The following is a 56204-nucleotide window of genomic DNA, read 5'->3' on the forward strand; positions in this document are numbered from 1 at the left end:
GGTGACGTGTGGAGCTGACTGATACTAATCGATCGAGGACTTAACCAAATTTAAGATGAAACGTATTTCTTCTTCTTCATTCATTATCTAGTTTTGAAGGAATGATTCCTTCAAGTGAATACTAGTTTAGTGGCGATAGCGAAAAGGTCACACCCGTTCCCATACCGAACACGGAAGTTAAGCTTTTCAGCGCCGATGGTAGTTGAGGGTTTCCCTCTGTGAGAGTAGGACGTCGCTAGGCAAATAAAAAAAGCACCTGAATGGGTGCTTTTTTTATTGTGTATTTTTATTTGATATATAATCACTTTTATGACCAGAATAGATAAAATACCCCACAAACGCTCTGTTCTTCAGTGAATCTGTCTTAAACTTACTTTATTCTCCATTTTATAGAATCATATTTATGTATTCTTTCCTAGTTTGCGAGCACGAAATTTGGGGAAAAATTTATAAGGTGTTGTTCATTGCATGAAACTACGTTCATCATGTATAATTAATGTCAAATATAGTCAAAGTCAGAGAGGGGGGATATGGTGAGGAATATCTCCGATATCATTGAACAGTACTTAAAGGAAGTACTCGAGATGAGTGAAAGAGAGCTCGTTGAAATTAAGCGTAGTGAAATAGCTGATAAGTTTCAGTGTGTACCATCACAAATCAACTACGTAATAAACACACGATTTACCATTGAAAAAGGGTATGTTGTAGAAAGTAAACGAGGTGGTGGTGGATATATTCGAATTATGAAGGTTCAATCACACGATAATGCTCACCTTATTGACCAGCTGCTAACTGTGATCTCTTCTAGAGTGTCACAAAGTAGTGCAGAGCACGTGATTTTCAGACTAGTTGAGGAAGATGTGATCTCAACGAGAGAAGCAAAAATTATGCTCAGTGTCATTGATCGCTCCGTCCTGTATATTGACTTACCATATCGTGATGAACTTCGTTCGAGAATGCTAAAGGCTATGTTAACAACATTAAAATATAAGTAAGAAGAATTCTACGCCTTTAGAAAAGAGTAAAGCCATTTATTGAGGTGAGTAACATGATTTGTCAGGAGTGTAATGAAAGGCCAGCTACACTTCATTTTACAAAGATTAATAATGGTAAAAAAACTGAGTTTCACTTATGTGAGGTTTGTGCTCAAGAAAAAGGAGAGCACTTTGTAGTCACTAACACGTCAGGTTTTTCCATTAATAATCTATTGGCTGGGCTATTAAACTTCGATCATAACTACCAGCTTGCTCAACAAAAAGCTTCACTTTATGAGCAACAACAAGTATTGCAATGTGAAAGCTGTTCGATGACATATAAGCAATTCATTCAAGTCGGGCGGTTTGGATGTGCTCATTGCTATGAGACGTTTAGGGATCAGCTTCAACCGATACTACGACGGCTCCATAGTGGAAACTCCACACATAATGGGAAGATACCTAAGCGAATAGGTGGAAACATTCACTACAAAAAGAAAGTTGAAGAACTAAAGGTTGATTTAAAGTCTGCAATAGAAAACGAAGAGTTTGAACAAGCAGCAATTGTAAGGGATGAAATTAGAGAAATTGAAAAGCTGTTACGCAGTGAAAGTGAAGGAGAGGAATAGTACATGTCTCTTGAAAAATTTATTAATCAAGCCATAAGCTCATGGATGAGTGCAGAAGGGCCTGATTCAGACATTGTTCTAAGTTCTCGAATTCGGCTGGCGCGGAATATAAATGAGTATAAGTTCCCCACCCTCTTCTCTAATGAGGAAGCACTAGATGTTATTCAGACAATGGAGAAGGCATTATTAAATCATACCATTCCTAACTTAAGTCAATTAGAGCTCCTAAGAATGGAAGAACTTCAGCCAATACAAAAACGAGTATTAATGGAGAAGCATTTAATCAGCCCTCATCTAGTTGAAAACTCTGCTCTAGGTGCCTGTCTTTTATCCGAAAATGAAGAAGTTTGCATTATGGTTAACGAAGAAGATCATATCCGAATTCAATGCTTATATCCAGGATTCCAGGTGAGCGAGGCGTTAACACTGGCTGATCGCATTGATGATGAATTAGAAGAGCATATCAATTATGCCTTCGATGAAAAGGTAGGATACCTAACGAGCTGTCCGACGAATGTAGGGACAGGGATGCGGGCTTCTGTTATGATGCATCTACCAGGTTTGACATTAACTCAACAAATGAATCGTATTATTCCAGCCATCAATCAACTTGGTCTCGTCGTTAGAGGAATGTATGGAGAGGGTAGTGAGGCGTTAGGTAACATCTTTCAAATATCTAATCAGATCACGTTAGGTAAATCTGAAGAGGATATTGTTGAGGACTTAAAGGGAGTTGTCAGCCAACTAATTGCCCAGGAAAGATCCGCTCGTGGGGCATTAGCAAAAACTTCTAACATACAATTAGAAGATAGAGTTTTTCGCTCCCTAGGTGTTCTAACACATAGTAGAATCATTGAAACAAAGGAAGCAGCCAACTGCTTATCTGATGTAAGATTAGGGATTGATATGGGTTATATTGAAAACATATCAAAAAATATTTTGAATGAATTAATGATATTAACACAGCCAGGATTTCTCCAGCAATACGCGGGAGGACCACTAAGACCCAACGAGCGTGATATTCGTCGCGCCTCTTTAATAAGGGAAAGAATAAAAATGGAAAATTAACCTTAGTTAGGAGGATGTTCACATGATGTTTGGACGTTTTACAGAGAGAGCTCAAAAGGTACTTGCATTAGCCCAGGAAGAAGCTATTCGTTTAGGTCATAACAATATTGGAACAGAGCATATTTTACTTGGGTTAGTAAGAGAAGGCGAAGGTATCGCTGCAAAAGCATTATATGCTTTAGGATTAGGATCAGAGAAAATACAAAAAGAAGTAGAAAATCTGATTGGTCGTGGGCAAGATGCTTCTCAGACGATTCACTATACACCGAGAGCAAAAAAGGTAATTGAACTTTCTATGGATGAAGCAAGAAAGCTTGGTCATTCATATGTAGGAACAGAGCATATTTTGCTTGGTCTTATTCGTGAAGGTGAAGGAGTAGCAGCAAGGGTATTAAACAACTTAGGGGTCAGCTTAAACAAAGCAAGACAGCAGGTGCTTCAACTCTTAGGTAGCAGTGAGTCAAGCAATCATCAAGGTGGTACAGCAGCAAGCGCTAATACACCTACCTTAGATAGCTTAGCAAGAGATTTAACAGCTATTGCTAGAGAAGGAAGTCTTGATCCGGTTATTGGAAGAGCTAAGGAAATTCAGCGTGTGATCGAGGTATTAAGCCGACGAACGAAAAATAACCCCGTGTTAATTGGGGAGCCTGGAGTAGGGAAAACAGCTATTGCTGAAGGTTTAGCCCAACAAATTGTAAACAATGAGGTTCCTGAAACATTAAGAGATAAGCGTGTTATGACGCTTGATATGGGTACAGTTGTAGCAGGTACAAAATATCGCGGTGAGTTTGAAGACCGTTTAAAGAAAGTTATGGATGAAATCCGACAAGCAGGAAATATCATCTTATTCATAGATGAGCTTCATACCCTTATAGGTGCGGGTGGAGCAGAGGGTGCGATTGATGCTTCAAATATCTTAAAGCCTTCTTTAGCTCGTGGGGAACTTCAATGTATTGGGGCAACAACCCTCGATGAATACCGTAAATATATTGAAAAGGATGCAGCTCTAGAAAGACGTTTCCAGCCAATCATGGTAGATGAACCAACTGCGGATGAATCTGTTCAAATCTTAAAAGGATTGAGAGATCGTTACGAAGCACATCATAGAGTATCCATTACGGATGAAGCGATTGAGGCAGCTGTAAAATTGTCCGACCGTTATATTTCGGATCGTTTTCTTCCTGATAAGGCCATTGATTTAATAGATGAAGCAGGTTCAAAAGTAAGACTTCGTTCTTACACGACTCCTCCAAACTTAAAGGAGCTTGAAGCAAAGCTTGAAGAGGTTCGTAAGGAAAAGGATGCTGCTGTTCAAAGCCAAGAATTTGAAAAGGCTGCATCATTACGAGATTCAGAGCAAAGACTTCGTGAACAATTAGAAGAGACAAAGAAAACATGGAAAGAGAAGCAAGGACAAGAGAACTCAGAGGTTACTGTCGATGATATTGCTACGGTTGTAGCTAGTTGGACTGGAATTCCAGTATCACGCCTGGCACAAACAGAAACAGATAAGCTATTAAAGCTTGAAGAAATTCTTCATTCTCGTTTAATCGGTCAAGAGGAAGCTGTAAAGGCAATATCAAAAGCTGTACGTCGTGCTCGTGCTGGTTTGAAAGATCCAAAGCGCCCTATCGGATCGTTTATTTTCCTTGGTCCAACAGGTGTTGGTAAAACGGAGCTTGCACGTGCATTAGCAGAGGCCATGTTTGGTGACGAGGAAGCAATGATTCGCGTTGATATGTCGGAGTATATGGAAAAACATTCGACTTCCAGACTAGTAGGTTCTCCTCCAGGTTATGTAGGATATGATGAAGGTGGACAATTGACAGAAAAGGTTAGAAGAAAACCATACTCTGTTATTTTATTAGATGAAATTGAAAAGGCGCATCCAGATGTATTTAATATTTTGCTTCAAGTCCTAGAAGATGGTCGTCTAACTGACTCAAAAGGAAGAAGTGTTGATTTCCGTAATACAGTTGTTATTATGACTTCTAACGTTGGAGCAGAAGCGTTAAAGCGTAATAAGTATGTTGGCTTTAACATTCAAGATGGAGAACAGGACTTTAAAGATATGAAGGGTAAGGTAATGGAGGAGCTGAAAAAGGCATTCCGTCCAGAGTTCCTAAACCGTATCGATGAGATTATTGTTTTCCATTCGTTAGAGAAAAAGCATTTGAAACAGATTGTAACATTAATGTCTGATCAGCTAATTAAGCGATTAAATGAACAGGATATTACGTTAGAGCTAACAGATGCTGCAAAAGAGAAGATTTCTGAGGAAGGGTATGACCCTGAATACGGTGCTCGACCTTTAAGAAGAGCGATTCAAAAGCATATTGAAGACCGTCTATCAGAAGAGTTATTAAGAGGAACGGTTCTAACAGGACAAAAGGTTGTCATTGATTATGTGGATGGTGATTTTGCTGTAAGGGCAGGAGAACCCATTCATAAATAATCGTAAAGAATAGGGTGCACACGTAAGAAATTACGTGTGCCTTCTATTTTCTGTTGGGAAATACTTATCACTGCAATGAATTTACAACATGTCTTATAATAAGAGAGTATGGCAAGGAAGGTGTAAAGGGGGATATAAGTTTGGCAAAAGTAAAAACAAAATTTATGTGTAATGATTGCGGCTATGAATCTCCCAAATGGATGGGGAAATGCCCTGGGTGTGGACAATGGAATACGATGGTGGAAGAAATAGAAAAAAAGGTGTCTAATCATCGCGCAACCTTTGCTCATTCAGTAGGTTCAACAACCATGTCTAAAGCAACACCAATTACCTCAATTGAAACGATTACAGAGCCCCGTATACAAACGGATTTGGTCGAGTTAAATCGTGTGTTAGGTGGAGGAATTGTTAAGGGCTCCCTTGTGTTAATAGGCGGTGATCCCGGAATTGGAAAATCCACCTTGCTATTACAGGTTTCCTCTCAACTGGCAAAAAAGCAACATTCCGTTCTTTATATTTCAGGGGAAGAGTCAATGAGACAGACGAAGCTAAGAGCAGATCGACTAGGAATAGCATCAGAAAACTTACTCGTCTATTCTGAAACAGACCTAGAAGAGATCAGTCGAACGATTGAAAAGGAAAACCCGAGTTTCGTGATTGTTGATTCTATCCAAACCATTTTCCATCCTCAAGTAACCTCAGCACCAGGAAGTGTCTCTCAAGTAAGAGAGTGTACAGCTGAGCTTATGAGAATAGGTAAGACAAAGGGCATTGCTATTTTCATCGTAGGCCATGTGACAAAAGAAGGCTCGATTGCAGGTCCTAGACTTCTCGAACATATGGTCGATACCGTTCTATATTTTGAAGGGGAGCGCCACCATACGTATCGGATCGTCAGAGCGGTAAAAAACCGTTTTGGTTCCACAAATGAAATGGGAATTTTTGAAATGAAGGAATTTGGATTGGAAGAGGTTCATAATCCATCTGAGATATTTCTTGAGGAGCGATCTCAAGGTGCTGCAGGATCGACAGTAGTTGCTTCGATGGAAGGTACTCGACCGGTTTTAGTAGAGATACAAGCACTTATCTCACCGACTAGTTTCGGAAATCCTAGGAGGATGGCTACAGGCATTGATCATAACAGAGTGTCACTGTTAATGGCTGTGTTGGAGAAACGAGTTGGTTTGCTACTCCAAAACCAGGATGCATACTTAAAGGTTGCTGGTGGAGTGAAGCTGGATGAACCAGCTATTGATTTAGCTGTAGCGATTAGCATTGCTTCAAGTTTCCGTGATAAGCCAACCAGACCAACGGATTGTATTATTGGTGAAGTAGGTTTGACAGGGGAGATAAGAAGGGTATCAAGAATAGAGCAGCGTGTTCAAGAAGCTGCCAAGCTAGGGTTTGAGAGAGTCATTATCCCTGCCAACAACATAGGTGGGTGGTCAGCCCCAAAAGGGATTCAGTTGATTGGAGTTTCTACTGTAGCAGATGCACTTAAAGCGACATTTGAATAAGTGAAAGATAAAGGGTAAAAAATTGACACCAATATTTGCTAGGTGCTACCCTTAGTAATAATAAACATGTGAAATCACCCGCAATTATACTCTATAACAAAGAGATTACAGGATAATGACAAACAATAATTTCTATGAAATATTACGTTTCAATTTATAGAATTTGTTTATAATGTATAAAAGGAGGTGAAGGAATGTTAAAGCGAATTGTTCAAGCCTGTTTCTTAATTACAGGTGGTACTTTAGGGATCTTTTTAATCTCTGATTTATTAACACTTATATCATTAGACGACATTCCTCTGATAAATAATCATTATGTTACCGCTATTTTAGGTGCTATTATTTTTTATCTTATTACTTTTTGGGCGGTCGATTATGTCGTCAATTTCGTGAAATGGGTAGAAGAATCTCTTGTAAAAGTACCTATAACAGATATTATCTTTGGTAGCGTAGGATTAGTATTTGGGTTAATTATTGCCTTTTTAGTTGGTTATGCTTTAACGGGTATTGAAGTACCTATTTTAAATACGGTAGCTCCCGTACTACTGACACTTCTATTTGGTTATTTAGGTTTCCAGGTTGGTTTTAAAAAGAGAGACGAGTTATTATCCCTTTTTACAAAATCAAAAAAGAAGTCTAGTGATGAAGAATCAGAGGCTGAGAATACAAATGCCAAAAATGAATTAAAAATATTAGATACGAGTGTTATTATTGATGGACGTATTGCAGATATCTGCCAAACAGGATTTTTAGATGGAACCATTGTTATTCCACAATTTGTCCTTGAAGAATTGCAGCATATTGCTGATTCCTCTGATGTATTAAAGCGAAACCGTGGTAGAAGAGGTCTTGATATTTTAAATCGAATTCAAAAAGAACTAGCCATGAATGTAGAGATATATGAAGGCGACTTTGAGGATGTACAAGAGGTAGATTCAAAACTTGTTAAGCTTGCAAAGCTAACAAGCGGGGTAGTCGTAACCAATGACTTTAATCTAAATAAAGTGTGTGAACTTCAGAAGGTTGCTGTATTAAACATTAATGACTTAGCAAATGCCGTTAAGCCAGTTGTATTGCCTGGAGAAGAAATGAATGTCCAAGTTATAAAAGATGGCAAGGAGCATAACCAAGGTATTGCTTATCTCGATGATGGCACGATGATTGTTGTTGAAGATGGTAGAGATTATATTGGGAAGCAGCTTGATGTATTGGTAACAAGTGTACTGCAAACATCAGCTGGTCGAATGATTTTTGCTAAACCGAAATTACTAGAAAAAGCATTATAGAAATAGTTAGGGGATATCTTATGTCTTACCAAGTTATTATCCCTGCAGCAGGACAAGGGAAAAGAATGCGGGCAGGCAAAAATAAGGTGTTGCTTCAGCTAAAGGATATTCCTATATTAATTCATACACTCAAGGTATTTGAATTAGATGAGGCATGTCAGGGAATTATTTTAGCTATTTCAGCCGGAGATGAAGATCATTTTTCCAGCCTTTTAAAAAAGTATCGAATTAAAAAGGTTACTTCCCTTGTTGCTGGTGGGAACGAAAGACAGCATAGTGTTTATAATGGGTTGCAAGCTGCAAAGAAAGAGGGAATTGTTCTCGTTCATGATGCAGCTAGGCCATTTATTGAAAAAAGAGTAATCCATGAATTAGTAGCGGTAGCTGAAAAGGATGGAGCGGCTGTAGTAGCCGTCCCTGTTAAGGATACGATTAAGAAGGTAAATAATTTTGAAGTAGTTGAGACGATTGAGCGTTCAAGCTTGTGGGCCATTCAAACCCCACAAGCTTTTCGCGTGTCGTTGTTAGAAGAAGCTCATAACTTAGCGTTGGAACAGAAGTTTTTAGGGACGGATGAGGCAAGTTTAGTAGAACGATTACATATACCTGTAAAAATTGTTGAGGGTGACTACGATAATATTAAACTGACGACACCAGAAGATTTGTATTTTGCAGAGGCAATCATAAAGCAACGTGACTACCAAAAGAGGGGACTTTAATAACGATGTTTAGAATTGGACAAGGATTTGACGTTCATCAGCTCACAGAGGGTAGACCTCTAATTATAGGAGGAATAACGATTCCTTATGAAAAAGGATTGTTAGGGCATTCCGATGCAGATGTCCTTCTTCACACAGTGACAGATGCTGTCTTAGGAGCGATAGGTGAAGGAGATATTGGCAGACACTTTCCGGATACTGATCCAGAGTTTAAGGATGTCGATTCAGCAAAACTTCTTGAACATGTATGGTCATTAGTTGAGAATCGAGGATATGAGCTAGTGAATGCTGATTGCACTATTATTGCACAAAGACCGAAGATGGCACCATACATTGAACAAATGAAGAACCGAATTGCTGAATTACTGAAGGCTACACCAGAACAAGTAAATGTTAAAGCAACAACAACAGAAAAGCTTGGGTTTACTGGAAGAGGAGAAGGAATTGCTTCTCAAGCAGTTGTGCTCTTAAAAAAGAAAGAGCTCTAGGAATTGTCTTTTCACAATGATAAAATAAATCTCAAAAATAGATTGAACTCTTTAGGAGGAAAAATAGAATGTCTAACACTGTACGTGTTCGTTATGCACCAAGTCCAACGGGGCATTTACATATTGGAAACGCTCGTACTGCGCTATTTAACTACTTGTTTGCGCGTCATCAAGGTGGAAAGTTTATTATCCGAATTGAAGACACCGATAAGAAGCGTAATATTGCTGGCGGGGAAGAAAGTCAGCTTAAATACTTAAAATGGTTAGGAATAGATTGGGATGAGAGCGTTGATGTCGGTGGATCATATGGTCCATACAGACAATCAGAACGTAACGACTTATATGAAGTGTACTTTAAGCAACTTCTAGAAGAGGGCAAAGCTTATAAATGCTATTGTACAGAGGAAGAACTAGAAGCAGAACGTAATGAGCAAGCGGAGAAGGGTGAGATGGGTGGCTATTCAGGGAAATGCCGTCATCTAACGAGTGAGCAGTGCGAAGCTCTAGAAAAAGAAGGACGACAACCAAGCGTACGCTTTTTGGTTCCAAGTGGGAAGGTTTTCAGCTTTAACGACATGGTCAAAGGTGATGTATCTTTTGAGGCAGATGGAATCGGTGGAGATTTTGTCATTGTAAAAAAAGATGGAACACCGACTTATAATTTTGCTGTTGCTGTTGATGATCACTTGATGGAAATTACACATGTGTTACGTGGAGATGACCATATTTCTAATACACCAAAGCAAATGATGATTTACGAAGCATTAGGTTGGGAAACACCAGTGTTTGGACATATGACATTGATCGTAAACGAAAGCCGAAAGAAGCTGAGCAAACGTGATGAGTCCATTATTCAGTTCATTGAACAGTATGAGGAATTAGGATATCTTCCTGAAGCATTATTTAATTTTATTACCTTACTCGGCTGGTCACCATCTGGAGAAGAAGAGATTTTCTCGAAGGAAGAGCTGATTTCCATTTTTGAAGCGAATAGACTTTCGAAATCTCCAGCTCTATTTGATAAGCAAAAGCTTACATGGATGAATAACCAGTACATGAAGAAGCAAGATGTTGATGTTGTGTATGGGCTTGCTCTACCGCATCTTCAAAAGGCGGGTCTTGTTAGTGAGGCTATGACTCCAGAGGAAATAGAATGGACGAAAAATCTCGTAGCGCTTTATCAAGATCAGTTAAGCTATGGGGCTGAAATTGTCGAGCTATCTGAGTTATTCTTCAAGGAGGAACTAGAGCTAGAGGAAGAAGCAAAGGCGGTTCTTCAGGAGGAGGGCGTGAAGGAAGTATTATCTACTTTTGCGAGTGAGATTGAAAAGCTTTCAAGCCTGCAATCAGAGGATGTTCAAGCAACTTTGAAGATCGTTCAAAAAGCAACAGGACAAAAGGGTAAGAAGCTCTTTATGCCAGTTCGTGTTGCTGCTACTGGTCAAACACACGGCCCAGATTTACCTAAAGCAATTGCTTTAATTGGTAAAGAAAAAATATTACAACGAATTGTGAGCATTATTGGTTAACAGATTGGAAAAAATGTAATATAGTAAAGATAATTATATAATTTAGAAAATGTTGAAGAGGAAAAGTAAAAAAGCAATGCTTTCTAGAGAGAACCATCATCGGCTGAAAGTGGTTTAAGCCCCTTGTTTTTTGAAGTGCCCCTCTGAGTCCTGATTCGAAACGGGTCATTCCCCTAGTAGAATGAGGCGGATTTCTTCCGTTACAAGAGTTGAGTTGAAGTAACAATTAGGTTACTTAAACAGAGTGGAACCGCGCATACAAGCGTCTCTGTCATTTTTGACAGGGGCGTTTTTTATTTTCACAAAAAATGCAGCATTTACGTTTAGGGGGAACGATAATGTTTAAAATGCTAAAGGAAGATGTTGAAGTAGTTTTTGAACAAGATCCAGCGGCAAGGACGTATTTGGAGGTTATCTTAACATATTCAGGTTTGCATTCCATCTGGGCTCATCGAATGGCGCATGCTCTATATAAGAGGAAATTTTATTTTATGGCAAGGGTCATATCGCAGGTAAGCCGCTTCTTCACAGGGATAGAAATTCACCCAGGTGCAACCATCGGAAGGCGTTTTTTTATCGATCATGGCATGGGGGTTGTCATCGGTGAAACATGTGAAATTGGTGACAATGTGACTGTGTTTCAGGGAGTTACACTAGGGGGAACGGGAAAAGAGAAAGGAAAGCGACATCCAACTATTAAGGATAATGCTCTTATTGCAACGGGTGCAAAAGTATTAGGATCGATCACGGTTGGTGAAAATTCTAAGATAGGAGCAGGTTCTGTCGTACTAAAGGATGTCCCTCCAAATTCGACAGTAGTTGGGATTCCTGGGAAAGTGGTAATAAGGGATGGAAAGAAAGTAGAGAAAGATTTAAATCACTGTGATCTACCAGATCCAACTGGCGACCGTTTCAAAGCATTAGAAGCGGATATTTACAATTTAAGAAAACAACTAGAACAGGTAGAGAAGGAAAGGAGCTACGAGCATGAGCATTCAAATATATAATACACTGACTCGTTCAAAAGAGCCGTTCATCCCTCTAGAAGAGGGTAAAGTAAAGATGTATGTTTGCGGTCCTACAGTTTATAACTATATCCATATAGGAAATGCAAGACCACCCATTGTGTTTGATACAGTAAGAAGATATTTAGAGTACAGAGGATATGAGGTTCAATATATCTCCAATTTCACTGATGTGGATGATAAGCTTATTCGTGTAGCAAATGAGCTTGGAGAAGATGTCCCAACGATTGCTGATCGTTTTATAAAAGCATACTTTGAAGATGTAACAGCACTCGGATGCAAAAAAGCAGATGTTCATCCTCGCGTAACAGAAAGTATGGATATTATTATAGACTTTATTTCTACATTGATTGAAAAGGGATATGCCTATGAGTCCGAGGGCGATGTATACTATCACACTCGTAAATTCAAGGAGTATGGAAAATTGTCTCACCAATCGATTGATGAACTGAGACTAGGTACGAGAATTGCCATCGGTGAGAAGAAACAAGATTCTTTAGACTTTGTACTTTGGAAGGCAGCAAAGCCGGGTGAAATTTTCTGGGAAAGCCCATGGGGGAAAGGAAGACCAGGCTGGCATATTGAGTGCTCTGCAATGGCGAAGAAGTATTTAGGTGATACGATTGACATTCATGCAGGCGGACAGGATCTGGCTTTCCCGCATCATGAAAATGAAATTGCGCAATCAGAAGCGTTAACAAACAAAACATTTGCGCGCTATTGGATGCATAACGGGTACATTAATATTGATAATGAAAAAATGTCAAAATCACTAGGAAACTTTGTTCTTGTACACGATATTATCAAAAAACATGATCCGCAAGTACTAAGATTCTTTATGTTAGCAGTACATTATCGCAATCCCATCAACTATACAGATGAGTTGTTAGAAAATACAAAGGCAGGACTTGATCGATTAATAACTTCTTACCAAAACTTAAAACATCGACGTGAGGCTAGTGCCAATTTAACGGACAATGATCAAGAATGGTTGACAAAGGTTACTACCTTACATGATGAGTTTGTACGTGATATGGATGATGATTTTAATACAGCTAATGGAATCTCTAAGTTATTCGACTTATCTAAGTTGGCTAACATGTATCTTATTGAAAAAAATACATCTATCACTGTGATCGACGCATTTATGAGTGAGTTTGAAGTGTTATTTGGAATCTTAGGTTTAACTCTTGAAGCAGATCAACTGCTTGACGAAGAAATAGAAGCATTAATCGAACAACGAATCCAGGCTAGAAAAGATCGAAATTTCCAGTTATCTGACCAAATTCGTGATCAGTTAAAAGATATGAATATTATTTTAGAAGATACGCCTCAAGGCACAAGATGGAAAAGAGGCTAAAATATGCTTCACTTTGAAAATACGATAGATGCAAAACAATTGAATAGTCTCGCGCTAGCATATATAGGGGACTCCATTTTTGAAGTATATGTTCGGAGATACCTTCTTCAATCTGGGAAGGTACGACCGAATCAGCTTCATAAGGAGTCGACGAAATATGTATCAGCAAAAGCTCAATGTCAATTCATCCATCACTTTCTGGATTCGAAGCTCTTAAGTGAGGAAGAAGAGGCTGTTGTTAGAAGGGGCAGAAATGCAAAATCTGGAACAGTGCCAAAGAACACAGATGTACAGACATATCGCTATGGGACAGCGTTCGAAGCATTAATCGGATATCTATATTTAATGAACAGAGAGGAGCGACTTGATGAATTGATCGAAGTTGCCCTCTCTCAAGTTGGAGAATGAAAGGAGGAACAATAATATGAGCCAAGACTTTATTATTGGGAAAAATCCAGTTATAGAAGCACTAAAGTCAGAACGCGATGTGAATAAAATATTTATCGCAGAAGGTTCCCAAACGGGTCAAATGCAACAGGTCATTGGGCTAGCAAAAGCACAAAATGTCATCGTTCAATTTGTTCCTAAAAAGAAAATCGACCAGATGGTAGAAGGAAATCACCAAGGGGTTGTAGCGGCAGTAGCTGCCTATCAATATGCGGAGCTAGATGACTTGTTTAAGGCGGCAGAAGCAAAAGGTGAAACACCATTTTTCCTTTTGTTAGATGAAATTGAGGATCCGCATAATCTAGGATCCATTATGAGAACAGCTGATTCCACTGGTGCACACGGAATTATCATTCCGAAACGACGAGCAGTTGGGTTAACAGCAACTGTTGCAAAAGCATCAACGGGTGCCATTGAATATGTTCCTGTTGTCCGCGTGACGAATATGGCACAAACCATTGATGAGCTAAAGGAACGAGGTTTATGGATTGCAGGGACAGATGCAAAGGGCAAACAGGACTTTCGTTCGCTTGATGGGACAATGCCTTTAGGTCTTGTGATTGGTAGTGAAGGAAAAGGAATGGGAAGACTCATCCGTGATAAATGTGACTTTTTGGTTAGCCTGCCAATGAAAGGACATGTCACCTCTTTAAATGCTTCGGTAGCGGCTGCCCTTTTAATGTATGAGGTGTATCGAAAACGATATCCGCTAGAGGGATAAAATGGACATTCTGTTAGTGGATGGATACAATATCATCGGAGCTTGGCCAGAGCTTCGAGAGCTAAAAAATAAGGATTTAGCATCAGCTCGGGACCGTTTAGTTGAGAGGATGGCCGAGTATCAAGCTTACTCAGGCTATCGTGTCATCGTTGTATTCGATGCCCATTTTGTAAAAGGAACAGAGAAAAAGTATAAGAATTATAAAGTCGAAGTTATATTCACAAGAAATAATGAAACAGCGGATGAACGCATTGAAAAACTTGCGATCTCTTTAAATAATAGAAAAACTCAGATTCATGTGGCAACCTCTGATTTTACGGAACAATGGGCCATATTTGGACAAGGTGCACTAAGAAAATCAGCACGAGAGTTATTAATAGAGATGGACTCGGTTGAAAAGAAGATAGAAAAGAAGGTACAAAAAATTCAGGAAAATAGCCCTACTTCAAAAATTCCATTAAGCAGTGAAGTGGCAGAAATTTTTGAAAAATGGCGAAGAGGAAAGCGATGAGCAGTTGACGCTTTAAAAAAGGCTACTGTATAATATTTCTATCTATGCTTGTTCGGTCGGGGGGATCCGAAGTGAATGCTGACTACAAGACAACAAAAATCAACGAAAATTATTTACATTTCATACAGCTTGAGGATGAGGAAATAGTTGATTTAGTGCACAAAGGTGATAGTGAAGCATTAGATTACTTGATTCATAAGTATCGAAATTTCGTTAGAGCTAAAGCTAGATCCTATTTCTTAATCGGTGCTGACAAAGAAGACATTGTTCAAGAAGGAATGATCGGTCTTTACAAAGCGATCCGAGATTTCCGAGAAGACAAGCTCACCTCTTTTAAAGCGTTTGCAGAACTGTGTATCACGAGACAAATTATTACCGCTATTAAAACGGCAACGAGACAAAAGCATATTCCGCTGAATTCTTATGTGTCGTTGGACAAGCCGATCTATGATGAAGAATCCGATCGAACGTTAATGGATGTTATTTCTGGAGCTAAAGTGTTAGATCCGGAGGAACTTATTATCAATCAAGAGGAATTTGATCATATTGAGGTTAAAATGGCTGAGCTTCTTAGTGATTTAGAGCGGAAGGTACTAGCTCTTTACCTAGATGGTCAGTCTTACCAGGAAATATCAGAGGAGCTCAACCGTCATGTGAAATCCATTGACAATGCGCTCCAACGTGTGAAAAGGAAGCTTGAGAAATATCTTGAGGTAAGGGAGCTCACCCTGTAATATGACAGGTATATGGTAATAGAGCTCTGTTGACATTGATAAGTGTCCATGATACAGTTTTATGGACAAAATAGTAAGTTAGAGGTGGCATTTTTGACAAAAAAGGTAGTTTTGGCCTGTGTAACTTGCGGTTCGAGAAACTATTCAACGATGAGCAATAAAGAGTCGGAACGGTTAGAGCTGAAGAAGTTTTGTAGAACATGCAGTGCTCATACCATCCACCGTCAAACAAAGTAGTAGGCACCACCTATAGATAGAGTAAGACAAGGAAGTTGGGGGTATACACATGCAGCGCGTAGTCAATTTTTTTAAAGATGTCAGCCGCGAAATGCGCAAAGTTAGTTGGCCAAAGCGTAAGGAACTGACAAACTACACAGTTACGGTATTAGCTACAGTTATATTTTTTGCTCTTTTCTTTGCTGTAATAGATTTAGGGATTTCAGAATTAATTCGTTTAATTCCTTGAATAACACCCGTAACATAATGGTATAATGGTAACAAACATAGGAAACTTTTAGCAAAGCCCGGTAACGGGTTTTTTCATTTGTAAAAAAAATAAAGGCTAACAATGCTTTCTAGTTTAATAAAATGGATATTTTCATATAGGGAGGGAAGGACAATTCGTCCTCGACAATGGAAAAGAATTGGTATGTAGTTCATACTTACTCGGGCTATGAGAACAAGGTAAAAGCAAACCTTGAAAAACGTGTAGAGTCTATGGCGATGCAAGACAAAATCTTTCGCGTGGTAGTGCCTGAAGAAGAAGAAACAGATATTAAGAATGGTAAAAAGAAAGTAGTTAAAAGAAAGGTGTTTCCAGGTTACGTATTGGTTGAAATCGTGATGACAGATGACTCTTGGTATGTTGTTCGAAACACTCCTGGAGTAACTGGTTTCGTAGGTTCAGCTGGATCTGGTTCTAAGCCGACTCCTTTACTACCGGAAGAAGTGGATTTCATCCTTAAACGTATGGGACTTGAGCAGAAGCGTGTGGATGTAAACTTTGAACTTGGAGAAATGGTACAAGTCAAGGAGGGGCCATTTGCAAACTTTACTGGATCTATTGAAGAAATAGATAAAGACAAGTCTAAAGTCAAGGTTCTTGTAAATATGTTTGGTCGAGATACCCCTGTAGAACTTGAATTTACACAGATTGAAAAAATATAACCTGAAAAAACTTGAAATAGGTTTCGAAAAGTGGTAATATTTCAAAGGTCAGTATGTCTCAAACTTTGAGACCGGACAAAAGGAAACAGTTCTTTATTTTAAATAAAGACTATTATATGAGTGGGAGGGGAAAATCCCCTATTACCACATCACGGACTTAAGGAGGTGTGTCTCGTGGCTAAAAAAGTAATTAAGATTGTTAAGTTACAAATCCCTGCAGCTAAAGCTAATCCAGCACCACCAGTTGGTCCTGCACTAGGTCAAGCCGGTGTTAACATCATGGGATTCTGTAAAGAGTTCAACGCTCGTACAGCTGAACAAGCTGGCTTAATCATTCCTGTTGAGATTACGGTTTTTGAAGACCGTTCATTTACATTTATTACAAAAACTCCTCCTGCTGCAGTTCTTCTTAAGAAGGCGGCTGGTATCGAGTCTGGTTCTGGTGTACCGAACCGTAATAAAGTAGCAACAGTCAAGCGTGACAAGGTGCGCGAGATTGCTGAAACAAAAATGCCTGATCTAAATGCGGCTAGCGTTGAAGCAGCTATGCGTATGGTTGAAGGTACTGCACGCAGCATGGGTATTGTTATCGAAGACTAATTCATGCTCGAATTTTTCTTTAGTTAAGGGGTTGCGGTGTTGAATTTGGTTTCACGCGCAACCTTTCTTATGTCTAGCGATTGTGCGATATGCACAGTGCTGTTATTCGTGGGAGGTTAGTTAAGAACTTTTCCGCTAAAACCACAATCTAGGAGGAAATAAAAATGGCTAAAAAAGGTAAGAAGTTTTTAGAAGCTTCAAAGCTTGTTGACCGTACAAAAGCATATCCGGTTGAAGAAGCTATTGAACTTGCTAAAAAGACAAACTTTGCAAAGTTTGATGCATCTGTAGAAGTTGCTTTCCGTCTTGGAGTAGATCCAAAGAAAGCTGACCAACAAATCCGTGGAGCAGTTGTGCTTCCAAACGGAACTGGTAAAACACAACGTGTACTTGTATTTGCTAAAGGTGAAAAGGCGAAAGAAGCTGAAGCAGCTGGCGCTGATTATGTAGGAGATGCAGACTACATCAACAAGATCAACCAAGGTTGGTTTGAGTTTGACGTAATCGTTGCTACACCTGACATGATGGGTGAAGTTGGTAAGCTTGGTCGTGTATTAGGACCTAAAGGCTTAATGCCAAACCCTAAGACTGGTACAGTTACATTTGATGTAACTAAAGCAGTTAACGAAATCAAAGCTGGTAAAGTTGAATACCGTGTTGATAAAGCTGGAAACATCCACGTACCAATCGGGAAAACTTCTTTTGAAAACGAAAAGCTTGTTGAGAACTTCACTACAATTTTCGAAACAATGCTTAAAGTGAAGCCTTCTGCTGCAAAAGGAACTTACATGAAGAACGTAACTGTTACTTCAACAATGGGACCTGGAGTAAAAGTAGACCCTTCAACTGTAAATGCAAAGTAATTTGAAAATATAATTGACAACAGAATGAAATTCTACTAGAATAGATTTTGTTGTGAAAATAGAATAACATTTGTACCGCAGACAGTAGGTGCCTTTAAGGCTTAATTTCCTACCGAGGTCATACGATAGATTGAACAGTTCGTGTAAACGACTATTGTATACTTCCTCCATGTCTGCAAGGCATGGAGGTTTATATTTTCCGGTATAAATGTAGTAAATCTACAGGAGGTGTAAGGATGAGCAACGCTATCGAAACTAAAAAAGTAATCGTAGACGAAATCGCTGATAAGTTAAAAGCTGCTAAAACAACAGTTGTTGTTGACTATCGCGGTTTAAATGTTTCTGAAGTAACAGAACTTCGTAAACAACTTCGTGAAGCTGGTATTGAGTTCAAGGTTTACAAAAACTCTTTAACTCGTCGTGCTGCTGAAGCTTCTGAACTTGCTGGCCTTAACGACGCTCTTACAGGTCCTAACGCTATTGCATTCAGTAACGAAGATGTAGTTGCCCCAGCTAAAATTTTAAATGACTTCGCTAAAAAGCATGAAGCTCTTGAAATTAAAGCAGGTGTAATTGAAGGGAACGTTGCATCATTAGAAGATATTAAGGCTCTTGCTGAACTACCATCACGCGAAGGCTTACTATCTATGCTACTCAGCGTACTTCAAGCTCCAATCCGCAACCTTGCTCTTGCTACAAAAGCTGTTGCAGATCAAAAAGAAGAACAAGGCGCGTAAGTTAGAAATATCGTTCGTGAAATAAACTAAAACAAACACAATTTTAAGGAGGAACTTTTATCATGACTAAAGAACAAATCATTGAAGCAGTTAAAAGCATGACTGTTTTAGAACTTAACGACTTAGTAAAAGCTATCGAAGAAGAATTTGGTGTAACTGCTGCTGCTCCTGTAGCTGTAGTTGGAGCTGCTGGTGGAGAAGCTGCTGCTGAGAAAACTGAATTTGACGTTGTTCTTGCTTCTGCAGGCGACCAAAAAATCAAAGTTATCAAAGTTGTACGTGAAATCACAGGTCTTGGACTTAAAGAAGCAAAAGAACTTGTTGACAACACTCCAAAAGCAGTTAAAGAAGGAGCTTCTAAAGAAGAAGCTGAAGAAATCAAAGCTAAGCTTGAAGAAGTTGGAGCAAACGTTGAAGTTAAGTAATAATGATATTGAAAGGCTCGCTGCATAAGCGAGCCTTTTGCTTTTTAAAAAAGGTTCGATTATAATTTTTTCGTATAAGTTTTCTCTACTAAAAATTCATGGAAGTGGTAGAATGGCAGAGCATTATTTCTCACGGGACCAAAAAGTTGAAAGTAATCGAAAGACATGGAGCTTTACACTAAGAAGTCAAAGTCTATCTTTTATTACCGACAATGGTGTGTTCTCAAAAAGTGAAGTAGATTTTGGGTCGAGGTTACTGATTGAGACTTTTCAATTTCCTAAGGTTGATGGCCCGATTCTTGATGTTGGTTGTGGCTATGGCCCGATTGGGATTTCTCTAGCAAAAGAACAACCAACCAAAGAAATACATATGGTAGATGTGAATGAGCGAGCGATTGGATTAGCAAAGGATAATGCAGCTCTAAATAAAGTTTCAAATGTAACTATATACGAGAGTGATCGGTTAACTCAGGTAAAAGGTAAGGGGTTTGCCGCAATCTTAACTAACCCTCCTATTCGTGCAGGAAAACAAGTAGTTCACGATATATTTGAACAAAGTTTTGATCATCTGGCTCCTGGTGGTGAGCTATGGGTAGTTATTCAGAAAAAACAGGGTGCACCATCAGCGATAGAAAAACTAAATGAAATATTTGATTCAGTTGAAACCGTTGAAAAGAAAAAAGGGTATTTTATTTTGAAAGCTAAAAAGATTTGACTTGACATTTTGGCTATGTTAATATTATAAAATGCCAACATGATATATTGTGTAAAATTGCTAAATTCAACTGTAGTTGTATAAATTTGGTAGTTTACGGCGATGCTAATTAAATAATAGTAGAAAATTGGAGAATGTGGTTTTTAAGAAAAAACCCTTTTTCTTTTTGTCTTATGAAAAAAGATACATGTAAGCGTTGAAGTCTTGAGTCGAGCGGTCAAGTGGGAAAATCCTCCTGTCTGGACAAAAACATCTCGTTTTCCTATCTATTTTTTATAAGAAATTTATAGAAGTAATCACAAAAGCTTGATTTGAGGGGTGAATCTGTTGACAGGTCAACTAGTTCAGTATGGACGACACCGCCAACGAAGAAGTTATGCGCGAATCAGTGAAGTTTTAGAATTACCTAACTTAATTGAGATTCAAACAGCTTCCTATCAATGGTTCCTTGATGAAGGATTGCGTGAAATGTTCCAGGATATTTCACCGATTGAAGATTTCACAGGTAATTTGTCATTAGAATTTATTGATTATAGTTTAAGCGAACCAAAGTATTCTGTTGAAGAATCCAAGGAACGAGATGTTACATACTCTGCTCCACTTCGTGTAAAAGTGCGTCTTGTTAATAAAGAAACTGGGGAAGTAAAAGACCAGGATGTTTTCATGGGTGACTTCCCGCTTATGACGGAAACAGGTACATTCGTTATTAATGGTGCCGAGCGCGTTATCGTATCTCAGCTTGTGCGTTCACCAAGTGTTTATTATAGTGGAAAACTTGATAAAAACGGAAAACGTGGATATACAGCAACTGTAATCCCGAACCGTGGTGCTTGGTTAGAATACGAAACAGATGCGAAGGATGTTGTGTACGTTAGAATAGATCGTACGAGGAAGTTACCCGTTACGGTTCTTTTGCGTGCATTAGGATTTGGTTCAGACCAAGAAATCATTGAGTTAATTGGAGACAATGAGTACATTCGTAATACTCTTGAAAAGGATAATACGGAAGGTACAGAGAAAGCTCTGTTAGAAATTTATGAGCGTCTTCGTCCTGGTGAACCACCAACGGTTGAAAATGCAAAAAGTTTACTTGTTTCTAGATTCTTTGACCCTAAGCGCTATGATTTAGCGAATGTAGGTCGTTACAAAATTAACAAGAAGCTGCATATAAAGAATCGTCTATTCGGTCAACGCCTTGCAGAAACATTGGTTGATCCTGAAACGGGAGAAATCATTGCAGAAAAAGGTGTGCTTTTAGACCGCCGTACGTTAGATCGTATTCTTCCACAATTAGAAAAGAATATTGGATTTAAGACCTTCACTCCAGTTGGAGGAGTAGTTCAAGAAGATATCCTTTTACAATCAATTAAGATTTTTGCTCCTAATGAGGATGGCGAAAAGGCAATTAATGTTATTGGAAATGCATATGTACCAGAAGCTGTTAAGAACATTGATCCATCTGATATTATTGCTTCCATTAGCTATTTCTTTAACCTTCTACATTCGGTAGGAGATACAGATGATATTGACCACTTAGGAAATCGTCGTCTGCGCTCAGTAGGAGAATTACTTCAAAACCAATTCCGTATCGGTTTATCAAGAATGGAAAGAGTCGTTCGTGAAAGAATGTCCATTCAAGATACAAATACGATTACACCACAGCAATTAATTAATATACGTCCTGTGATTGCGTCGATTAAAGAGTTCTTTGGTAGCTCTCAGTTATCGCAGTTCATGGATCAAACAAACCCATTAGCTGAGCTTACTCATAAGCGACGTTTATCAGCATTAGGACCTGGTGGTTTAACACGTGAACGTGCTGGATTCGAAGTGCGTGACGTTCACTACTCTCACTATGGTCGTATGTGTCCAATTGAAACGCCGGAAGGTCCGAACATTGGACTAATCAACTCTCTATCTTCCTTTGCAAAAGTAAATCGATTCGGGTTTATCGAAACGCCATATCGACGTGTAGATCCTGAAACAGGAAAAGTTACAAGTCATATCGACTACTTAACTGCAGATGAAGAAGATAACTATGTAGTAGCACAGGCAAATGTGAGACTAGGAGAAGACGGATCTTTCATAGATAACGATATTATTGCTCGTTTCCGAGGCGAAAACACGGTTGTTAATCGTGAGCGTGTAGACTACATGGACGTTTCTCCTAAACAAGTAGTTTCAGCTGCGACAGCATGTATTCCGTTCCTTGAAAATGATGACTCAAACCGTGCTCTTATGGGTGCGAACATGCAACGTCAGGCTGTACCATTGATGCAACCAGAAGCCCCTCGTGTAGGAACGGGAATGGAATATGTTTCTGGTAAAGACTCTGGAGCAGCAGTGATCTGTAAACACGATGGAATCGTGGAGCATGTTGAAGCTCGTCAAGTGTGGGTAAGAAGAGTGACTGAAGTAGATGGCCAAGAAGTAAAGGGCGATCTAGATAAATATAGAATGCAAAAATTCATTCGTTCAAACCAAGGTACTTGCTATAACCAAAGACCTATCGTGGCTGTAGGTAACCGTGTAACAAAAGGAGAGATCCTTGCAGACGGACCATCAATGGAGCTTGGAGAACTTGCTCTTGGCCGTAACGTTCTTGTTGCCTTCATGACTTGGGATGGTTATAACTATGAAGATGCTATTATCATGAGTGAAAGACTTGTAAAAGATGATGTGTATACTTCTATTCATATTGAAGAATACGAGTCAGAGTCACGTGATACAAAGCTTGGACCAGAGGAAATCACTCGTGATATTCCAAACGTAGGGGAAGATGCTCTTAGAAATCTCGATGAGCGTGGAATCGTACGTGTCGGAGCAGAAGTGAAGGACGGAGATTTACTAGTTGGTAAAGTAACGCCTAAAGGTGTAACAGAACTAACAGCTGAGGAACGCTTATTACATGCAATCTTCGGTGAAAAAGCACGTGAAGTTAGAGATACATCTCTTCGTGTACCTCACGGTGGGGGCGGTATTGTCCTAGATGTAAAAGTCTTTAACCGTGAAGATGGAGATGAGTTACCTCCAGGTGTAAACCAACTTGTTCGTGCTTATATTGTTCAGAAGCGTAAGATTTCTGAAGGGGACAAGATGGCCGGTCGACACGGGAATAAAGGGGTTATCTCACGTATCTTACCGGAAGAGGATATGCCTTTCTTACCAGATGGGACTCCGGTTGACATCATGTTAAACCCATTAGGGGTACCATCACGTATGAACATCGGTCAGGTACTTGAGCTTCATCTCGGTATGGCTGCAAGAGCACTAGGCATTCATGTTGCTTCTCCGGTATTTGATGGAGCGCGTGAAGAAGATGTTTGGTCAACTATTGAAGAAGCAGGTATGGCTCGTGACGCGAAAACAGTACTATATGACGGTCGTTCTGGTGAACCATTCGACAATCGTGTTTCTGTCGGAGTAATGTACATGATCAAACTTGCTCACATGGTTGATGATAAGCTACATGCTCGTTCAACTGGACCTTACTCACTTGTAACGCAACAACCACTGGGTGGTAAAGCACAATTTGGTGGACAGCGTTTTGGTGAGATGGAGGTTTGGGCATTGGAAGCTTACGGTGCTGCTTATACACTTCAAGAAATCCTGACGGTCAAGTCAGATGATGTAGTAGGTCGTGTGAAGACGTATGAAGCGATCGTTAAGGGTGAGAATGTTCCAGAACCAGGTGTACCAGAATCATTCCGCGTATTAATGAAAGAACTTCAAAGCTTAGGTATGGACGTTAAGATCCTATCAGGCGATGAGCAAGAGATTGAAATGCGCGATTTAGAAGATGATGAGGAAGTACAACAAGCTGATGCTTTGACGATTTTGCCTGATTTTGAAGAGTCTGAATCAGAAAAAGTAGGTACTAAAGAGTAATCAACTCACATAAATAAAGGCCATCTCCTTCACTGATGAGGTTTTAGGAGATGGGCTGATTTTTCAAGGAATCATTCCCTAACATATTGTTGGCAAAGAGACTTATTTAGGATCTAAGCCTTTCATATAAGGGTAAAACCCGTAGATCAAAAGGGAGGTAGGCCCCTTGCTAGATGTCAATAATTTTGAGTTTATGAAAATTGGTCTTGCTTCACCAGATAAGATTCGTTCATGGTCTTTTGGAGAAGTAAAAAAGCCAGAAACAATTAACTACCGTACACTTAAACCTGAAAAAGACGGTTTATTCTGTGAGCGTATTTTCGGACCAACAAAGGACTGGGAATGTCATTGCGGTAAGTACAAGCGTGTAAGATATAAAGGTGTAGTCTGTGATCGCTGTGGAGTGGAAGTAACTCGTGCAAAAGTACGTCGTGAGCGTATGGGTCATATTGAATTAGCCGCACCTGTGTCTCATATTTGGTATTTCAAAGGGATCCCAAGTCGTATGGGTCTTGTTTTAGACATGTCACCTCGTGCACTTGAAGAGGTCATTTATTTTGCTTCATATGTAGTTACAGATGCTGGTGATACAGCATTAGAAAAGAAGCAGCTTTTATCAGAGAAGGAATATCGTGCATACCGCGACAAATACGGTAATAAATTCCAAGCATCAATGGGTGCTGAATCCATTAAAAAGCTTCTTTCTGATATTGATTTAAACAAAGATGTTGAAGCGCTAAAGGAAGAGTTAAGAACTGCACAAGGGCAACGTCGTACAAGAGCAATTAAGCGCCTAGAGGTTCTAGAAGCATTCCGTAACTCAGGAAATGAGCCATCTTGGATGATACTTGATGTTCTGCCTGTCATACCGCCAGAATTACGTCCAATGGTTCAATTAGATGGAGGGCGTTTTGCTACATCTGACTTGAACGATTTATATCGTCGTGTGATTAACCGTAATAACCGTCTTAAGCGTCTATTAGATTTAGGAGCTCCAAGCATTATCGTACAAAACGAAAAGCGTATGCTTCAAGAAGCAGTAGATGCTCTAATTGATAATGGTCGTCGCGGACGTCCGGTAACAGGACCAGGTAACCGTCCTTTAAAATCCCTTTCACATATGTTGAAAGGGAAGCAAGGTCGTTTCCGTCAAAACCTACTAGGTAAGCGTGTTGACTATTCTGGTCGTTCCGTTATCGTTGTAGGACCAAACTTAAAGATGTACCAATGTGGATTGCCAAAAGAAATGGCACTAGAGTTATTTAAGCCATTCGTTATGAAGGAATTGGTGGAAAAAGGTCTAGCCCACAATATCAAATCGGCTAAGCGTAAGATTGAAAGAGTTCAGCCTGAAGTTTGGGATGTACTTGAAGAAGTAATTAGAGAGCATCCGGTTCTTCTTAACCGTGCACCGACTCTTCACAGACTAGGTATTCAAGCATTTGAGCCAACGCTAGTAGAAGGTCGTGCGATTCGTCTTCATCCGCTAGTGTGTACGGCATACAATGCTGACTTTGACGGTGACCAAATGGCCGTTCACGTTCCGCTTTCGTCTGAAGCTCAAGCAGAAGCAAGATTATTAATGCTTGCAGCTCAAAACATCCTTAACCCTAAGGATGGAAAACCAGTAGTTACTCCGTCTCAGGATATGGTATTAGGAAACTATTACTTAACTCTTGAACGTGCAGGTGCTGTTGGCGAAGGTATGATTTTCAATGATACCAATGAAGCGATATTAGCTTACCAAAATGGTTATGTACACTTACATACTCGTGTAGCTGTACATGCAGGTTCACTGAATAACGAGACGTTCACTGAAGAGCAAAATAAAAAGCTTCTATTAACGACGGTTGGAAAACTGATCTTTAATGAAATCTTGCCTAGCTCATTCCCTTACATCAACGAGCCTACTAAATCAAATCTTGAAGTAGAAACACCTGCAAGATTCTTTGTAGAGCCTGGTACGGATGTGAAACAAGTAATTAGTGAAATGGATGTTGTAGATCCATTTAAAAAGAAGATTCTAGGGAACATCATTGCGGAAGTATTTAAGAAGTTTAAGATTACTGAAACTTCAAAGATGCTTGACCGAATGAAGGACTTAGGGTTTAAGCACTCTACAAAAGCTGGTATTACAGTTGGGGTTGCAGACATCGTTGTATTAGGTGAAAAGCAAGAGATTATCGCTGAAGCACAAACAAAGGTAGATAATGTTCAAAAGCAATTTAGACGTGGTTTAATCACAGAAGATGAGCGTTATGATCGTGTTATCTCCATCTGGAGTGCTGCGAAGGATGTTATCCAAGCGAAGCTAATGAAATCATTAGATAAAACAAACCCAATCTTCATGATGAGTGACTCTGGTGCCCGTGGTAACGCATCTAACTTTACGCAGCTTGCTGGTATGCGTGGACTAATGGCGAACCCGGCTGGTCGTATCATCGAATTACCAATCAAATCAAGTTTCCGTGAAGGTCTAACAGTATTAGAGTACTTTATCTCTACTCACGGTGCACGTAAAGGTCTTGCTGATACAGCACTAAAAACTGCTGACTCTGGTTACTTAACTCGCCGTCTCGTTGACGTAGCACAAGATGTTATCGTTCGTGATGACGATTGCGGTACGGATCGCGGATTGCATATTGCTGCACTTAGAGATGGAACGGAAATTATCGAGTCTCTAGAAGAACGTTTAATCGGACGTTATGCAAGAAAAGCAATTAAAAACCCTGAAACAAAAGAAGTAATGGTTCGTGAAAATGAATTAATTACGGAAGACCTAGCAGCCGAAGTGGTTGGCGCTGGTGTAGAGGATGTATGGATCCGCTCTGCGTTTACATGTAACTCTCGCCACGGTGTATGTAAGAAATGTTACGGTCGTAACTTAGCAACTGGTCAAGAGGTTGAAGTGGGAGAAGCTGTTGGTATCATCGCTGCTCAATCTATCGGTGAACCAGGAACACAGTTAACGATGCGTACATTCCATACAGGTGGGGTTGCTGGAGACGATATCACACAAGGTCTACCTCGTATTCAGGAGATTTTTGAAGCGCGTAATCCGAAAGGTCAAGCGGTCATTTCTGAAATCGAAGGTGTGGTTGTTGGTATTAACGAAGGCCGCGACCGCCAGCATGAAATTATCGTTCAGGGCGATGTAGAGTCAAGAACCTACACAGCTCCATACACGGCACGTCTAAAAGTGGCTGTAAACGATAAGGTTGAACGCGGTGAAGAACTGACAGAAGGTTCGATCGATCCTAAGGAATTAATCAAAGTGAAAGACGTTACAGCTGTTCAAGAGTATTTGCTTCGTGAAGTTCAAAAAGTATACCGTATGCAAGGGGTAGAAATTGGTGACAAGCACGTTGAAGTAATGGTACGACAAATGCTTCGTAAGGTTCGTGTCATTGATGCAGGTGAAACAGATGTATTACCTGGATCGCTTCTTGATGTACATCAATTCAGAGATGCAAACGAAAAAGCGTTGCTTTCTGGAAAAATGCCTGCAACAGGGCGTCCTGTATTGCTTGGTATTACTAAGGCTTCACTTGAAACAGATTCATTCTTATCTGCTGCTTCATTCCAAGAAACAACAAGAGTACTTACAGACGCAGCTATTAAAGGTAAACGCGATGAGTTACTTGGTCTGAAGGAAAATGTAATTATTGGTAAGCTTGTTCCAGCTGGAACTGGTATGCAACGTTATCGTAAAGCTGAACCAGTAAGAAACATTGAACAAGAAGAAGTATTAACTGTAGAATAATCATTCATGCGGCACTCTACCCTGAGTGCCGCACATTAAATGAACATCTCTATTAATAAAAATATCATTAGGTGTTGACAGCGAGTTTCATAGGTGTTAATATATCAAAGGTGCTCCTATAAACCTGTTACTTTGGAGGATGCAATCATGTCTTATGAAAAAGTAATGCAGGCAAAGAGATTTATCGTAGGAACTAAGCAAACAGTAAAAGCCATCAAAAGCGGCACTATTTCCGAAGTACTAGTAGCTAAGGATGCTGAACCACGTGTAACAGCAAAGGTAATTAGTACAGCACAGGAAGTAGGCGTTCCAATTATATACGTAGATTCTATGAAAAAGCTTGGTAAAGCTTGCGGGATCGAAGTAGGTGCTTCTACTGTAGCAATAACTTTTTAAAAACTGTTTTTATAGAAAGATATCTATAAAGACTTTGTTTTTTGTTTCAAAATGAACCACCTGGATGTGTGGGCTTTGAAATAGTAGATGAAGGGAGGAAAAAGAAATGCCTACAATTAATCAATTAGTGCGTAAGCCACGTTCTTCGAAAGAGGAAAAGTCTAAATCACCTGCACTAAACAAAGGTTACAACAGCTTCAAGAAATCACAAACGAACGTATCTTCACCTCAAAAGCGTGGGGTATGTACGCGTGTTGGTACAATGACTCCGAAGAAGCCGAACTCAGCATTACGTAAATATGCTCGTGTACGCTTAACTAACGGAATTGAAGTAACAGCATACATTCCTGGAATTGGTCACAACCTACAAGAGCACAGCGTAGTACTTATTCGCGGTGGTCGTGTAAAGGACTTACCAGGGGTACGTTATCATATCGTTCGTGGTGCACTAGATACAGCTGGTGTAAACAACCGTATGCAAGGTCGTTCTAAATACGGAACTAAGAGACCAAAAGCAGCTAAGAAATAATTATTACTACAAAAAACTAAAATCACACTTCTGTGAAAGGAGGAACAAACATGCCTCGTAAAGGTCCTGTAGCAAAGAGAGACGTATTACCAGATCCGTTATATAACTCAAAGCTAATCACTCGTTTGATCAACAAAATGATGATCGACGGTAAAAGAGGAAAGTCACAAGCAATCCTTTACTCTGCATTCGAACTTATTCGTGAGCGCAGTGGTAAAGAACCAATCGAAGTATTCGATGCAGCACTTAAAAATATCATGCCAGTTCTTGAAGTTAAAGCACGCCGTGTAGGTGGTTCTAACTATCAAGTACCAGTAGAGGTGCGTCCAGATCGTCGTACAACTCTAGGTCTTCGTTGGTTAGTAAACTACTCTCGCCTTCGTGGAGAAAAGACGATGGAAGAGCGTTTAGCTAACGAAATCTTAGATGCAGCGAATAACACTGGTGCATCAGTTAAAAAGCGTGAAGATACTCATAAAATGGCTGAAGCAAACAAAGCATTTGCTCACTATCGTTGGTAGAATTTACTTTTACTCAAATATAAAAATAAACTAAAACACTCATACGAGAAAGGAGAAATACCAATGGCAAGAGAGTTCTCCTTAGCAAATACAAGAAATATCGGTATCATGGCTCATATTGATGCTGGTAAAACAACAACAACTGAGCGTGTACTTTATTACACTGGTCGTATTCATAAGATTGGTGAAACACATGAAGGTGCATCTCAAATGGACTGGATGGAGCAGGAACAGGAGCGCGGAATTACAATCACTTCCGCTGCTACAACTGCTCAATGGAAAGGCCACCGAGTTAACATCATCGATACACCGGGACACGTAGACTTCACAGTAGAAGTAGAACGTTCCCTGCGTGTACTTGATGGTGCAGTTGCTGTACTTGATGCACAGTCTGGTGTTGAGCCTCAAACTGAAACAGTTTGGCGCCAAGCAACAACTTACGGTGTACCACGTGTTGTATTTGTAAACAAGATGGACAAAATTGGTGCTGATTTCAAGTATTCAATCAAAACACTTCATGATCGCTTACAAGCGAATGCTGCTGCAATTCAACTTCCAATCGGAGCTGAAGATCAATTCTCAGCTATCATTGACCTTGTTGAAATGAATGCAACATTCTATGGTAACGACCTTGGAACAGATATTGAAGTTCGTGAAATCCCTGAAGAGTACCGTGCTGAAGCAGAAGAATACCGTGAAAAATTAATTGAAGCGGTATCTGAGTTTGACGAAGTATTAATGGAAAAATACCTTGGTGGCGAAGAAATCACTAACGATGAGCTAAAATCAGCGATTCGTAAAGGTACTGTTAACGTTGAGTTCTACCCAGTTATCTGTGGATCAGCATTCAAAAACAAAGGTGTTCAGTTGATGCTTGACGCTGTAATTGACTACCTACCATCACCATTAGATGTACCTGCAATCAAAGGTACATTACCTGATAGCGATGAAGTAGTTGAGCGTCACTCAAGCGATGAAGAGCCTTTCTCAGCTCTAGCATTCAAAGTTATGACTGACCCTTATGTTGGAAAACTAACTTTCTTCCGTGTGTACTCTGGTACATTAAGCTCAGGTTCTTACGTTCAAAACTCTACTAAAGGTAAGCGTGAGCGTGTAGGTCGTATCCTACAAATGCATGCTAACAGCCGTGAAGAGATTTCAATGGTATACGCTGGTGATATCGCTGCTGCTGTAGGTCTAAAAGATACTACAACTGGAGATACACTATGTGATGAAAAGAACCTAGTTATCCTAGAGTCTATGGAATTCCCAGAGCCAGTTATTCAATTATCTATCGAGCCTAAATCTAAAGCTGACCAAGATAAAATGACTACTGCTCTTCAAAAGCTTCAAGAAGAGGATCCAACATTCCGTGCGCATACTGACCAGGAAACTGGACAAGTTATCATCGCAGGTATGGGTGAACTTCACTTAGATATTCTAGTAGACCGTATGCGTCGTGAATTCAAAGTTGAAGCTAACGTTGGTGCACCTCAGGTTGCTTACCGCGAAACAATCCGTTCTTCTGCTAATGTAGAAGGAAAGTTTGCTCGCCAATCTGGTGGACGTGGACAATTCGGACACGTTTGGATTGAATTCTCTCCAAACGAAGAAGGAAAAGGATTCGAATTCGTAAATGGAATCGTCGGTGGTGTTGTTCCTCGTGAATACATCCCAGCTGTACAAGCGGGTCTTGAAGATTCACTTGACAGAGGTATGATTGCTGGATTCCCTGTTGTCGATATCAAAGCTAGATTGTTTGATGGATCTTACCATGATGTTGACTCATCTGAAATGGCGTTTAAGATTGCTGCGTCTATGGCACTTAAAGCAGCAGCTTCTAAGTGTAACCCAGTTATCCTTGAGCCTATCATGAGAGTCGAAGTTATTATTCCTGAAGAGTATCTTGGTGATATTATGGGTAACGTAACTTCACGTCGTGGTCGTGTAGAAGGTATGGAAGCACGCGGTAACGCTCAAGTTGTTCGTGCAATGGTTCCACTTTCTGAAATGTTTGGATATGCAACAAGCCTTCGTTCTAGCACGCAAGGTCGTGGAGTATTCTCAATGCATTTCGATCACTATGAAGAGGTTCCAAAATCAATCTCTGAAGAAATCATCAAAAAAAATAAAGGCGAATAATTGATTTTCGCCCTTTTTTAAAGTATAACTACTTATGTAAGTGTGGACGTTGGTAGGTGCTGGTAACAGCTACCTCTCTGTCCATAAATATACTTAGACTATTTTTTATATATTAAAGGAGGATTTTTCTAATGGGAAAAGCTAAATTTGACCGTTCTAAGCCACACGTTAACATCGGTACAATTGGTCACGTTGACCATGGTAAAACAACTTTAACAGCTGCAATCACTTCTGTACTTGCTAAGGTAGGTGGAGCAGAAGCTCGTGCATATGATCAAATCGACGGTGCTCCAGAAGAAAGAGAGCGTGGAATCACAATCTCTACTGCGCACGTTGAGTACGAAACTGCTAGCCGTCACTACGCACACGTTGACTGCCCAGGTCACGCTGACTACGTTAAGAACATGATCACTGGTGCAGCTCAAATGGACGGCGGTATCCTAGTAGTATCTGCTACTGATGGTCCAATGCCACAAACTCGTGAGCACATCCTACTTTCTCGTCAGGTTGGTGTACCTCACCTTGTAGTATTCATGAACAAGTGTGATATGGTAGACGACGAAGAGCTTCTTGAATTAGTAGAAATGGAAATCCGTGACCTACTTTCTGAGTATGACTTCCCTGGAGATGACATTCCTGTAATTAAAGGTTCTGCTCTTAAAGCTTTAGAAGGTGAAGCTGAATGGGAAGAGAAAATCAACGAGCTTATGGCTGCGGTTGATGAGTATGTTCCAACACCAGCTCGTGACACTGAAAAGCCATTCATGATGCCAGTTGAGGATGTATTCTCAATCACTGGTCGTGGAACTGTTGCTACTGGACGTGTTGAGCGTGGAGTAGTTAAAGTTGGTGACGTAGTTGAAATCGTTGGTTTCACTGAAGAGCCTAAGTCTACTACTGTAACAGGTGTAGAAATGTTCCGTAAGCTTCTTGACTATGCTGAAGCTGGAGACAACATTGGTGCACTTCTTCGTGGGGTTTCTCGTGAAGAAATCGAGCGTGGACAAGTTTTGGCTAAGCCAAAATCAATCACTCCACACACAAAGTTCAAAGCGGAAGTTTATGTTCTTTCTAAAGAAGAAGGTGGACGTCATACTCCATTCTTCACTAACTACCGTCCACAATTCTATTTCCGTACTTCTGATATTACAGGTATCTGTAACCTTCCAGAAGGTGTTGAAATGGTTATGCCTGGCGACAACATCGAAATGACTGTTGAACTAATCGCTCCAGTTGCGATCGAAGAAGGTACTAAGTTCTCTATCCGTGAGGGTGGACGTACTGTAGGCGCTGGCGTAGTTGCTACAATCACTGAATAATTTTAAATAAGAAAGCAGATGGGTTTTCCATCTGCTTTTTTCTATGCTTTTTTTTAGGTAAAGCATTGACATTTTTCCATTCTGTTGTTAAATTTAATTAAACCTATCAGTTAAGTTGGAATTAAATTTAAATAGAGATATATTAATGTTAGGAGTGGTATTACATGGTCGAGTCAAAGTTGACTTTTTCATCATATGATCATTATTCGTTTCCTAGCTTCGACGAAGATAATGAGACAAAAGGCGCACTCGATGCGTTACGTTGGAGTTATGAGCATTACGATGAGAATGAAATTGTGTACGCATGTAGTTTTGGAATTGAAGGCATGGTCATGATTGATTTAATAGCGAAGGTTAAGCCGGATGCAAAGGTTGTTTTCTTAGATACTGGTCTTCATTTTAAAGAGACATATGAACTTATTGACAAGGTAAAAGAACGTTACCCACAACTAGAAATTGAACTTAAAAAACCTTCCTTAACATTAGAAGAGCAAAAAGAACAACACGGAGATGAACTCTGGAAGACGGCTCCAAACAGATGTTGTGAAATTAGAAAGATTATTCCTTTAAGAGAAGCCTTATCGGGTGCAACTGCGTGGATAAGTGGATTAAGAAGAGAGCAGTCTGAAACGAGAAAGAACACACAGTATTTCAATAAAGATAACAAATTTGAATCGATTAAAGTATGTCCTCTCATTCACTGGACGTGGAAGGATGTTTGGAGATACGCACATAAGAATGACCTTCCGTATAATGTTCTTCATGATAATGGGTACCCTAGTATTGGTTGTGCGCCATGTACTTCTCCGGCATTTAACGCAGATGATATGAGATCAGGTCGATGGACAGGAACAGGTAAGACAGAATGCGGATTACACCAATAGGAGGGCATGGCCCATGGTCATAACATATACAGCTGTTATTGTTGCTCTCTTTTTGGCTATGAATATTGGTGCAAGTGGAGCTGCAGCCTCAATTTCTATCGCTTACGGCTCAGGAGCACTTCCAAAGAAAAAAGTGGCTCTGCTTGTTTGTGGAGTGGCGATTTTTTTAGGTGCTGTACTCGGTGGTAGTGAAGTTGTCAAAACAATCGGATCAAATATTGTGCCTTCATCGGTACTAGATGAAAAAGTAGTTCTCATTATTCTATCTTCAGCTGCACTTTCATTATTTATTGCCAACTTAATGGGGATTCCTTTGTCCACGAGCGAGATTACAGTTGGATCTGTTGTAGGAGTGGGTGTTGCTTTTAAGGCGCTATTTGTTAAGAACATTTTAGTTATTGTTGCTTTCTGGTTTATCGTTCCAATAGCAGCATTTACTATAGCGCTTTTGTGGGGTAGGGGAATAAAATTACTTGAAAAGAAATTTCCTACATTAAAAAATGGGAAGTATAATAAACCAATCACAATCTTTGTTATTGTTGTTGGGTTTTTTGAAGCTTTTTCGGCAGGAATGAACAATGTAGCAAATGCGGCAGGTCCTTTAGTAGGAGCCGGAGTAGTCTCTATTACAACTGGAGTTTGGGTTGGTGGATTATTCATTGCAGTAGGAGCTATATTCCTTGGAGGAAGAGTGCTTCAAACAAACGGGAAAAAAATAACGAGCTTTTCCTTGCTTGAAGGTGGGGCTATCTCAAGTACAGGTGCAACCCTGGTTATATTAGCTTCAGTATTTGGGTTACCGGTACCGTTAACTCAAGTCACAAGTACTGCAATCATTGGAATTGGTTTTGCTCAACGAGGGATGTCAATATTTCAACAAAGTATAATAAACAAGATTATTAAGGTATGGATTGTATCTCCTATTCTATCACTTGTTTTATCTTATGGACTCGTAAAGATCTTTGTTGATACTGATATATATACTGTTGTAGTGCTGTTTAGTGTAAGTATTGCCACTTTAGGTACACTATCCTTGGCAAATACAATAAAAAAAGAGAACCGAACATACTTTGAAAATAGCGGAGGTATTTAACTATGACACTTAGTACGCCACACGGAGGAAAACTTATCAATCTATGGGAGCCAGAATACAATATTGAAAATATTGAGCTTTCAATTGATTTAGATAAGACAGCGTTAAGCGATTTAGAGCTTATTGGAAATGGAGCTTATAGCCCTATCACTGGCTTTTTTAATAAAAATGATTATGAATCAGTTGTGAATAACTTGCGTTTGGCTGATGGTCATGTATGGAGTATACCGATCACTCTTCCAGTAGACGAAGTAAAAGCTAGTACTTTGTCAATCGGTGCAGAAGCGAAACTTGTTTTTGAAGGGGAAGTATACGGAGTCATCACGATTAATGACATCTATACACCGGACAAGGAAGTTGAGGCTAAAGCTGTTTATCAAACAGAAGAATTAGCGCATCCCGGAGTAAGGAAGTTATTTGAAAGAAAGAATATTTACGTAGGTGGACCAATTAAGGTCGTAAAGCGATTAGAAAGAGAAAGATTTAACGAGTACTATCTAGATCCAACAGAAACAAGAAGTATTTTCGCTGAAAACGGATGGAAGACTGTTGTAGGTTTCCAAACGAGAAATCCTGTTCACCGTGCACACGAATACATTCAAAAGTCAGCCCTAGAAATCGTTGATGGACTATTCTTAAATCCGTTGGTGGGAGAAACAAAATCTGATGATATTCCAGCAGATGTAAGAATGAAGAGTTATCAAGTGTTATTAAAGAATTACTATCCAGAAGATCGTGTATATCTTGCTGTATTCCCAGCAGCAATGCGCTATGCAGGACCTAGAGAAGCTATTTTCCATGCGATGGTTCGAAAAAACTATGGTTGCACGCATTTTATTGTAGGTAGAGATCACGCAGGTGTGGGAAATTACTACGGAACCTACGATGCACAAAAGATTTTTGATCAATTTACACAAGAGGAATTAGGTCTAACACTTTTATTCTTTGAACATAGCTTTTACTGCAAGAAGTGTGGAAACATGGCATCAACAAAAACATGTCCACATTCAAAAGAAGATCATGTGATTCTTTCTGGAACAAAAGTAAGAGAAATGCTTCATAATGGTGAAGTACCACCAAGTGAATTTAGCCGTAAAGAAGTGGTAGAAGTACTAATTGAAGGCTTAAAATCTCACAGTGTGAAGGCATAGTTGGAGGATTATTATGAGTACAAATATTACATGGCATGAAGCTTCATTAAATAAAGAGCTAAGAAGAAAGCAATTCGGACATCATAGCTTTGTTCTATGGTTCACTGGTTTATCTGGCTCAGGGAAGTCTACAGTAGCTAATGCTGCTGCTAAGGCACTTTTTGATCAAGGGTTAAATCCTTACGTGTTAGATGGAGATAATATTCGTCACGGATTAAATAAGGACCTTGGTTTCTCTGAAGAGGATCGTACAGAAAACATCCGTAGAATCGGAGAAGTATCAAAGCTCTTTGTAGATAGTGGACAAATTGTAATAACGGCATTTATCTCTCCTTTTATTAAAGATAGAGAACTTGTACGTGAGTTACTAGAAGCTGATGAGTTTATTGAAGTATATATTAAGTGCCCGGTAGATGAGTGCGAGAAGAGAGATCCGAAGGGTTTATATGAAAAAGCAAGAAAAGGGCTTATTCGTGACTTCACAGGTATCGATTCACCGTATGAAGAACCAGTGAACCCAGAAATCGTAGTAGAGACAAATAAGTATTCTATAGAAGAAAGTGTAGAGCAAATTCTTCAACACTTAAAATCTAAGGGATATATAAAAGAATAGGTATTAGATAGAAGAATATGAAGAGCCGGTATAAGAGTCCATAAAAGACACCTTTGTACTGGCCTTTTTTTATGGGCCTCTTTCTATATAGTGAAGTTGGAGAGAGTGGAATTATTTCACACAAAGTTTATTGTTCACCCTGGTTGAAAAGAGCAAGTGTAACAGCTATAATAGGAAAAGTGTTCGAAAGATAAACAAAAAAACATATTTATGTTGCAATTGCTTTATCGTTTCAGTATAATAGACAATGTTGGTCTTTGACTGCGATGAAGTGAAAGGTTGCTGACACACCCGGCCGCTTTGCCATGGCGAGTGTGTGGGAAATTTTCACGGAGAATGTCTATTTTTAATATAGGCGAAAAGGAGGGAAAATAATGGCAAAACAAAAGATTCGTATTCGTTTAAAAGCTTATGATCACAGAATTCTTGATCAATCAGCAGAGAAGATTGTAGAAACTGCAAAGCGTTCTGGTGCGGCTGTATCTGGTCCGATTCCATTACCAACTGAAAAGTCAATTTACACAATCCTTCGTGCGGTTCATAAGTACAAAGATTCTCGTGAACAATTCGAGATGCGTACTCATAAGCGTCTAATCGACATCGTGAATCCAACTCCACAAACAGTTGATTCATTAATGCGTTTAGATTTACCATCTGGTGTAGATATCGAAATCAAACTTTAATGAAATAAAAATAATAAACTTTCAGGAGGTGTGACTTTAATGACCAAAGGAATCTTAGGAAGAAAAATTGGTATGACTCAAGTGTTTGCTGCAAACGGTGATCTTATCCCTGTAACTGTAGTAGAAGCAGCTCCAAACGTTGTTCTTCAAAAGAAAACGTCTGAAACTGATGGATATACTTCAATTCAATTAGGTTTTGAAGACAAGCGTGAAAAGCTTTCTAACAAACCTGAAAGAGGACACGTTGCAAAAGCTAACACTGCTCCTAAGCGCTTCGTTCGTGAATTACGCGACGTAAACGTAGATGAGTATGAAGTTGGTCAAGAAGTCAAAGTAACAATTTTCGCAGAAGGCGAAATCGTAGATGTAACAGGAATTTCAAAGGGTAAAGGTTTCCAAGGTGTTATCAAACGCCACGGACAATCTCGCGGACCAATGGCACACGGTTCACGTTACCACCGTCGCCCAGGTTCAATGGGTCCTGTAGCTCCAAACCGTGTATTCAAAGGTAAATTATTACCTGGACGTATGGGTGGAGAGCAAATCACTGTACAAAATCTTGAAATTGTAAGAGTAGATGCAGAACGCAACCTACTATTAATTAAAGGTAATGTACCAGGAGCTAGAAAAGCTCTAGTAAAAGTTAAAAGTGCGGTAAAAGCATAAATACTTAAGTCAGAAAGGAGGAAATAAGAATGCCGAAAGTAGCATTGTTAAACCAAACTGGATCACAAGTTGGCGAAATCGAACTTAATGATTCAATCTTTGGTATCGAGCCTAATAATCACGTTCTTTTCGAAGCGGTTATTATGCAAAGAGCTTCTTTACGTCAAGGAACTCACAAAACAAAAATTCGCTCTGAAGTAGCTGGCGGTGGACGTAAGCCATGGCGTCAAAAGGGTACTGGTCGTGCTCGTCAAGGTTCAATCCGTTCTCCACAATGGCGCGGAGGTGGTACTGTATTTGGTCCAGTTCCACGTAGCTATAGCTATAAATTACCTAAAAAGGTTCGTCGCTTAGCGATTAAATCTGCATTATCTACAAAGGTTTTAGAAGAAAACATTTTAGTACTTGAAAACCTTGCTTTCGAAACTCCAAAAACTAAAGACTTTAAAGGTGTATTAGCAGGATTATCTGTTAATTCAAAAGCACTTATCGTAACTGCTGACCTTGATGAGAACGTAGCATTATCTGCACGTAACATCCCTGGTGTTACTGTTGTATCTGCTAACGGAATTAGCGTATTGGATGTTTTAAATCATGACAAGTTGATCATGACTAAAGCAGCGGTTGAAAAAGTAGAGGAGGTGCTTGCATAATGGATGCACGCGATATCATTAAGCGCCCCGTTATCACTGAACGTTCTACTGACCTAATGGCTGAAAAGAAATATACTTTTGAAGTTGATGTTAGAGCTAACAAAACTCAAGTTAAAGACGCTGTAGAAGAAATTTTTGGTGTCAAAGTTGATAAAGTTAACGTACAGAACTACAAAGGTAAGTTCAAGCGCATGGGTAAATTCGGAGGCTACACGAACAAGCGTCGTAAAGCAATCGTTAAATTAACAGCTGATAGCAAAGAAATCGAATTATTCGAGGTTTAATATAGAATAGAAGAAGAGGAGGGAAAAAATTATGGCGATTAAAAAGTATAAACCTACCTCTAACGGTCGTCGCGGTATGACAGTTTCTGATTTTGCTGAAATTACAACAAGCACACCAGAAAAGTCTCTACTTGCTCCTTTAAAAAGAAAAGGTGGACGCAACAACCAAGGTAAGTTAACAGTACGTCATCAAGGTGGCGGCCATAAGCGTCAATATCGTATTATCGATTTTAAGCGTAACAAAGATGGCATTCCAGGACGCGTTGCTACAATCGAGTATGATCCAAACCGTTCTGCAAACATCGCATTAATTAACTACGTGGATGGAGAAAAGCGTTATATCTTAGCTCCTAAAAACTTAGTAGTTGGAACAGAAATCATGTCAGGTCCTGAAGCGGATATTAAAGTAGGTAACGCATTACCACTTGCTAACATTCCAGTTGGTACAGTTATCCACAATATCGAGTTAAAACCTGGTAAGGGTGGACAATTAGTACGTTCTGCAGGTACTTCTGCACAGGTTCTTGGTAAAGAAGGTAAGTACGTATTAGTACGTCTAAACTCTGGTGAAGTTCGTATGATTCTTGCAACTTGCCGTGCAACTGTAGGTCAAGTTGGTAATGAACAACACGAACTTATCAACATCGGTAAAGCTGGACGTTCTCGTTGGTTAGGCAAGCGCCCAACAGTTCGTGGTTCTGTAATGAACCCTAACGATCACCCACACGGTGGTGGAGAAGGACGCTCACCAATCGGACGTAAGTCTCCAATGACTCCATGGGGCAAACCAACTCTTGGATTCAAGACTCGTAAGAAAAAGAACAAATCAGATAAATTTATCGTTCGTCGTCGTAAAAAATAACGGGATTGTACTACGGTTCCAGCATAGAACCGTAGAGCAGTCACGAAGGGAGGTTCAGACATGGGTCGCAGCTTAAAAAAAGGACCTTTTGTTGATGAGCATTTAATCACAAAGATCGAAAAGTTAAATGAAACTGAAAGCAAGCAAGTTACTAAAACTTGGTCTCGCCGTTCTACGATCTTCCCGCAATTCATCGGACACACGATTGCTGTATATGATGGTCGTAAACATGTTCCTGTATATGTCACTGAAGACATGGTAGGTCATAAGCTTGGAGAATTCGCTCCAACTCGTACTTACAAAGGTCATGCAAGTGATGACAAGAAAACAAGACGTTAATGAGAGGAGGGCATTCTGATGCAAGCTAAAGCTGTATTAAGAACAGTACGTATTGCTCCTCGTAAAGCTCGTTTAGTCGTAGATTTAATTCGAGGTAAGCAAGTAGGAGAAGCAGTAGCGATTTTAAAGCATACACCAAAAACTGCTTCACCAGTTATTGAAAAATTATTAAACTCTGCGATTGCTAATGCAGAACATAACTATGAAATGGACGTTAACAGCTTAGTAGTATCTCAAGCATTCGTTGACGAAGGACCAACTTTAAAACGTTTCCGTCCTCGTGCAATGGGTCGTGCAAGTGCTATTAACAAGCGTACTAGTCATATTACTATCGTATTAACAGAGAAGAAGGAGGGATAATAGTGGGTCAAAAAGTTAATCCAGTCGGCTTGCGTATTGGTATCATCCGTGATTGGGAATCCAAATGGTTCGCAGGAAAAGACTATGCTGATCTTTTACACGAAGACCTTAAAGTACGTGAGTACATTACAAAGCGTCTAAGCGATGCTTCTGTATCAAAAGTAGAAATCGAGCGTGCAGCTAATCGCATTAACATCACTATCCACACTGCAAAGCCAGGTATGGTTATTGGTAAAGGTGGTACTGAGGTTGAAGCGCTTCGTAAAGCTCTTAACTCACTTACTGGCAAGCGTGTTCACATCAACATTCTTGAAATCAAAAAAGCAGACATCGACGCTAAGCTTGTAGCGGAAAACATTGCTCGTCAATTAGAAAACCGCGTATCTTTCCGTCGTGCTCAAAAACAAGTTATTCAACGTGCAATGCGCGCTGGTGCAAAAGGTATCAAAACAATGGTATCTGGTCGTCTAGGCGGTGCAGACATCGCTCGTTCGGAGTCTTACAGTGAAGGAACTGTTCCACTTCATACTCTTCGTGCTGACATCGATTACGCTACAGCAGAAGCAGATACAACTTACGGTAAGTTAGGTGTAAAAGTATGGATCTACCGTGGAGAGGTCCTTCCTACTAAGAAGAAATCTGAGGAAGGAGGCAAATAATATGTTAGTCCCTAAACGCGTTAAGTATCGCCGTCAACACCGTGGAAAAATGCGCGGAATGGCTAAAGGTGGTACAGAGGTTAACTTCGGTGAATTCGGTCTACAAGCTATTGAAGCTTCTTGGATTACAAACCGCCAAATTGAAGCTGCTCGTATCGCAATGACACGTTACATGAAACGTGGCGGTAAAGTTTGGATTAAAATATTCCCTCATAAGCCTTATACAGCTAAGCCTCTAGAAGTCCGAATGGGTTCTGGTAAAGGTGCTCCTGAAGGATGGGTAGCAGTTGTTAAGCCTGGGAAAGTAATGTTTGAAGTTGCTGGTGTTTCTGAAGAAATCGCACGTGAAGCATTACGTTTAGCAGCACACAAACTTCCAGTAAAATGTAAGTTTGTAAAACGAGAAGAAATTGGTGGTGAATCAAATGAAAGCTAATGAAATTCGTGACCTTACCACTGCCGAAATAGAACAAAAAGTTAAATCTTTAAAAGAAGAGCTTTTCAACCTTCGCTTTCAATTGGCGACTGGACAACTTGAAAACACAGCTCGCATTCGTGAAGTACGCAAAGCGATTGCTCGCATGAAAACTGTAGTTCGTGAAAGAGAAATCGGCGTTAACAATCGATAATTGAAGGAGGTTTGCGAAAGATGAGTGAACGCAACCAACGCAAAGTTTACACTGGACGCGTTGTTTCTGACAAAATGGATAAAACCGTTACTGTCTTAGTTGAAACATACAAAAAGCATCCATTATATGGTAAACGCGTTAAGTACTCTAAAAAGTTCAAGGCTCATGATGAGCAGAACGTTGCAAAAATTGGCGATGTTGTTCGTATTATGGAAACACGTCCACTATCTGCTACGAAGCGCTTCCGCCTTGTTGAAGTAGTAGAAACAGCAGTAATTATTTAATTATGATCGGAAATAGCTACATCCCGAAGGGAGGTTACACACATGATTCAACAAGAAACACGTTTAAAAGTTGCTGACAATTCAGGTGCTCGTGAAGTACTTACAATTAAAGTTCTTGGTGGTTCAGGCCGCAAGACTGCTAATATTGGTGACATTATCGTTGTTACAGTGAAACAAGCAACACCAGGTGGCGTTGTTAAAAAGGGTGACGTTGTAAAAGCGGTAGTTGTTCGAACTAAAAGCGGCGTTCGTCGTGCAGATGGCACATACATTCGTTTCGATGAGAACGCTTGTGTAATTATCCGTGACGACAAGAGTCCACGCGGAACGCGTATCTTCGGACCTGTTGCTCGTGAACTTCGCGACAGCAACTTCATGAAGATCGTATCACTAGCTCCAGAAGTACTATAATCTTAAAATATATGCCTTTAAGGAGGTGCGAACAGATGCATGTGAAAAAAGGTGACAAAGTTATGGTCATCTCTGGTAAGGATAAAGGCAAAACAGGTGTTATCTTAGCTGCTTTCCCTAAACAAAGCCGTGTGCTAGTTGAAGGAGTAAACATTGTAAAGAAGCACTCTAAGCCATCCCAAGTGAATCCACAAGGTGGAATCATTAACCGAGAGGCACCTATTCATGTATCAAACGTCATGCCTATCGATCCTAAGACTGGTACGCCAACTCGTGTAGGGTTTAAAGAGGTTGACGGTAAAAAAGTACGTGTTGCAAAAAAATCCGGTGAAGTTCTAGATAAATAAGTCTAAAAGAAGGGAGGTACAAAAATGAACCGCCTAAAAGAAAAATATGTTAAAGAAATTACTCCTGCTCTTGTGAGCAAGTTTAACTATAAATCAATTATGCAAGTACCGAAGCTTGAAAAGATCGTTATCAACATGGGTGTTGGTGATGCAGTACAAAACGCAAAAGCACTTGATAACGCGGTAGAAGAACTAGCAGCTATCTCTGGTCAAAAGCCAGTTGTTACTCGTGCAAAGAAGTCTATCGCTGGTTTCCGTCTACGTGAAGGTATGCCAATCGGTGCGAAGGTTACTCTTCGTGGAGAGCGTATGTACGAATTCTTCGACAAGTTGGTTTCTGTATCTCTTCCACGTGTACGTGACTTCCGCGGTATTTCTAAAAAGTCTTTCGACGGACGTGGAAACTACACATTAGGTGTAAAAGAACAGTTAATCTTCCCTGAAATTGATTACGATAAAGTAAGTAAAGTTCGTGGTATGGATATTGTTATCGTTACTACAGCTAATACTGATGAAGAAGCTCGTGAACTGTTAACTCAATTTGGAATGCCATTCCAAAAGTAATCGGTAAATAGAGGGAGGCGAAAACGTGGCTAAAAAGTCAATGATTGCGAAACAAAAACGCACGCCTAAATTCAAGGTTCAAGAATACACACGTTGCGAACGTTGCGGACGTCCACATTCTGTATACCGTAAATTTAAGCTTTGCCGTATTTGTTTCCGTGAATTAGCATACAAAGGGCAAATTCCTGGTGTGAAAAAAGCTAGCTGGTAAAACTAGAGTTTGGGAAGGAGGTAAAAAACAATGGTCATGACAGATCCAATTGCAGATTTGCTAACTCGCATCCGTAATGCGAACATGGTTCGTCACGAAAAATTAGAAGTTCCTGCTTCTAACACGAAGAAAGAAATCGCTGAAATCTTAAAGCGTGAAGGCTTCGTGCGTGATGTTGAATATATCGAGGATAACAAGCAAGGAATCATCCGTATCTTCTTAAAGTACGGTTCGAATAACGAACGTGTTATTACTGGTCTTAAGCGTATCAGTAAGCCTGGTCTTCGTGTATATGCAAAAGCTACAGAGGTTCCACGTGTACTTAATGGTCTTGGAATCGCATTAGTATCTACTTCTCAAGGCGTTCTTACTGATAAAGAAGCTCGCGCAAAGCAAGTAGGCGGAGAAGTACTAGCATACGTTTGGTAATAGAGTTTCTTAAAGAATGGAGGTGCACTAAATGTCTCGCGTAGGTAAAAAACCAGTTGAAATTCCATCTGGCGTTACAGTAACAGTTGATGGAAGCAACGTAACAGTAAAAGGTCCTAAAGGTGAACTAAGTCGTTCATTTAATCCAGATATCGAAATTAAGGTAGAGGAGAACGTAATTAACGTTTCTCGTCCATCTGATGCGAAGGAGCACCGCGCATTGCACGGTACTACTCGCGCATTACTTTCAAACATGGTTGAAGGTGTATCAAAAGGGTTCGAAAGAACACTTGAATTAATCGGGGTTGGTTACCGTGCTCAAAAGCAAGGTACAAAGCTTGTATTAAACGTTGGATACTCTCATCCAGTAGAAATTGAGCCTGAAACAGGTATTGAGATCGAAGTACCTTCAAATACACGTGTAATTGTAAAAGGTACAAACAAGGAGCGCGTTGGCGCACTTGCTGCTAACATTCGTGACGTTCGTCCTCCTGAGCCTTACAAAGGTAAAGGAATCCGTTATGAAGGCGAATTCGTTCGTCGTAAAGAAGGTAAGACAGGTAAGTAATGCCCTAAGGGGTAAACGAAAGGAGTGACCAAAATGATTACGAAGGCTGACAAAAATGCAACGCGTAAGAAAAGACACGCACGTGTGCGTTCAAAACTTAGCGGTACTGCAGCTCGTCCTCGTCTAAATGTGTTCCGTTCAAGCAAGCACATTTATGCACAACTAATTGACGATGTAAGTGGAGTAACTTTAGCGAGTGCTTCAACTTTAGATAAAGAAATCGGTCTTGAATCTACTGGTAACGTTGATGCAGCGGTTAAGGTCGGAGAATTAGTTGCAAAGCGTGCTGTAGAAAAAGGCGTTAAAGCTGTTGTTTTCGATCGTGGAGGATACTTATATCATGGACGCGTGAAAGCACTAGCAGATGCTGCTCGTGAAAACGGCTTAGAATTTTAATAGACAAAGGAGGGACACAAAAAGATGCGTCGTATTGATCCAAACAAACTTGAACTTGAAGAACGCGTAGTTACGGTTAACCGTGTTGCGAAAGTTGTTAAAGGTGGACGTCGTTTCCGTTTCTCTGCTCTAGTAGTAGTAGGTGACAAAAACGGCCACGTTGGCTTTGGTACTGGTAAAGCTCAAGAAGTACCAGATGCAATCCGTAAAGCAATTGAAGATGCTAAGAAAAACTTAATCGAGGTACCAATGGTTGGTACTACGATTCCACACCAAGTAATCGGACACTTCGGTGCTGGTGAAATCCTTCTAAAGCCTGCTTCTGAAGGTACTGGGGTTATCGCTGGTGGTCCAGTTCGTGCGGTACTAGAATTAGCTGGTGTAGCTGATATCTTATCAAAATCTTTAGGTACTAACACACCAATTAACATGGTTCGTGCAACTTTGGACGGTTTAAAACAACTAAAACGTGCTGAAGACGTAGCTAAATTGCGTGGAAAATCAGTAGAAGAACTGTTAGGTTAAGGGAGGGAAAGATAATGGCTAATAAATTAGAAATTACCCTCACTCGCAGTGTGATTGGTCGTCCACAAGATCAAAAAGAAACTGTTAAAGCACTTGGTTTACGTAAAATTCACCAAACTGTTGAGCAACAAGATAATGCTGCTATTCGCGGTATGATCAATAAAGTTGCCCACCTTGTAACAGTTGTAGAAAAATAAATCGATTTTTTTCTTTTAATAAGGAGGTGCCAATATGAAACTTCATGAATTAAAACCTGCAGAGGGTTCTCGTCGTGAGCGCAAGCGTCTTGGACGTGGTATCGGTTCTGGGCAAGGTAAAACTGCTGGTAAAGGTCATAAAGGTCAAAATGCTCGTTCTGGTGGCGGTGTACGTCCTGGCTTCGAGGGTGGTCAAACACCTTTATTCCAACGTTTACCTAAACGTGGATTTACCAACATCAACCGCAAGGAATACGCTATTGTAAACCTTGATGCACTTAACCGTTTCGAAGACGGAACTGAAGTTACTCCAGAACTTCTTATTGAAACTGGTGTGGTTAGCAGTGAAAAAGCAGGAATCAAGATTCTTGCTAAAGGCAATGTTGAGAAAAAGCTTACTGTAAAAGCTCATAAATTCTCCTCTGCTGCAAAGGAAGCTATCGAAGCTGCCGGCGGTCAAACTGAGGTGATTTAATGTTTCAGACAATCTCCAATTTTATGCGCGTGGGTGATATAAGACGAAAAATCATATTCACCCTTTTAATGTTGATTGTATTTAGAATCGGGACATTTATTCCTGTTCCACATGTAAATACCGATATTTTAAAAGCACAAGATCAACTTAGTGTATTTGGAGTACTGAATACATTTGGTGGGGGAGCACTTAGCAACTTCTCTATCCTTGCCATGGGTATCATGCCGTATATTACAGCGTCTATTATCATTCAACTTTTACAGATGGATGTAGTACCGAAGTTTACGGAGTGGTCAAAGCAAGGAGATGTAGGTCGTCGTAAGCTTGCTCAGTTTACCCGCTACTTTACGATCGTACTTGGATTTATTCAAGCGTTCGGAATGTCTTATGGTTTTAATAATCTTGCTGGTGGATTATTGATTGAGAAGCCTGGCATCGGAACGTATCTTCTAATCGCAACTGTATTAACAGGCGGAACGGCTTTCCTTTTATGGTTAGGTGAACAAATCACTTCAAAAGGAGTCGGAAATGGTATTTCGATTATCATCTTTGCTGGTATCGTTGCTAGCATTCCGAATATAGCCAACCAAATCTATGCACAGCAATTTGAAGATGCTGGTGATAAGCTTTTCTTAAATATCGTAACAGTTCTGTTGATTGTTTTAGCTGTAATTGCGATTATTGTTGGAACCATTTTTATTCAACAAGCTTTACGTAAAATCCCAATTCAATATGCAAAGAAAATGACTGCTGGCACATCGCCTGCGGGACAATCCACTCACTTGCCTTTAAAGGTGAATGCAGCTGGTGTTATCCCTGTTATCTTTGCGGTATCGTTTATTATCACTCCTAGAACAATTGCACAGTTCTTTGAGCAAAATAGTGTAACGATTTGGATTGAACGAATTTTTGATTATACACATCCAATTGGAATGTTGATCTATTGTGCGCTAATTATTGCGTTCACATATTTCTATGCATTCATTCAAGTAAACCCAGAACAAGTTGCTGAGAACTTGAAGAAGCAGGGTGGGTATATTCCAGGAATTCGCCCAGGTAAGAACACTCAAGAATATTTAACGCGCGTATTATACCGCTTAACATTTGTTGGTGCGCTGTTCTTAGCAGCCATTGCCATACTTCCAGTCTTTTTTGTGAAGTTTGCGGGTCTTCCGGAATCTGCTCAAATTGGTGGAACGAGCTTGCTTATCGTTATCGGGGTTGCCCTCGAAACAATGAAACAGCTTGAAGCTCAGCTTGTTAAGCGTCACTATAAAGGTTTTATAAAATAATTCGGATTTGGGGACAACTGTTCCCAAACGCCGTTTTAGAGACTGAGGGGGAGCCAGAGTGAATTTAGTTTTGATGGGGCTGCCAGGTGCGGGAAAAGGCACTCAAGCTGAAAAAATCGTTGAAAAATATTCTATCCCTCATATCTCGACAGGAGATATGTTCCGTGCTGCTATGAAGGAAGGAACAGAACTAGGTTTAAAAGCTAAATCTTTCATGGATCAAGGAGCACTTGTTCCAGATGAAGTAACAATTGGTATTGTTCGTGAAAGATTAAGTAAAGATGACTGTCAAAAAGGATTCTTACTTGATGGTTTTCCTAGAACTGTTGCTCAAGCAGAAGCGCTAGAGAATATGCTTACTGGATTAAATAAGAAAATTGATTACTGTTTAAATATTGATGTAGACCAAAGTATTCTGATGGAACGTTTAACTGGTCGTCGTATTTGTAAAGAATGTGGAGCAACTTATCACTTGGTTTTCAATCCTCCTGCAAAGGAAGATACATGTGACCGTTGTGGCGGAGAGCTTTACCAGCGTGCAGATGATAACGAAGAAACAGTTCATAACCGTTTAGAAGTTAATATTCAACAATCTGAACCTTTGCTTCATTTTTATGAGACAAAAGGTTACTTGAAAAATATTAATGGTCAACAAGATATTAATGAAGTTTTCAATGATATTGACAGCCTTCTTCGGGAGCTTGCGTAAATGATTATTTGCAAGACTCCGCGTGAGATTGAAATAATGCGTGAAGCTGGTCGCATCGTTGCACTTACACACCAGGAGTTAAAAAAGTATATCGTTCCCGGTATAACTACAAAAGAACTGGATAAAATTGCTGAAGCTTTTATAAGAAAGCATGATGCAATACCGTCTTTTAAGGGTTATAACGGATTTACAGGCAGCATTTGTGCTTCCGTAAATGAAGAACTGGTACATGGTATTCCTGGGAATCGTGTATTGAACAACGGTGATATTATCAGTATTGATATCGGTGCTGAGTATAATGGCTATCATGGTGATTCTGCTTGGACTTATGCGGTAGGTTCTATTGATGAGGAGACACAGCGTCTATTAGATGTTACGGAGGAATCCTTGTACAAGGGACTTAATGAAGCTAAGCCAGGTGATCGTCTGTCGAACATCTCCCACGCGATTCAAACTTATGTGGAAGCAAACGGGTTTTCAGTTGTGCGCGAGTATGTAGGGCACGGAATAGGGCAAGACTTACATGAGGATCCACAAATTCCACATTATGGTCCACCTAATAAAGGCCCGCGTTTAAAACCTGGGATGGTACTAGCGGTTGAGCCGATGGTGAATGCAGGAAGTCGTTATGTTAAAACTTTAGCTGACGATTGGACCGTTGTTACAGTAGATGGGAGTATGTGTGCTCACTTTGAACATACAATTGCTATCACTGAAACGGGTTTTGAAATTCTTACAAAAGCTTAACTTGTAAAGCCAAGGGAACTGTCAAGTGTTTAGTAATATTTTAATTATTAAAATTGGGCAAATCCTTTTTAATATGCTATAATTATAAGGTTGCTAGAAAATTGTAGTGTATTAACCGGTCGTGTTGCATTGGAAAGCTACGATTTCTTTCAGTAAGTATTTAATGGATCATGTAACTGATGAGTAGAAGGGAGACTAGTTCTATGGCGAAAGATGATGTAATTGAAATTGAAGGTACGGTTCTTGAAACTTTGCCTAACGCTATGTTTAAGGTAGAATTAGAAAATGGTCATACAGTACTAGCTCATGTTTCCGGTAAAATTCGTATGCACTTCATCCGTATTTTGCCTGGTGACAAAGTAACTGTTGAGCTATCCCCATATGACTTAACACGCGGAAGAATTACTTACCGCTTTAAATAATCTGTTGCACTCCGTAATATCAAGGAGGTTAGGATAATGAAAGTGAGACCATCTGTTAAGCCGATCTGCGAAAAGTGTAAAGTTATCCGTAGACGCGGCAAAGTTATGGTTATTTGTGAAAACCCTAAGCATAAACAAAAACAAGGCTAATAATGAGGGAGGTGCTCTAGTAAATGGCACGTATTGCAGGTGTAGATATTCCACGTGAAAAGCGTGTAGTAATCTCATTAACTTACATCTATGGTATTGGGAAAAATACTGCACAAAAGGTATTGGCTGAAGCTGGTGTTTCAGAAGAGACTCGTGTGCGTGATTTAACGGAAGAAGAACTTAACAAAATCCGTGACATCGTTGATAAATTAAAAGTTGAAGGTGACCTTCGTCGTGAAATTTCATTAAACATCAAGCGTTTAATGGAAATCGGTTCATACCGTGGTCTTCGTCATCGTCGTGGCTTACCAGTTCGCGGTCAAAACACGAAGAACAATGCACGTACTCGTAAAGGTCCACGTAAGACTGTAGCTAACAAGAAGAAATAATCGGTAAAGGAGGTACTTTAAATGGCTCGTAAAACTAATACTCGTAAGCGTCGTGTAAAAAAGAATATTGAACAAGGGATTGCTCATATCCGTTCTACATTCAATAACACGATCGTAACAATCACAGATGTTCATGGAAATGCTCTTTCATGGTCTAGTGCTGGTTCATTAGGATTTAAAGGTTCTCGTAAATCTACTCCTTTTGCAGCGCAAATGGCAGCTGAAACAGCAGCTAAAACATCTATGGAACATGGAATGAAAACTTTAGAAGTAACAGTTAAAGGACCTGGTGCAGGACGTGAAGCTGCTATCCGTGCTCTTCAAGCTGCTGGTCTAGAAGTTACTGCTATTAGAGACGTAACTCCAGTTCCTCATAACGGATGTCGTCCACCAAAACGTCGTCGTGTATAATTTTTCTGTATAGAAAAAAAATCCCTGTCTATAATGGGATATGATAAGAACTTTATACGTTTATACAGGATCATTTTTCCAGTTGTTGTGCACAAGCGGGAACGTATACAGGGGGAATTTCGGTTAAACAAACCTAACCGAGGTTTCGACGTTTTGAAGGAGGGTATATTTGATGATCGAAATAGAAAAACCAAAAATCGAAACGGTTGAGATCAGCGATGATGCCAAGTACGGGAAGTTCGTCGTAGAACCACTAGAACGTGGATATGGTACTACTTTGGGTAACTCCTTACGTCGTATCCTATTGTCGTCACTCCCAGGTGCGGCGGTCACATCGATTCAAGTCGATGGGGTGCTTCATGAATTCTCAACAATTGAAGGCGTCGTAGAAGATGTTACTTCTATTATTTTAAATATTAAGAAACTGGCACTGAAAATCTACTCTGATGAAGAGAAGACGCTTGAAATTGATGTGCAAGGTGAGGGAGTAGTGACTGCGGCTGACGTAACTCATGACAGTGATGTCGAGATATTAAACCCGGATCTACACATTGCGACCCTTGGTTCGAACGGCAATCTTCGCATGCGCTTAACTGCTAAGCGTGGAAGAGGGTATACACCTGCTGATCAGAACAAGAGAGAGGATCAACCAATCGGTGTTATTCCAATCGACTCCATCTACACTCCAGTTTCACGTGTTGTCTACCAAGTAGAAAACACTCGTGTCGGTCAAATGACTAACTATGATAAGTTAACTTTCGATGTATGGACTGATGGAAGCACTGGTCCTCAAGATGCTGTTGCACTTGGAGCGAAAATCTTAACTGAGCATTTAAACATCTTCGTTGGTTTAACTGATGAAGCACAAAATGCTGAGATCATGGTTGAAAAAGAAGAAGATCAAAAAGAAAAAGTACTTGAGATGACGATTGAAGAATTGGATCTATCCGTTCGTTCATACAACTGCTTAAAGCGTGCTGGCATCAATACTGTTCAAGAGCTTGCTAACAAGACAGAAGAGGACATGATGAAGGTACGTAACTTAGGTCGTAAGTCTCTTGAGGAAGTAAAACACAAACTTGAAGAGCTTGGATTAGGATTACGTAAAGACGATTGATCTTAGGTCAAACCTTTTACCATTCCAAGTCTTAAGCAACTAGAGATAAATGACTTCAACAAAGGAGGGAAACTTTCATGGGATACAGAAAGTTAGGACGCACTAGTGCTCAACGTAAAGCTATGTTACGTGATTTAACAACAGACTTAATCATTAATGAGCGTATTGAAACAACTGAAGCTCGTGCTAAAGAACTTCGTTCAGTAGTTGAGAAAATGATTACTCTTGGTAAGCGTGGGGACCTTCATGCTCGTCGTCAAGCATCTGCTTACGTTCGTCACGAGGTAGCTAACGCTGAAACTAACCAAGATGCTGTTCAAAAATTATTCAGTGACATCGCTGGTCGTTACGAAGAGCGTCAAGGCGGTTACACTAGAATCATGAAACTTGGACCACGTCGTGGAGACGGAGCTCCAATGGTAATAATCGAATTAGTTTAATAGCTAGTACAGACAACAAGGGTGAAGGACAGTTTACACAGGAACTTGTTCTTGCCCTTTTGCTGTAATGAGCCGTTGACTATCTAAAGTTTTAAGCCCAACGAGTGTTACGATGAGGGTGTATTTATATGTTTTCACTTCTCGTCTAGCTCATGCGCCTCGCTCCCATTTGGAATGAAGAGGAGGCGCAGGCTTTATTTAGGAAAGAGCATTGAAATAAGAAGTCAATGAGACATTCATTCATGCCATCATACATATTATTTTTATATTTTTACGGTGAATGGTCCGTGTCTTCACTTTCAAAGCTCGCCAAGATTGGCGAGTTTTCTTTATAATAAAAGGGTTTTTCTTATAGATAAGACATGGTAGTCGAGAGGAGATGAGTAATTTGGTAGCATCCATCGTTCAGATTGAGAATGTCTCTTTTAAATATGATCTTCAAGAGGAGTACGCATTAAATGATGTCTCCTTTAACATAAATAAGGGCGAATGGCTTGCCATTGTAGGTCATAATGGATCTGGTAAGTCAACGCTTGCGAAGCTTTTAAATGGTCTTCAGTTTGCTGAAAAAGGTTCCATTACAATTGGTGGAACGAAGATATCTGAAGAAACGGTATGGGATACAAGGAAAATGGTTGGTATGGTATTCCAAAATCCGGATAATCAGTTTGTTGGTACTACCGTTCAGGATGATGTAGCATTTGGACTTGAGAATCATGGAGTTCCTCGGGAGGAAATGATTATCCGAGTACAGGAAGCACTAGAGCAAGTAAAGATGAGTCAGTTTCTATTACAAGAACCTCATCATCTATCAGGTGGACAAAAGCAGCGAGTAGCTATAGCTTCTGTATTAGCTCTAAAACCGGCTATTATCGTTTTAGATGAGGCTACCTCTATGCTTGACCCAAAAGGGCGCGAACAGGTTCTAGAAACGATTCGAGAGCTTAAAAGTGATAATGATTTAACCGTTGTATCTATTACACATGATTTAGAGGAAGCTGCCAAGGCTGATCGAATGATTGTTATGAATAGAGGACAGGTATATAAGGAAGGTACTCCAAAGGAAATTTTCCAGCTCGAAGAAGAGCTCATTTCATTAGGATTGGATATTCCTTTTTCCGTGAAATTGAGCAAGAAGTTAAAAGAGTTAGGCATGCCCTTAGATAAACATTTTCTATCAGAAGAAGAGTTGGTGAAACAATTATGGACATCTCACTCCAAGAAGTAGAATACAAATATCAAGCAAATACACCCTTTGAACGTCTTGCTTTAGTAGATGTCTCCATTGAAATAAAAGCAGGAACTTTTTTAGCGATCATTGGGCATACGGGTTCTGGAAAATCCACCGTTATTCAGCATTTAAACGCCTTGTTAAAACCCACGGGTGGCAAGGTTCTGATTGGTGATCGAGTAATTACAAGCGATAAAAAGCAAAAAAATCTAAAAGAAGTAAGAAAAAGGGTCGGTATTGTTTTTCAATTTCCTGAGCACCAGCTGTTTGAAGAAACAGTAGAAAAGGATATATGCTTTGGACCAATGAATTTTGGTGTCTCTGAATCAGAGGCAAAGGAACGGGCAAAGGTTGCAACTCGTCAAGTAGGCTTACAGGAGGGAATTCTTCAAAAGTCCCCTTTTGACCTATCAGGAGGACAGATGAGAAGGGTAGCCATCGCCGGAGTTCTTGCCATGCAACCGGATGTTATTGTACTAGACGAGCCAACTGCAGGATTAGATCCTCGTGGAAGAAAAGAAATAATGGATATGTTTTATTCATTGCATAAGGAACGAAACCTTTCTACGATTCTTGTTACTCATAGTATGGAGGATGCAGCCCTTTATGCTGATCAGATTGCTATTATGCACCAAGGTCGTGTATACAGGAAAGGAAATCCAACAGAGATTTTTAGTGACCCTGAGGGACTGTTTGAGCTTGGACTTGATGTTCCAGAAGTTGTTCGCTTTCAGAGAAAGTTTGAGGCTGAGTTTGGACAATCTCTAGGGAAAACTTGTTTAACTATCGAAGAATTATCTGAAACGATTGTCAAACATCTGCAGGGAGGAGCTAAATAGATGGATAAAATGATATTTGGTCGATATATTCCTGCAGATTCTGTGTTGCATCGTATGGATCCTCGTTCAAAATTAGTTCTAATTTTTTTATTTGTATGTGTCGTGTTTTTAGCCAATAACGCCTTAACATATGGAACTCTACTTGTGTATACCATGATCATGCTTTCTTTATCAAAAATATCTCTCCGATTTTTATTGGCAGGATTAAAGCCGGTATTGTGGTTAGTTGTATTTACATTGTTTCTTCATCTATTTTTAACAAAGGAAGGGAATCTTCTATTTCAGTGGGGTTGGATAGAAGTGTATGAAGAAGGAATCAAGCAAGGTCTTTTTATTTCCGTGCGATTCTTTTTGCTTATTCTCATGACTTCTCTTTTAACGTTAACAACGACACCTATTGAGATAACAGATGGGTTAGAAGAGCTTCTTGGACCGTTAAAGAGAATTAAATTTCCGGTTCATGAACTTGCGTTAATGATGTCCATCTCCCTAAGGTTCATTCCCACTCTTATGCAAGAGACAGACAAAATTATGAAAGCTCAGTCTGCTCGGGGTGTCGACTTCACTGGAGGACCTGTAAAGGACCGTGTCAAGGCAATTATCCCATTGCTAATCCCTCTGTTTATTTCATCGTTTAAACGGGCGGAGGAGCTCGCTATTGCGATGGAGGCAAGGGGATACCGTGGTGGTGAGGGAAGAACAAAGTATCGGCAATTAAGCTGGGGCGCCAGAGATACCTCCATGCTGTTGGCCTTAGGGCTAGTTACGGCTTTACTAGCGGTATTACGAGCGTAGAGGTGTGATACTCATGAAGAGATATAAGTGTAAGATATCTTATGACGGGACCGCATTTCATGGCTATCAGGTACAGCCTAATAAGCGTACGGTTCAATCAGAGCTTGAGGCAGCCCTTAAAAAGCTCCACAAAGGCAGACAAGTAAAGGTGACGGCTTCCGGTCGGACAGATGCCGGAGTGCATGCAAAGGGTCAGGTTATTCATTTTGATTCGAATCTAAACATACCCTTATCAAAGTGGCAACTAGCGTTACATGCAGCTTTACCTAATGAGATTGCCATTTTGGCGGTAGAAGAAGTGAATCAAGACTTTCATGCGCGTTTTGATGCAGGTGGAAAAGAATATCGATATTTTATTGATAATCGAAAAATTCGTGATCCATTTCAAAGAAATTATTCGTATCATTTCCCCTTCCCATTGGACCTAGATAGCATGAAAGAGGCTTGTGTCCATTTTATTGGTGAGTATGATTTTACTAGCTTTTGTTCCGCGAAGACAGAGGTCGTGGATCGTGTAAGAACGATTTACGATCTAGATATTTCTTCTGAAGGTGAACAGCTGGTCCTCCGCTTTCGAGGAAATGGATTTCTTTATAATATGGTTCGTATCATTGTTGGAACCCTTATACAGGTAGGAAATGGGGAAATTTCGCCCGACTCTATCCCAGGGATAATCGAAAAGAGAGACCGAACCTTTGCAGGAAAAACAGCACCCCCACAAGGGTTATACCTTTGGGAAGTGTTTTATGAGTAGAATCGTAGTTATAAAGTAGAAAAGATTATTAAAAAAATTTCTATGACAACTAATCCTGGTGTAACATTTCCTTGACATCAGGGCTGAAGCAGTATATGATATCAAATGTATGTATTTTAATCCCATGATAAGCCCCGTTAACTTATTATGTCGAGATATACGTAAATCATGACTGAACACATGTCGGAACACGTGTGGAAAGCATGCCAGAACAAATTTTATGAATGTATAATTTAGGAGGGAACTATTCAATGCGTACAACGTTTATGGCTAATTCAAACAATATTGAACGTAAATGGTACGTGATTGATGCAGAAGGCAAAACTCTTGGACGTCTTGCTTCAGAAGTTGCATCAATTCTACGTGGAAAACATAAACCAACTTTCACACCACATGTTGACACTGGTGATAACGTAATTCTAATCAATGCTTCAAAGATCGAGTTAACTGGTAAGAAGTTAACTGACAAGATCTACTACCGCCACACTATGCACCCAGGTGGTTTAAAAACTAGAACGGCTCTTGAAATGCGTACAAACTACGCTGAAAGAATGTTAGAGCTTGCTATTAAAGGCATGCTTCCTAAAAATTCTTTAGGTCGTCAAATGTTCAGAAAGTTACACGTATACGCTGGTAGCGAGCATCCGCACCAAGCACAACAACCTGAAGTTTACGAACTTCGTGGATAATTAAAGGGAGGGTATTATATTGGCACAGGTTCAATACATTGGTACTGGTCGTCGTAAAAGCTCCGTTGCACGTGTTCGTCTAGTTCCAGGCAGCGGTAAAATTACAATCAACGATCGTGACATCACTGATTACATTCCATTCGAAGCACTACGTGAAGTAGTAAAGCAACCATTAAACGCAACAGAAACTCTAGGTAGCTATGATATTCTTGTTAACGTTAATGGTGGAGGTTACACTGGTCAAGCTGGCGCTATCCGCCACGGTATCGCTCGTGCGTTACTAAACGTTGACCCAGAATACCGTCCAACACTTAAGCGTGCTGGATTATTAACTCGTGACGCTCGTATGAAAGAACGTAAAAAATACGGTCTTAAAGGCGCTCGTCGTGCACCTCAGTTCTCAAA

Annotated in this window: 70 protein-coding genes, 1 rRNA gene and 2 other annotated features; all 71 genes read left to right on the top strand. The window is 39.9% G+C overall.

All coding sequences use genetic code 11. The features are described from left to right. Positions 1-125 precede the first annotated feature (125 nt). Positions 126-241, top strand: a 5S ribosomal RNA gene (gene rrf, locus ACGLXV_RS16145). Positions 242-533: 292 nt separating this feature from the next. Further along, positions 534-995 (top strand): CtsR family transcriptional regulator, encoded by a 462-nt coding sequence (locus tag ACGLXV_RS16150; RefSeq protein ID WP_119706241.1) that lies wholly within the window; start codon positions 534-536, stop codon positions 993-995. Positions 996-1048: 53 nt separating this feature from the next. Beyond that, positions 1049-1603 (top strand): protein-arginine kinase activator protein McsA, encoded by a 555-nt coding sequence (gene mcsA, locus ACGLXV_RS16155; RefSeq protein ID WP_119706242.1) that lies wholly within the window; start codon positions 1049-1051, stop codon positions 1601-1603. 3 nt (positions 1604-1606) lie between these two features. Further along, positions 1607-2671 carry a protein-arginine kinase McsB gene (gene mcsB, locus ACGLXV_RS16160; protein ID WP_119706243.1) on the top strand — a complete coding sequence of 355 codons (1065 nt, stop codon included), beginning with the start codon at positions 1607-1609 and terminating at the stop codon, positions 2669-2671. Positions 2672-2693: 22 nt separating this feature from the next. Further along, positions 2694-5129 carry an ATP-dependent protease ATP-binding subunit ClpC gene (gene clpC / locus ACGLXV_RS16165; protein WP_119706244.1) on the top strand — a complete coding sequence of 812 codons (2436 nt, stop codon included), beginning with the start codon at positions 2694-2696 and terminating at the stop codon, positions 5127-5129. Between the two features lie 140 nt (positions 5130-5269). Further along, positions 5270-6646 (top strand): DNA repair protein RadA, encoded by a 1377-nt coding sequence (radA, locus tag ACGLXV_RS16170; protein WP_391559475.1) that lies wholly within the window; start codon positions 5270-5272, stop codon positions 6644-6646. Between the two features lie 194 nt (positions 6647-6840). Then, positions 6841-7932 (top strand): PIN/TRAM domain-containing protein, encoded by a 1092-nt coding sequence (locus tag ACGLXV_RS16175; protein WP_391559476.1) that lies wholly within the window; start codon positions 6841-6843, stop codon positions 7930-7932. Positions 7933-7952: 20 nt separating this feature from the next. Then, positions 7953-8651: a 2-C-methyl-D-erythritol 4-phosphate cytidylyltransferase gene (ispD, locus tag ACGLXV_RS16180; RefSeq protein ID WP_119706247.1), complete on the top strand. Its 699-nt coding sequence runs from the start codon at positions 7953-7955 to the stop codon at positions 8649-8651. Positions 8652-8656: 5 nt separating this feature from the next. Next, positions 8657-9139: a 2-C-methyl-D-erythritol 2,4-cyclodiphosphate synthase gene (gene ispF / locus ACGLXV_RS16185; RefSeq protein ID WP_391559477.1), complete on the top strand. Its 483-nt coding sequence runs from the start codon at positions 8657-8659 to the stop codon at positions 9137-9139. Between the two features lie 68 nt (positions 9140-9207). Further along, complete coding sequence (gene gltX / locus ACGLXV_RS16190; protein ID WP_391559478.1) at positions 9208-10668, top strand: glutamate--tRNA ligase; 1461 nt, start codon at positions 9208-9210, stop codon at positions 10666-10668. Positions 10669-10711: 43 nt separating this feature from the next. Further along, positions 10712-10941 (top strand) — a binding site (T-box leader). 65 nt (positions 10942-11006) lie between these two features. Further along, positions 11007-11675, top strand: a complete 669-nt coding sequence (cysE, locus tag ACGLXV_RS16195) for a serine O-acetyltransferase (RefSeq protein ID WP_119706250.1) — start codon at positions 11007-11009, stop codon at positions 11673-11675. Further along, the gene (gene cysS / locus ACGLXV_RS16200; protein ID WP_391559479.1) at positions 11656-13053 is read left to right on the top strand and encodes a cysteine--tRNA ligase; all 1398 of its coding nucleotides are present in this window, start codon (positions 11656-11658) and stop codon (positions 13051-13053) included. Before cysE ends, cysS begins: the two co-directional genes overlap by 20 nt. Before the next feature lie 3 nt (positions 13054-13056). After that, on the top strand, positions 13057-13461 hold the full coding sequence (locus ACGLXV_RS16205) for a Mini-ribonuclease 3 (protein ID WP_119706252.1): 405 nt from the start codon (positions 13057-13059) through the stop codon (positions 13459-13461). 16 nt (positions 13462-13477) lie between these two features. Continuing rightward, positions 13478-14221, top strand: a complete 744-nt coding sequence (rlmB, locus tag ACGLXV_RS16210) for a 23S rRNA (guanosine(2251)-2'-O)-methyltransferase RlmB (RefSeq protein ID WP_119706253.1) — start codon at positions 13478-13480, stop codon at positions 14219-14221. Between the two features lies 1 nt (position 14222). After that, the gene (locus tag ACGLXV_RS16215; RefSeq protein WP_391559480.1) at positions 14223-14732 is read left to right on the top strand and encodes an NYN domain-containing protein; all 510 of its coding nucleotides are present in this window, start codon (positions 14223-14225) and stop codon (positions 14730-14732) included. A gap of 44 nt (positions 14733-14776) precedes the next feature. Further along, positions 14777-15466: an RNA polymerase sporulation sigma factor SigH gene (sigH, locus tag ACGLXV_RS16220; protein ID WP_391559481.1), complete on the top strand. Its 690-nt coding sequence runs from the start codon at positions 14777-14779 to the stop codon at positions 15464-15466. Positions 15467-15559: 93 nt separating this feature from the next. Then, a complete protein-coding gene (gene rpmG, locus ACGLXV_RS16225) occupies positions 15560-15703 on the top strand; it encodes a 50S ribosomal protein L33 (protein WP_119706256.1) in 144 nt (47 codons plus the stop codon). A gap of 49 nt (positions 15704-15752) precedes the next feature. Continuing rightward, positions 15753-15932, top strand: coding sequence for a preprotein translocase subunit SecE (secE, locus tag ACGLXV_RS16230; RefSeq protein ID WP_066058623.1), 180 nt, complete (start codon positions 15753-15755; stop codon positions 15930-15932). Positions 15933-16099: 167 nt separating this feature from the next. Beyond that, the gene (gene nusG / locus ACGLXV_RS16235) at positions 16100-16633 is read left to right on the top strand and encodes a transcription termination/antitermination protein NusG (protein ID WP_391559482.1); all 534 of its coding nucleotides are present in this window, start codon (positions 16100-16102) and stop codon (positions 16631-16633) included. Between the two features lie 174 nt (positions 16634-16807). After that, positions 16808-17233 carry a 50S ribosomal protein L11 gene (rplK, locus tag ACGLXV_RS16240; protein WP_066058614.1) on the top strand — a complete coding sequence of 142 codons (426 nt, stop codon included), beginning with the start codon at positions 16808-16810 and terminating at the stop codon, positions 17231-17233. A gap of 164 nt (positions 17234-17397) precedes the next feature. Further along, the gene (rplA, locus tag ACGLXV_RS16245; RefSeq protein ID WP_119706258.1) at positions 17398-18096 is read left to right on the top strand and encodes a 50S ribosomal protein L1; all 699 of its coding nucleotides are present in this window, start codon (positions 17398-17400) and stop codon (positions 18094-18096) included. Positions 18097-18153: 57 nt separating this feature from the next. Then, positions 18154-18300, top strand: a sequence feature (ribosomal protein L10 leader region). Between the two features lie 32 nt (positions 18301-18332). Beyond that, positions 18333-18833, top strand: a complete 501-nt coding sequence (gene rplJ, locus ACGLXV_RS16250) for a 50S ribosomal protein L10 (protein WP_119706259.1) — start codon at positions 18333-18335, stop codon at positions 18831-18833. Positions 18834-18895: 62 nt separating this feature from the next. Then, on the top strand, positions 18896-19258 hold the full coding sequence (gene rplL, locus ACGLXV_RS16255) for a 50S ribosomal protein L7/L12 (RefSeq protein WP_391559483.1): 363 nt from the start codon (positions 18896-18898) through the stop codon (positions 19256-19258). 112 nt (positions 19259-19370) lie between these two features. After that, positions 19371-19973 (top strand): class I SAM-dependent methyltransferase, encoded by a 603-nt coding sequence (locus tag ACGLXV_RS16260; protein ID WP_391559484.1) that lies wholly within the window; start codon positions 19371-19373, stop codon positions 19971-19973. A gap of 327 nt (positions 19974-20300) precedes the next feature. Further along, entirely contained in the window at positions 20301-23861 is a 3561-nt protein-coding gene (rpoB, locus tag ACGLXV_RS16265; RefSeq protein WP_119706262.1) for a DNA-directed RNA polymerase subunit beta, read from the top strand. Positions 23862-24027: 166 nt separating this feature from the next. Then, positions 24028-27624: a DNA-directed RNA polymerase subunit beta' gene (gene rpoC / locus ACGLXV_RS16270; RefSeq protein ID WP_119706263.1), complete on the top strand. Its 3597-nt coding sequence runs from the start codon at positions 24028-24030 to the stop codon at positions 27622-27624. Positions 27625-27771: 147 nt separating this feature from the next. After that, entirely contained in the window at positions 27772-28020 is a 249-nt protein-coding gene (locus ACGLXV_RS16275) for a 50S ribosomal protein L7ae-like protein (protein WP_119706264.1), read from the top strand. Between the two features lie 106 nt (positions 28021-28126). Further along, positions 28127-28549, top strand: a complete 423-nt coding sequence (rpsL, locus tag ACGLXV_RS16280) for a 30S ribosomal protein S12 (RefSeq protein ID WP_066058589.1) — start codon at positions 28127-28129, stop codon at positions 28547-28549. Between the two features lie 50 nt (positions 28550-28599). Then, the gene (gene rpsG, locus ACGLXV_RS16285) at positions 28600-29070 is read left to right on the top strand and encodes a 30S ribosomal protein S7 (protein WP_119706265.1); all 471 of its coding nucleotides are present in this window, start codon (positions 28600-28602) and stop codon (positions 29068-29070) included. Positions 29071-29133: 63 nt separating this feature from the next. Further along, positions 29134-31212: an elongation factor G gene (gene fusA, locus ACGLXV_RS16290; protein ID WP_251523668.1), complete on the top strand. Its 2079-nt coding sequence runs from the start codon at positions 29134-29136 to the stop codon at positions 31210-31212. Positions 31213-31343: 131 nt separating this feature from the next. Then, the gene (gene tuf, locus ACGLXV_RS16295; RefSeq protein WP_119706267.1) at positions 31344-32531 is read left to right on the top strand and encodes an elongation factor Tu; all 1188 of its coding nucleotides are present in this window, start codon (positions 31344-31346) and stop codon (positions 32529-32531) included. A 164-nt stretch (positions 32532-32695) separates the two neighbouring features. After that, positions 32696-33415, top strand: a complete 720-nt coding sequence (locus ACGLXV_RS16300; RefSeq protein WP_391559485.1) for a phosphoadenylyl-sulfate reductase — start codon at positions 32696-32698, stop codon at positions 33413-33415. Positions 33416-33428: 13 nt separating this feature from the next. Beyond that, positions 33429-34508 (top strand): sulfate permease, encoded by a 1080-nt coding sequence (locus ACGLXV_RS16305; RefSeq protein ID WP_119706269.1) that lies wholly within the window; start codon positions 33429-33431, stop codon positions 34506-34508. A 2-nt stretch (positions 34509-34510) separates the two neighbouring features. After that, entirely contained in the window at positions 34511-35659 is a 1149-nt protein-coding gene (gene sat / locus ACGLXV_RS16310; RefSeq protein WP_391559486.1) for a sulfate adenylyltransferase, read from the top strand. A gap of 13 nt (positions 35660-35672) precedes the next feature. Further along, positions 35673-36272 (top strand): adenylyl-sulfate kinase, encoded by a 600-nt coding sequence (cysC, locus tag ACGLXV_RS16315; RefSeq protein ID WP_119706271.1) that lies wholly within the window; start codon positions 35673-35675, stop codon positions 36270-36272. A gap of 374 nt (positions 36273-36646) precedes the next feature. Then, a complete protein-coding gene (gene rpsJ, locus ACGLXV_RS16320; protein ID WP_009336571.1) occupies positions 36647-36955 on the top strand; it encodes a 30S ribosomal protein S10 in 309 nt (102 codons plus the stop codon). Between the two features lie 39 nt (positions 36956-36994). Next, positions 36995-37621, top strand: coding sequence for a 50S ribosomal protein L3 (gene rplC / locus ACGLXV_RS16325; RefSeq protein WP_119706272.1), 627 nt, complete (start codon positions 36995-36997; stop codon positions 37619-37621). A 29-nt stretch (positions 37622-37650) separates the two neighbouring features. Next, the gene (gene rplD, locus ACGLXV_RS16330; protein WP_066058564.1) at positions 37651-38274 is read left to right on the top strand and encodes a 50S ribosomal protein L4; all 624 of its coding nucleotides are present in this window, start codon (positions 37651-37653) and stop codon (positions 38272-38274) included. Continuing rightward, complete coding sequence (rplW, locus tag ACGLXV_RS16335; protein ID WP_066058561.1) at positions 38274-38558, top strand: 50S ribosomal protein L23; 285 nt, start codon at positions 38274-38276, stop codon at positions 38556-38558. The genes rplD and rplW overlap by 1 nt, the downstream gene beginning before the upstream one ends. Before the next feature lie 31 nt (positions 38559-38589). Continuing rightward, on the top strand, positions 38590-39420 hold the full coding sequence (rplB, locus tag ACGLXV_RS16340) for a 50S ribosomal protein L2 (protein ID WP_066058560.1): 831 nt from the start codon (positions 38590-38592) through the stop codon (positions 39418-39420). 60 nt (positions 39421-39480) lie between these two features. Then, positions 39481-39759: a 30S ribosomal protein S19 gene (rpsS, locus tag ACGLXV_RS16345; protein WP_066058557.1), complete on the top strand. Its 279-nt coding sequence runs from the start codon at positions 39481-39483 to the stop codon at positions 39757-39759. A gap of 18 nt (positions 39760-39777) precedes the next feature. Beyond that, positions 39778-40119 carry a 50S ribosomal protein L22 gene (rplV, locus tag ACGLXV_RS16350; RefSeq protein WP_119706273.1) on the top strand — a complete coding sequence of 114 codons (342 nt, stop codon included), beginning with the start codon at positions 39778-39780 and terminating at the stop codon, positions 40117-40119. Between the two features lie 2 nt (positions 40120-40121). Further along, complete coding sequence (rpsC, locus tag ACGLXV_RS16355; RefSeq protein WP_119706274.1) at positions 40122-40778, top strand: 30S ribosomal protein S3; 657 nt, start codon at positions 40122-40124, stop codon at positions 40776-40778. Position 40779: 1 nt separating this feature from the next. After that, the gene (rplP, locus tag ACGLXV_RS16360; protein WP_119706275.1) at positions 40780-41214 is read left to right on the top strand and encodes a 50S ribosomal protein L16; all 435 of its coding nucleotides are present in this window, start codon (positions 40780-40782) and stop codon (positions 41212-41214) included. Next, the gene (gene rpmC / locus ACGLXV_RS16365) at positions 41204-41407 is read left to right on the top strand and encodes a 50S ribosomal protein L29 (RefSeq protein WP_119706276.1); all 204 of its coding nucleotides are present in this window, start codon (positions 41204-41206) and stop codon (positions 41405-41407) included. The genes rplP and rpmC overlap by 11 nt, the downstream gene beginning before the upstream one ends. Positions 41408-41427: 20 nt before the next feature. Beyond that, a complete protein-coding gene (gene rpsQ / locus ACGLXV_RS16370; RefSeq protein ID WP_066058542.1) occupies positions 41428-41691 on the top strand; it encodes a 30S ribosomal protein S17 in 264 nt (87 codons plus the stop codon). 42 nt (positions 41692-41733) lie between these two features. After that, positions 41734-42102, top strand: coding sequence for a 50S ribosomal protein L14 (gene rplN, locus ACGLXV_RS16375; protein ID WP_066058539.1), 369 nt, complete (start codon positions 41734-41736; stop codon positions 42100-42102). Positions 42103-42137: 35 nt separating this feature from the next. Then, positions 42138-42449 (top strand): 50S ribosomal protein L24, encoded by a 312-nt coding sequence (gene rplX, locus ACGLXV_RS16380; RefSeq protein ID WP_119706277.1) that lies wholly within the window; start codon positions 42138-42140, stop codon positions 42447-42449. Positions 42450-42473: 24 nt separating this feature from the next. Next, positions 42474-43013 carry a 50S ribosomal protein L5 gene (gene rplE / locus ACGLXV_RS16385; RefSeq protein WP_066058530.1) on the top strand — a complete coding sequence of 180 codons (540 nt, stop codon included), beginning with the start codon at positions 42474-42476 and terminating at the stop codon, positions 43011-43013. A 25-nt stretch (positions 43014-43038) separates the two neighbouring features. Then, a complete protein-coding gene (rpsN, locus tag ACGLXV_RS16390; RefSeq protein WP_001085700.1) occupies positions 43039-43224 on the top strand; it encodes a 30S ribosomal protein S14 in 186 nt (61 codons plus the stop codon). Between the two features lie 30 nt (positions 43225-43254). Further along, on the top strand, positions 43255-43653 hold the full coding sequence (gene rpsH / locus ACGLXV_RS16395) for a 30S ribosomal protein S8 (protein WP_066058527.1): 399 nt from the start codon (positions 43255-43257) through the stop codon (positions 43651-43653). A gap of 31 nt (positions 43654-43684) precedes the next feature. Beyond that, entirely contained in the window at positions 43685-44221 is a 537-nt protein-coding gene (rplF, locus tag ACGLXV_RS16400) for a 50S ribosomal protein L6 (RefSeq protein ID WP_119706279.1), read from the top strand. Between the two features lie 33 nt (positions 44222-44254). After that, a complete protein-coding gene (gene rplR, locus ACGLXV_RS16405) occupies positions 44255-44617 on the top strand; it encodes a 50S ribosomal protein L18 (RefSeq protein WP_066058521.1) in 363 nt (120 codons plus the stop codon). Between the two features lie 24 nt (positions 44618-44641). After that, positions 44642-45142, top strand: a complete 501-nt coding sequence (rpsE, locus tag ACGLXV_RS16410) for a 30S ribosomal protein S5 (protein ID WP_066058517.1) — start codon at positions 44642-44644, stop codon at positions 45140-45142. 14 nt (positions 45143-45156) lie between these two features. After that, positions 45157-45339, top strand: a complete 183-nt coding sequence (gene rpmD, locus ACGLXV_RS16415) for a 50S ribosomal protein L30 (RefSeq protein ID WP_119706280.1) — start codon at positions 45157-45159, stop codon at positions 45337-45339. A gap of 34 nt (positions 45340-45373) precedes the next feature. After that, entirely contained in the window at positions 45374-45814 is a 441-nt protein-coding gene (gene rplO / locus ACGLXV_RS16420) for a 50S ribosomal protein L15 (protein WP_066058511.1), read from the top strand. Then, on the top strand, positions 45814-47106 hold the full coding sequence (gene secY / locus ACGLXV_RS16425) for a preprotein translocase subunit SecY (RefSeq protein WP_119706281.1): 1293 nt from the start codon (positions 45814-45816) through the stop codon (positions 47104-47106). Before rplO ends, secY begins: the two co-directional genes overlap by 1 nt. A gap of 58 nt (positions 47107-47164) precedes the next feature. Then, positions 47165-47815, top strand: coding sequence for an adenylate kinase (locus ACGLXV_RS16430; protein WP_119706282.1), 651 nt, complete (start codon positions 47165-47167; stop codon positions 47813-47815). Next, positions 47816-48562: a type I methionyl aminopeptidase gene (map, locus tag ACGLXV_RS16435; protein ID WP_391559487.1), complete on the top strand. Its 747-nt coding sequence runs from the start codon at positions 47816-47818 to the stop codon at positions 48560-48562. A gap of 203 nt (positions 48563-48765) precedes the next feature. Then, positions 48766-48984, top strand: a complete 219-nt coding sequence (gene infA / locus ACGLXV_RS16440; RefSeq protein ID WP_019157108.1) for a translation initiation factor IF-1 — start codon at positions 48766-48768, stop codon at positions 48982-48984. A 36-nt stretch (positions 48985-49020) separates the two neighbouring features. Continuing rightward, positions 49021-49134: a 50S ribosomal protein L36 gene (gene rpmJ / locus ACGLXV_RS16445; RefSeq protein WP_000868344.1), complete on the top strand. Its 114-nt coding sequence runs from the start codon at positions 49021-49023 to the stop codon at positions 49132-49134. Positions 49135-49157: 23 nt separating this feature from the next. Beyond that, the gene (gene rpsM, locus ACGLXV_RS16450; protein WP_119706284.1) at positions 49158-49523 is read left to right on the top strand and encodes a 30S ribosomal protein S13; all 366 of its coding nucleotides are present in this window, start codon (positions 49158-49160) and stop codon (positions 49521-49523) included. Between the two features lie 21 nt (positions 49524-49544). Then, the gene (rpsK, locus tag ACGLXV_RS16455) at positions 49545-49934 is read left to right on the top strand and encodes a 30S ribosomal protein S11 (protein WP_066058500.1); all 390 of its coding nucleotides are present in this window, start codon (positions 49545-49547) and stop codon (positions 49932-49934) included. Between the two features lie 172 nt (positions 49935-50106). Beyond that, a complete protein-coding gene (locus tag ACGLXV_RS16460; protein ID WP_066058497.1) occupies positions 50107-51051 on the top strand; it encodes a DNA-directed RNA polymerase subunit alpha in 945 nt (314 codons plus the stop codon). Between the two features lie 77 nt (positions 51052-51128). Beyond that, positions 51129-51491 (top strand): 50S ribosomal protein L17, encoded by a 363-nt coding sequence (gene rplQ / locus ACGLXV_RS16465; protein ID WP_066058495.1) that lies wholly within the window; start codon positions 51129-51131, stop codon positions 51489-51491. 379 nt (positions 51492-51870) lie between these two features. Further along, positions 51871-52719: an energy-coupling factor ABC transporter ATP-binding protein gene (locus tag ACGLXV_RS16470; protein ID WP_391559488.1), complete on the top strand. Its 849-nt coding sequence runs from the start codon at positions 51871-51873 to the stop codon at positions 52717-52719. Beyond that, positions 52695-53561, top strand: coding sequence for an energy-coupling factor ABC transporter ATP-binding protein (locus ACGLXV_RS16475; protein WP_119706286.1), 867 nt, complete (start codon positions 52695-52697; stop codon positions 53559-53561). The genes ACGLXV_RS16470 and ACGLXV_RS16475 overlap by 25 nt, the downstream gene beginning before the upstream one ends. Next, entirely contained in the window at positions 53562-54356 is a 795-nt protein-coding gene (locus tag ACGLXV_RS16480; RefSeq protein WP_119706287.1) for an energy-coupling factor transporter transmembrane component T family protein, read from the top strand. A 13-nt stretch (positions 54357-54369) separates the two neighbouring features. After that, a complete protein-coding gene (gene truA, locus ACGLXV_RS16485; protein WP_119706288.1) occupies positions 54370-55110 on the top strand; it encodes a tRNA pseudouridine(38-40) synthase TruA in 741 nt (246 codons plus the stop codon). Between the two features lie 251 nt (positions 55111-55361). Next, positions 55362-55799, top strand: a complete 438-nt coding sequence (gene rplM, locus ACGLXV_RS16490) for a 50S ribosomal protein L13 (protein WP_066058483.1) — start codon at positions 55362-55364, stop codon at positions 55797-55799. Between the two features lie 19 nt (positions 55800-55818). Beyond that, on the top strand, positions 55819-56204 hold a 386-nt coding region (rpsI, locus tag ACGLXV_RS16495; RefSeq protein ID WP_391559489.1), incomplete at its 3' end, for a 30S ribosomal protein S9.

The organism is Robertmurraya sp. (assembly GCF_036676585.1).
Classification (GTDB): Bacteria; Bacillota; Bacilli; order Bacillales; family Cytobacillaceae; genus Robertmurraya_A.

Excerpts from the sequence above, each read along its gene's own strand:
- mcsA (WP_119706242.1), top strand. The coding sequence starts at position 1,049 with ATGATTTGTCAGGAGTGTAATGAAAGGCCAGCTACACTTCATTTTACA.
- mcsB (WP_119706243.1), top strand. The coding sequence starts at position 1,607 with ATGTCTCTTGAAAAATTTATTAATCAAGCCATAAGCTCATGGATGAGT.
- clpC (WP_119706244.1), top strand. The coding sequence starts at position 2,694 with ATGATGTTTGGACGTTTTACAGAGAGAGCTCAAAAGGTACTTGCATTA.
- ACGLXV_RS16175 (WP_391559476.1), top strand. The coding sequence starts at position 6,841 with ATGTTAAAGCGAATTGTTCAAGCCTGTTTCTTAATTACAGGTGGTACT.
- ispD (WP_119706247.1), top strand. The coding sequence starts at position 7,953 with ATGTCTTACCAAGTTATTATCCCTGCAGCAGGACAAGGGAAAAGAATG.
- ispF (WP_391559477.1), top strand. The coding sequence starts at position 8,657 with ATGTTTAGAATTGGACAAGGATTTGACGTTCATCAGCTCACAGAGGGT.
- gltX (WP_391559478.1), top strand. The coding sequence starts at position 9,208 with ATGTCTAACACTGTACGTGTTCGTTATGCACCAAGTCCAACGGGGCAT.
- cysE (WP_119706250.1), top strand. The coding sequence starts at position 11,007 with ATGTTTAAAATGCTAAAGGAAGATGTTGAAGTAGTTTTTGAACAAGAT.
- cysS (WP_391559479.1), top strand. The coding sequence starts at position 11,656 with ATGAGCATTCAAATATATAATACACTGACTCGTTCAAAAGAGCCGTTC.
- ACGLXV_RS16205 (WP_119706252.1), top strand. The coding sequence starts at position 13,057 with ATGCTTCACTTTGAAAATACGATAGATGCAAAACAATTGAATAGTCTC.
- rlmB (WP_119706253.1), top strand. The coding sequence starts at position 13,478 with ATGAGCCAAGACTTTATTATTGGGAAAAATCCAGTTATAGAAGCACTA.
- ACGLXV_RS16215 (WP_391559480.1), top strand. The coding sequence starts at position 14,223 with ATGGACATTCTGTTAGTGGATGGATACAATATCATCGGAGCTTGGCCA.
- sigH (WP_391559481.1), top strand. The coding sequence starts at position 14,777 with ATGCTTGTTCGGTCGGGGGGATCCGAAGTGAATGCTGACTACAAGACA.
- secE (WP_066058623.1), top strand. The coding sequence starts at position 15,753 with ATGCAGCGCGTAGTCAATTTTTTTAAAGATGTCAGCCGCGAAATGCGC.
- nusG (WP_391559482.1), top strand. The coding sequence starts at position 16,100 with ATGGAAAAGAATTGGTATGTAGTTCATACTTACTCGGGCTATGAGAAC.
- rplA (WP_119706258.1), top strand. The coding sequence starts at position 17,398 with ATGGCTAAAAAAGGTAAGAAGTTTTTAGAAGCTTCAAAGCTTGTTGAC.
- rplJ (WP_119706259.1), top strand. The coding sequence starts at position 18,333 with ATGAGCAACGCTATCGAAACTAAAAAAGTAATCGTAGACGAAATCGCT.
- rplL (WP_391559483.1), top strand. The coding sequence starts at position 18,896 with ATGACTAAAGAACAAATCATTGAAGCAGTTAAAAGCATGACTGTTTTA.
- ACGLXV_RS16260 (WP_391559484.1), top strand. The coding sequence starts at position 19,371 with ATGGCAGAGCATTATTTCTCACGGGACCAAAAAGTTGAAAGTAATCGA.
- ACGLXV_RS16275 (WP_119706264.1), top strand. The coding sequence starts at position 27,772 with ATGTCTTATGAAAAAGTAATGCAGGCAAAGAGATTTATCGTAGGAACT.
- rpsL (WP_066058589.1), top strand. The coding sequence starts at position 28,127 with ATGCCTACAATTAATCAATTAGTGCGTAAGCCACGTTCTTCGAAAGAG.
- rpsG (WP_119706265.1), top strand. The coding sequence starts at position 28,600 with ATGCCTCGTAAAGGTCCTGTAGCAAAGAGAGACGTATTACCAGATCCG.
- fusA (WP_251523668.1), top strand. The coding sequence starts at position 29,134 with ATGGCAAGAGAGTTCTCCTTAGCAAATACAAGAAATATCGGTATCATG.
- tuf (WP_119706267.1), top strand. The coding sequence starts at position 31,344 with ATGGGAAAAGCTAAATTTGACCGTTCTAAGCCACACGTTAACATCGGT.
- ACGLXV_RS16300 (WP_391559485.1), top strand. The coding sequence starts at position 32,696 with ATGGTCGAGTCAAAGTTGACTTTTTCATCATATGATCATTATTCGTTT.
- ACGLXV_RS16305 (WP_119706269.1), top strand. The coding sequence starts at position 33,429 with ATGGTCATAACATATACAGCTGTTATTGTTGCTCTCTTTTTGGCTATG.
- sat (WP_391559486.1), top strand. The coding sequence starts at position 34,511 with ATGACACTTAGTACGCCACACGGAGGAAAACTTATCAATCTATGGGAG.
- cysC (WP_119706271.1), top strand. The coding sequence starts at position 35,673 with ATGAGTACAAATATTACATGGCATGAAGCTTCATTAAATAAAGAGCTA.
- rpsJ (WP_009336571.1), top strand. The coding sequence starts at position 36,647 with ATGGCAAAACAAAAGATTCGTATTCGTTTAAAAGCTTATGATCACAGA.
- rplC (WP_119706272.1), top strand. The coding sequence starts at position 36,995 with ATGACCAAAGGAATCTTAGGAAGAAAAATTGGTATGACTCAAGTGTTT.
- rplD (WP_066058564.1), top strand. The coding sequence starts at position 37,651 with ATGCCGAAAGTAGCATTGTTAAACCAAACTGGATCACAAGTTGGCGAA.
- rplW (WP_066058561.1), top strand. The coding sequence starts at position 38,274 with ATGGATGCACGCGATATCATTAAGCGCCCCGTTATCACTGAACGTTCT.
- rplB (WP_066058560.1), top strand. The coding sequence starts at position 38,590 with ATGGCGATTAAAAAGTATAAACCTACCTCTAACGGTCGTCGCGGTATG.
- rpsS (WP_066058557.1), top strand. The coding sequence starts at position 39,481 with ATGGGTCGCAGCTTAAAAAAAGGACCTTTTGTTGATGAGCATTTAATC.
- rplV (WP_119706273.1), top strand. The coding sequence starts at position 39,778 with ATGCAAGCTAAAGCTGTATTAAGAACAGTACGTATTGCTCCTCGTAAA.
- rplP (WP_119706275.1), top strand. The coding sequence starts at position 40,780 with ATGTTAGTCCCTAAACGCGTTAAGTATCGCCGTCAACACCGTGGAAAA.
- rpmC (WP_119706276.1), top strand. The coding sequence starts at position 41,204 with ATGAAAGCTAATGAAATTCGTGACCTTACCACTGCCGAAATAGAACAA.
- rpsQ (WP_066058542.1), top strand. The coding sequence starts at position 41,428 with ATGAGTGAACGCAACCAACGCAAAGTTTACACTGGACGCGTTGTTTCT.
- rplN (WP_066058539.1), top strand. The coding sequence starts at position 41,734 with ATGATTCAACAAGAAACACGTTTAAAAGTTGCTGACAATTCAGGTGCT.
- rplX (WP_119706277.1), top strand. The coding sequence starts at position 42,138 with ATGCATGTGAAAAAAGGTGACAAAGTTATGGTCATCTCTGGTAAGGAT.
- rplE (WP_066058530.1), top strand. The coding sequence starts at position 42,474 with ATGAACCGCCTAAAAGAAAAATATGTTAAAGAAATTACTCCTGCTCTT.
- rpsH (WP_066058527.1), top strand. The coding sequence starts at position 43,255 with ATGGTCATGACAGATCCAATTGCAGATTTGCTAACTCGCATCCGTAAT.
- rplF (WP_119706279.1), top strand. The coding sequence starts at position 43,685 with ATGTCTCGCGTAGGTAAAAAACCAGTTGAAATTCCATCTGGCGTTACA.
- rplR (WP_066058521.1), top strand. The coding sequence starts at position 44,255 with ATGATTACGAAGGCTGACAAAAATGCAACGCGTAAGAAAAGACACGCA.
- rpsE (WP_066058517.1), top strand. The coding sequence starts at position 44,642 with ATGCGTCGTATTGATCCAAACAAACTTGAACTTGAAGAACGCGTAGTT.
- rpmD (WP_119706280.1), top strand. The coding sequence starts at position 45,157 with ATGGCTAATAAATTAGAAATTACCCTCACTCGCAGTGTGATTGGTCGT.
- rplO (WP_066058511.1), top strand. The coding sequence starts at position 45,374 with ATGAAACTTCATGAATTAAAACCTGCAGAGGGTTCTCGTCGTGAGCGC.
- secY (WP_119706281.1), top strand. The coding sequence starts at position 45,814 with ATGTTTCAGACAATCTCCAATTTTATGCGCGTGGGTGATATAAGACGA.
- map (WP_391559487.1), top strand. The coding sequence starts at position 47,816 with ATGATTATTTGCAAGACTCCGCGTGAGATTGAAATAATGCGTGAAGCT.
- infA (WP_019157108.1), top strand. The coding sequence starts at position 48,766 with ATGGCGAAAGATGATGTAATTGAAATTGAAGGTACGGTTCTTGAAACT.
- rpmJ (WP_000868344.1), top strand. The coding sequence starts at position 49,021 with ATGAAAGTGAGACCATCTGTTAAGCCGATCTGCGAAAAGTGTAAAGTT.
- rpsM (WP_119706284.1), top strand. The coding sequence starts at position 49,158 with ATGGCACGTATTGCAGGTGTAGATATTCCACGTGAAAAGCGTGTAGTA.
- rpsK (WP_066058500.1), top strand. The coding sequence starts at position 49,545 with ATGGCTCGTAAAACTAATACTCGTAAGCGTCGTGTAAAAAAGAATATT.
- ACGLXV_RS16460 (WP_066058497.1), top strand. The coding sequence starts at position 50,107 with ATGATCGAAATAGAAAAACCAAAAATCGAAACGGTTGAGATCAGCGAT.
- rplQ (WP_066058495.1), top strand. The coding sequence starts at position 51,129 with ATGGGATACAGAAAGTTAGGACGCACTAGTGCTCAACGTAAAGCTATG.
- ACGLXV_RS16470 (WP_391559488.1), top strand. The coding sequence starts at position 51,871 with ATGAGTAATTTGGTAGCATCCATCGTTCAGATTGAGAATGTCTCTTTT.
- ACGLXV_RS16475 (WP_119706286.1), top strand. The coding sequence starts at position 52,695 with ATGGACATCTCACTCCAAGAAGTAGAATACAAATATCAAGCAAATACA.
- ACGLXV_RS16480 (WP_119706287.1), top strand. The coding sequence starts at position 53,562 with ATGGATAAAATGATATTTGGTCGATATATTCCTGCAGATTCTGTGTTG.
- truA (WP_119706288.1), top strand. The coding sequence starts at position 54,370 with ATGAAGAGATATAAGTGTAAGATATCTTATGACGGGACCGCATTTCAT.
- rplM (WP_066058483.1), top strand. The coding sequence starts at position 55,362 with ATGCGTACAACGTTTATGGCTAATTCAAACAATATTGAACGTAAATGG.